The sequence below is a fragment of the Nocardia sp. NPDC006630 genome, assembly GCF_040611495.1.
Lineage (GTDB): Bacteria > Actinomycetota > Actinomycetes > Mycobacteriales > Mycobacteriaceae > Nocardia.
Genome location: NZ_JBEXOK010000006.1, coordinates 518,905 through 574,950, shown reverse-complemented (window position 1 = coordinate 574,950; position 56,046 = coordinate 518,905). Strand labels below are relative to the sequence as shown.

The 56,046-nt window shown below is 66.6% G+C and carries 54 protein-coding genes, 5 tRNA genes, 1 other RNA gene and 1 riboswitch (2 of these 61 cut by a window edge); of the genes, 21 read left to right on the top strand and 39 right to left on the bottom strand.

All coding sequences use genetic code 11. The features are described from left to right. From ABZX86_RS20830 to ABZX86_RS20750, 17 genes are all read right to left on the bottom strand, one after another. Window positions 1–789: the 5' portion of an LLM class flavin-dependent oxidoreductase gene (locus tag ABZX86_RS20830; protein ID WP_355125681.1), read on the bottom strand. Its footprint begins 345 nt before the window's first position; 789 of the gene's 1,134 nt are visible here — the first part of the coding sequence; it begins with the start codon at window positions 787–789; the stop codon falls past the left edge of the window. Next, window positions 786–1,613, bottom strand: coding sequence for a DUF1684 domain-containing protein (locus ABZX86_RS20825; protein WP_355125679.1), 828 nt, complete (start codon window positions 1,611–1,613; stop codon window positions 786–788). The genes ABZX86_RS20830 and ABZX86_RS20825 overlap by 4 nt, the downstream gene beginning before the upstream one ends. Beyond that, the gene (locus ABZX86_RS20820; RefSeq protein WP_355125677.1) at window positions 1,610–2,974 is read right to left on the bottom strand and encodes an NtaA/DmoA family FMN-dependent monooxygenase; all 1,365 of its coding nucleotides are present in this window, start codon (window positions 2,972–2,974) and stop codon (window positions 1,610–1,612) included. The genes ABZX86_RS20825 and ABZX86_RS20820 overlap by 4 nt, the downstream gene beginning before the upstream one ends. Window positions 2,975–2,982: 8 nt before the next feature. After that, a complete protein-coding gene (locus ABZX86_RS20815) occupies window positions 2,983–4,065 on the bottom strand; it encodes an LLM class flavin-dependent oxidoreductase (RefSeq protein ID WP_355125675.1) in 1,083 nt (360 codons plus the stop codon). Continuing rightward, a complete protein-coding gene (locus tag ABZX86_RS20810; RefSeq protein WP_355125673.1) occupies window positions 4,065–5,678 on the bottom strand; it encodes an ABC transporter ATP-binding protein in 1,614 nt (537 codons plus the stop codon). Before ABZX86_RS20810 ends, ABZX86_RS20815 begins: the two co-directional genes overlap by 1 nt. Then, window positions 5,675–6,544 carry an ABC transporter permease gene (locus tag ABZX86_RS20805; protein ID WP_355125671.1) on the bottom strand — a complete coding sequence of 290 codons (870 nt, stop codon included), beginning with the start codon at window positions 6,542–6,544 and terminating at the stop codon, window positions 5,675–5,677. The genes ABZX86_RS20810 and ABZX86_RS20805 overlap by 4 nt, the downstream gene beginning before the upstream one ends. Continuing rightward, on the bottom strand, window positions 6,537–6,848 hold the full coding sequence (locus ABZX86_RS20800) for a hypothetical protein (protein WP_355125669.1): 312 nt from the start codon (window positions 6,846–6,848) through the stop codon (window positions 6,537–6,539). Before ABZX86_RS20800 ends, ABZX86_RS20805 begins: the two co-directional genes overlap by 8 nt. Then, on the bottom strand, window positions 6,841–7,800 hold the full coding sequence (locus ABZX86_RS20795) for an ABC transporter permease (RefSeq protein WP_355125668.1): 960 nt from the start codon (window positions 7,798–7,800) through the stop codon (window positions 6,841–6,843). Before ABZX86_RS20795 ends, ABZX86_RS20800 begins: the two co-directional genes overlap by 8 nt. Window positions 7,801–7,804: 4 nt before the next feature. Beyond that, window positions 7,805–9,409 carry an ABC transporter substrate-binding protein gene (locus ABZX86_RS20790; protein ID WP_355125885.1) on the bottom strand — a complete coding sequence of 535 codons (1,605 nt, stop codon included), beginning with the start codon at window positions 9,407–9,409 and terminating at the stop codon, window positions 7,805–7,807. A gap of 118 nt (window positions 9,410–9,527) precedes the next feature. Beyond that, window positions 9,528–10,508 carry a transporter substrate-binding domain-containing protein gene (locus ABZX86_RS20785; protein WP_355125666.1) on the bottom strand — a complete coding sequence of 327 codons (981 nt, stop codon included), beginning with the start codon at window positions 10,506–10,508 and terminating at the stop codon, window positions 9,528–9,530. Window positions 10,509–10,532: 24 nt separating this feature from the next. Continuing rightward, window positions 10,533–11,297 (bottom strand): amino acid ABC transporter ATP-binding protein, encoded by a 765-nt coding sequence (locus ABZX86_RS20780; protein ID WP_355125664.1) that lies wholly within the window; start codon window positions 11,295–11,297, stop codon window positions 10,533–10,535. Continuing rightward, the gene (locus ABZX86_RS20775; RefSeq protein WP_355125662.1) at window positions 11,294–12,172 is read right to left on the bottom strand and encodes an amino acid ABC transporter permease; all 879 of its coding nucleotides are present in this window, start codon (window positions 12,170–12,172) and stop codon (window positions 11,294–11,296) included. The genes ABZX86_RS20780 and ABZX86_RS20775 overlap by 4 nt, the downstream gene beginning before the upstream one ends. Before the next feature lie 10 nt (window positions 12,173–12,182). Beyond that, a riboswitch (SAM riboswitch) is annotated at window positions 12,183–12,275 on the bottom strand. A 71-nt stretch (window positions 12,276–12,346) separates the two neighbouring features. Then, window positions 12,347–12,898: a flavin reductase family protein gene (locus ABZX86_RS20770; protein WP_355125660.1), complete on the bottom strand. Its 552-nt coding sequence runs from the start codon at window positions 12,896–12,898 to the stop codon at window positions 12,347–12,349. A 143-nt stretch (window positions 12,899–13,041) separates the two neighbouring features. Then, the gene (locus ABZX86_RS20765; protein ID WP_355125658.1) at window positions 13,042–13,746 is read right to left on the bottom strand and encodes a hypothetical protein; all 705 of its coding nucleotides are present in this window, start codon (window positions 13,744–13,746) and stop codon (window positions 13,042–13,044) included. 179 nt (window positions 13,747–13,925) lie between these two features. Then, on the bottom strand, window positions 13,926–14,639 hold the full coding sequence (locus tag ABZX86_RS20760; RefSeq protein ID WP_355125883.1) for a hypothetical protein: 714 nt from the start codon (window positions 14,637–14,639) through the stop codon (window positions 13,926–13,928). A 128-nt stretch (window positions 14,640–14,767) separates the two neighbouring features. Continuing rightward, a complete protein-coding gene (locus tag ABZX86_RS20755; RefSeq protein ID WP_355125881.1) occupies window positions 14,768–15,484 on the bottom strand; it encodes a hypothetical protein in 717 nt (238 codons plus the stop codon). 165 nt (window positions 15,485–15,649) lie between these two features. Beyond that, window positions 15,650–16,228 carry an HhH-GPD-type base excision DNA repair protein gene (locus tag ABZX86_RS20750; RefSeq protein WP_355125656.1) on the bottom strand — a complete coding sequence of 193 codons (579 nt, stop codon included), beginning with the start codon at window positions 16,226–16,228 and terminating at the stop codon, window positions 15,650–15,652. A gap of 96 nt (window positions 16,229–16,324) precedes the next feature. Here ABZX86_RS20750 and ABZX86_RS20745 point away from each other — a divergent pair, with 96 nt between their 5' ends. Beyond that, window positions 16,325–17,179, top strand: coding sequence for a methyltransferase domain-containing protein (locus tag ABZX86_RS20745; protein WP_355125654.1), 855 nt, complete (start codon window positions 16,325–16,327; stop codon window positions 17,177–17,179). Window positions 17,180–17,267: 88 nt separating this feature from the next. On the opposite strand, the gene ABZX86_RS20740 is transcribed toward ABZX86_RS20745, so the two are convergent. Both ABZX86_RS20740 and ffs read right to left on the bottom strand, forming a co-directional pair. Further along, entirely contained in the window at window positions 17,268–18,557 is a 1,290-nt protein-coding gene (locus tag ABZX86_RS20740) for an aminotransferase class I/II-fold pyridoxal phosphate-dependent enzyme (protein WP_355125652.1), read from the bottom strand. A 131-nt stretch (window positions 18,558–18,688) separates the two neighbouring features. After that, window positions 18,689–18,783: signal recognition particle sRNA small type (ffs, locus tag ABZX86_RS20735), an RNA gene on the bottom strand. Window positions 18,784–18,883: 100 nt separating this feature from the next. On the opposite strand from ffs, the gene ABZX86_RS20730 reads away from it, so the two are divergent. Next, window positions 18,884–19,897: a hypothetical protein gene (locus ABZX86_RS20730; protein ID WP_355125650.1), complete on the top strand. Its 1,014-nt coding sequence runs from the start codon at window positions 18,884–18,886 to the stop codon at window positions 19,895–19,897. 74 nt (window positions 19,898–19,971) lie between these two features. After that, window positions 19,972–20,056, top strand: a tRNA-Ser gene (locus ABZX86_RS20725). Window positions 20,057–20,099: 43 nt separating this feature from the next. On the opposite strand, the gene ABZX86_RS20720 is transcribed toward ABZX86_RS20725, so the two are convergent. Continuing rightward, on the bottom strand, window positions 20,100–21,701 hold the full coding sequence (locus ABZX86_RS20720) for a wax ester/triacylglycerol synthase domain-containing protein (protein ID WP_355125648.1): 1,602 nt from the start codon (window positions 21,699–21,701) through the stop codon (window positions 20,100–20,102). A 97-nt stretch (window positions 21,702–21,798) separates the two neighbouring features. Between ABZX86_RS20720 and ABZX86_RS20715 the strand changes: the two genes are divergently transcribed. Continuing rightward, entirely contained in the window at window positions 21,799–23,421 is a 1,623-nt protein-coding gene (locus ABZX86_RS20715; RefSeq protein WP_355125646.1) for a cytochrome bc complex cytochrome b subunit, read from the top strand. A 94-nt stretch (window positions 23,422–23,515) separates the two neighbouring features. On the opposite strand, the gene ABZX86_RS20710 is transcribed toward ABZX86_RS20715, so the two are convergent. Further along, window positions 23,516–23,725, bottom strand: coding sequence for a DUF397 domain-containing protein (locus ABZX86_RS20710; protein WP_327143173.1), 210 nt, complete (start codon window positions 23,723–23,725; stop codon window positions 23,516–23,518). A gap of 393 nt (window positions 23,726–24,118) precedes the next feature. On the opposite strand from ABZX86_RS20710, the gene ABZX86_RS20705 reads away from it, so the two are divergent. From ABZX86_RS20705 to ABZX86_RS20695, 3 genes are all read left to right on the top strand, one after another. Beyond that, the gene (locus tag ABZX86_RS20705; RefSeq protein ID WP_355125644.1) at window positions 24,119–24,613 is read left to right on the top strand and encodes a DUF309 domain-containing protein; all 495 of its coding nucleotides are present in this window, start codon (window positions 24,119–24,121) and stop codon (window positions 24,611–24,613) included. A gap of 106 nt (window positions 24,614–24,719) precedes the next feature. Then, on the top strand, window positions 24,720–25,634 hold the full coding sequence (gluQRS, locus tag ABZX86_RS20700; RefSeq protein WP_355125642.1) for a tRNA glutamyl-Q(34) synthetase GluQRS: 915 nt from the start codon (window positions 24,720–24,722) through the stop codon (window positions 25,632–25,634). A gap of 51 nt (window positions 25,635–25,685) precedes the next feature. Next, entirely contained in the window at window positions 25,686–26,462 is a 777-nt protein-coding gene (locus ABZX86_RS20695; RefSeq protein WP_355125640.1) for an RDD family protein, read from the top strand. Between the two features lie 102 nt (window positions 26,463–26,564). Here ABZX86_RS20695 and ABZX86_RS20690 read toward each other — a convergent pair whose 3' ends face one another. Further along, complete coding sequence (locus ABZX86_RS20690; protein ID WP_327143169.1) at window positions 26,565–27,170, bottom strand: DUF4190 domain-containing protein; 606 nt, start codon at window positions 27,168–27,170, stop codon at window positions 26,565–26,567. Window positions 27,171–27,234: 64 nt separating this feature from the next. Here ABZX86_RS20690 and ABZX86_RS20685 point away from each other — a divergent pair, with 64 nt between their 5' ends. Beyond that, window positions 27,235–28,005 (top strand): queuosine precursor transporter, encoded by a 771-nt coding sequence (locus ABZX86_RS20685; protein ID WP_327143168.1) that lies wholly within the window; start codon window positions 27,235–27,237, stop codon window positions 28,003–28,005. Window positions 28,006–28,052: 47 nt separating this feature from the next. On the opposite strand, the gene tgt is transcribed toward ABZX86_RS20685, so the two are convergent. From tgt to ABZX86_RS20660, 5 genes are all read right to left on the bottom strand, one after another. Next, window positions 28,053–29,312, bottom strand: coding sequence for a tRNA guanosine(34) transglycosylase Tgt (tgt, locus tag ABZX86_RS20680; protein ID WP_355125637.1), 1,260 nt, complete (start codon window positions 29,310–29,312; stop codon window positions 28,053–28,055). 135 nt (window positions 29,313–29,447) lie between these two features. Beyond that, window positions 29,448–31,400, bottom strand: a complete 1,953-nt coding sequence (locus ABZX86_RS20675) for an ABC transporter ATP-binding protein (protein WP_355125635.1) — start codon at window positions 31,398–31,400, stop codon at window positions 29,448–29,450. Further along, window positions 31,397–33,130, bottom strand: coding sequence for an ABC transporter ATP-binding protein (locus ABZX86_RS20670; protein WP_355125633.1), 1,734 nt, complete (start codon window positions 33,128–33,130; stop codon window positions 31,397–31,399). Before ABZX86_RS20670 ends, ABZX86_RS20675 begins: the two co-directional genes overlap by 4 nt. A 76-nt stretch (window positions 33,131–33,206) precedes the next feature. Next, window positions 33,207–33,722: an Rrf2 family transcriptional regulator gene (locus ABZX86_RS20665; RefSeq protein WP_327143164.1), complete on the bottom strand. Its 516-nt coding sequence runs from the start codon at window positions 33,720–33,722 to the stop codon at window positions 33,207–33,209. Between the two features lie 105 nt (window positions 33,723–33,827). Then, the gene (locus ABZX86_RS20660; protein ID WP_355125631.1) at window positions 33,828–34,415 is read right to left on the bottom strand and encodes a TetR/AcrR family transcriptional regulator; all 588 of its coding nucleotides are present in this window, start codon (window positions 34,413–34,415) and stop codon (window positions 33,828–33,830) included. A 223-nt stretch (window positions 34,416–34,638) separates the two neighbouring features. Between ABZX86_RS20660 and ABZX86_RS20655 the strand changes: the two genes are divergently transcribed. Beyond that, window positions 34,639–36,969, top strand: coding sequence for an MMPL family transporter (locus tag ABZX86_RS20655; RefSeq protein ID WP_355125629.1), 2,331 nt, complete (start codon window positions 34,639–34,641; stop codon window positions 36,967–36,969). 129 nt (window positions 36,970–37,098) lie between these two features. On the opposite strand, the gene ABZX86_RS20650 is transcribed toward ABZX86_RS20655, so the two are convergent. The 3 genes from ABZX86_RS20650 to ABZX86_RS20640 all read right to left on the bottom strand — a co-directional run bounded on the left by ABZX86_RS20650 (window position 37,099) and on the right by ABZX86_RS20640 (window position 38,355). Next, a tRNA-Ser gene (locus tag ABZX86_RS20650) sits at window positions 37,099–37,186 on the bottom strand. Window positions 37,187–37,240: 54 nt separating this feature from the next. Further along, entirely contained in the window at window positions 37,241–37,678 is a 438-nt protein-coding gene (locus tag ABZX86_RS20645) for a nucleoside deaminase (RefSeq protein ID WP_355125879.1), read from the bottom strand. Window positions 37,679–37,815: 137 nt separating this feature from the next. Then, the gene (locus ABZX86_RS20640) at window positions 37,816–38,355 is read right to left on the bottom strand and encodes a tRNA adenosine deaminase-associated protein (protein WP_297609877.1); all 540 of its coding nucleotides are present in this window, start codon (window positions 38,353–38,355) and stop codon (window positions 37,816–37,818) included. A 58-nt stretch (window positions 38,356–38,413) separates the two neighbouring features. On the opposite strand from ABZX86_RS20640, the gene ABZX86_RS20635 reads away from it, so the two are divergent. Continuing rightward, window positions 38,414–39,364, top strand: a complete 951-nt coding sequence (locus ABZX86_RS20635) for a prephenate dehydrogenase (protein ID WP_355125627.1) — start codon at window positions 38,414–38,416, stop codon at window positions 39,362–39,364. Between the two features lie 123 nt (window positions 39,365–39,487). Here the strand turns inward: ABZX86_RS20635 and ABZX86_RS20630 are convergent, their stop codons facing one another. Continuing rightward, window positions 39,488–40,054, bottom strand: a complete 567-nt coding sequence (locus ABZX86_RS20630; RefSeq protein WP_327143160.1) for a putative glycolipid-binding domain-containing protein — start codon at window positions 40,052–40,054, stop codon at window positions 39,488–39,490. Between the two features lie 476 nt (window positions 40,055–40,530). Between ABZX86_RS20630 and dcm the strand changes: the two genes are divergently transcribed. From dcm to ABZX86_RS20605, 5 genes are all read left to right on the top strand, one after another. After that, a complete protein-coding gene (dcm, locus tag ABZX86_RS20625) occupies window positions 40,531–41,673 on the top strand; it encodes a DNA (cytosine-5-)-methyltransferase (RefSeq protein WP_355125877.1) in 1,143 nt (380 codons plus the stop codon). Window positions 41,674–41,750: 77 nt separating this feature from the next. Beyond that, entirely contained in the window at window positions 41,751–42,176 is a 426-nt protein-coding gene (locus ABZX86_RS20620; RefSeq protein ID WP_355125625.1) for a very short patch repair endonuclease, read from the top strand. Between the two features lie 107 nt (window positions 42,177–42,283). Further along, window positions 42,284–43,012 carry a DUF998 domain-containing protein gene (locus ABZX86_RS20615; RefSeq protein WP_355125623.1) on the top strand — a complete coding sequence of 243 codons (729 nt, stop codon included), beginning with the start codon at window positions 42,284–42,286 and terminating at the stop codon, window positions 43,010–43,012. 9 nt (window positions 43,013–43,021) lie between these two features. Next, window positions 43,022–43,741 (top strand): maleylpyruvate isomerase family mycothiol-dependent enzyme, encoded by a 720-nt coding sequence (locus tag ABZX86_RS20610; RefSeq protein ID WP_355125621.1) that lies wholly within the window; start codon window positions 43,022–43,024, stop codon window positions 43,739–43,741. Window positions 43,742–44,011: 270 nt separating this feature from the next. Further along, window positions 44,012–44,503 carry a hypothetical protein gene (locus tag ABZX86_RS20605; protein ID WP_355125619.1) on the top strand — a complete coding sequence of 164 codons (492 nt, stop codon included), beginning with the start codon at window positions 44,012–44,014 and terminating at the stop codon, window positions 44,501–44,503. A 190-nt stretch (window positions 44,504–44,693) separates the two neighbouring features. Here the strand turns inward: ABZX86_RS20605 and ABZX86_RS20600 are convergent. From ABZX86_RS20600 to ABZX86_RS20590, 3 genes are all read right to left on the bottom strand, one after another. Next, window positions 44,694–44,766: transfer RNA gene (locus tag ABZX86_RS20600), tRNA-Arg, on the bottom strand. Between the two features lie 58 nt (window positions 44,767–44,824). Continuing rightward, a tRNA-Ser gene (locus ABZX86_RS20595) sits at window positions 44,825–44,914 on the bottom strand. Window positions 44,915–45,002: 88 nt separating this feature from the next. Beyond that, window positions 45,003–45,692 carry a dienelactone hydrolase family protein gene (locus ABZX86_RS20590; RefSeq protein WP_355125617.1) on the bottom strand — a complete coding sequence of 230 codons (690 nt, stop codon included), beginning with the start codon at window positions 45,690–45,692 and terminating at the stop codon, window positions 45,003–45,005. A gap of 123 nt (window positions 45,693–45,815) precedes the next feature. On the opposite strand from ABZX86_RS20590, the gene hisC reads away from it, so the two are divergent. Next, window positions 45,816–46,889, top strand: coding sequence for a histidinol-phosphate transaminase (gene hisC, locus ABZX86_RS20585; RefSeq protein WP_355125615.1), 1,074 nt, complete (start codon window positions 45,816–45,818; stop codon window positions 46,887–46,889). A gap of 67 nt (window positions 46,890–46,956) precedes the next feature. Here the strand turns inward: hisC and ABZX86_RS20580 are convergent, their stop codons facing one another. The 4 genes from ABZX86_RS20580 to ABZX86_RS20565 form a co-directional block, all read right to left on the bottom strand. Next, window positions 46,957–48,009 carry an alpha/beta hydrolase family protein gene (locus ABZX86_RS20580; protein ID WP_355125613.1) on the bottom strand — a complete coding sequence of 351 codons (1,053 nt, stop codon included), beginning with the start codon at window positions 48,007–48,009 and terminating at the stop codon, window positions 46,957–46,959. A gap of 149 nt (window positions 48,010–48,158) precedes the next feature. Beyond that, window positions 48,159–48,243, bottom strand: a tRNA-Ser gene (locus tag ABZX86_RS20575). Window positions 48,244–48,277: 34 nt separating this feature from the next. Then, the gene (locus tag ABZX86_RS20570) at window positions 48,278–48,688 is read right to left on the bottom strand and encodes a MarR family transcriptional regulator (RefSeq protein ID WP_355125875.1); all 411 of its coding nucleotides are present in this window, start codon (window positions 48,686–48,688) and stop codon (window positions 48,278–48,280) included. 165 nt (window positions 48,689–48,853) lie between these two features. Continuing rightward, window positions 48,854–50,032: a lactate 2-monooxygenase gene (locus tag ABZX86_RS20565; protein ID WP_327143151.1), complete on the bottom strand. Its 1,179-nt coding sequence runs from the start codon at window positions 50,030–50,032 to the stop codon at window positions 48,854–48,856. Between the two features lie 319 nt (window positions 50,033–50,351). Between ABZX86_RS20565 and ABZX86_RS20560 the strand changes: the two genes are divergently transcribed. Further along, the gene (locus ABZX86_RS20560; protein WP_355125611.1) at window positions 50,352–51,338 is read left to right on the top strand and encodes an NAD(P)H-quinone oxidoreductase; all 987 of its coding nucleotides are present in this window, start codon (window positions 50,352–50,354) and stop codon (window positions 51,336–51,338) included. Between the two features lie 16 nt (window positions 51,339–51,354). Here ABZX86_RS20560 and ABZX86_RS20555 read toward each other — a convergent pair whose 3' ends face one another. Continuing rightward, window positions 51,355–52,560, bottom strand: coding sequence for a cysteine desulfurase-like protein (locus ABZX86_RS20555; RefSeq protein ID WP_355125609.1), 1,206 nt, complete (start codon window positions 52,558–52,560; stop codon window positions 51,355–51,357). A gap of 101 nt (window positions 52,561–52,661) precedes the next feature. Between ABZX86_RS20555 and ABZX86_RS20550 the strand changes: the two genes are divergently transcribed. The 4 genes from ABZX86_RS20550 to ABZX86_RS20535 all read left to right on the top strand — a co-directional run. After that, complete coding sequence (locus ABZX86_RS20550) at window positions 52,662–53,246, top strand: bacterial proteasome activator family protein (RefSeq protein WP_355125607.1); 585 nt, start codon at window positions 52,662–52,664, stop codon at window positions 53,244–53,246. 200 nt (window positions 53,247–53,446) lie between these two features. Further along, window positions 53,447–54,271, top strand: a complete 825-nt coding sequence (locus ABZX86_RS20545) for an ABC transporter permease (protein ID WP_327143147.1) — start codon at window positions 53,447–53,449, stop codon at window positions 54,269–54,271. 7 nt (window positions 54,272–54,278) lie between these two features. Then, entirely contained in the window at window positions 54,279–55,094 is an 816-nt protein-coding gene (locus tag ABZX86_RS20540) for an ABC transporter ATP-binding protein (protein ID WP_327143146.1), read from the top strand. Beyond that, window positions 55,091–56,046 carry the 5' portion of a glycosyltransferase family 2 protein gene (locus ABZX86_RS20535; protein ID WP_355125604.1) on the top strand. 22 nt of this gene lie beyond the right edge of the window, so the window shows 956 of its 978 coding nt (coding positions 1–956); the start codon lies at window positions 55,091–55,093; its stop codon lies beyond the right edge, outside the window. The genes ABZX86_RS20540 and ABZX86_RS20535 overlap by 4 nt, the downstream gene beginning before the upstream one ends.

Sequence of the window (56,046 nt, the reverse complement as noted above, 5' to 3'; positions counted from 1 at the left end):
CGACACCACCAGATAGGGGCGGGCGTAGCGGGCCGAGGGCCGGAAGGCCGCACGGTACGCCTCCACCGTCTCCACGATGGTGCCGGGCGAGACGTGATAGTTGGCGGCGAACGGCAGCCCCGATTGTCCGGCCAGCTGGGCGCTTTCGCCGCCGCTGCTGCCGAACAGCCACAGCTGCACCTCCGCGCCCTCGCCGGGGAAGGCGTGCAGCGGCACCCCATCGCTGCCGGTGTAGGTGCCCTCCAGCAGATCGCGGATCTGCTGTACCTGCTGTGAATAGGGCAGCGGTTGCGCACCGGGCAGGTTCAGCGCCTCCAAACCCGCTGCGATACGGGTGGTGTCGAGCAGCTGTCCGGGTCTGAACGGCGGCGGCAGCACCACCCCGTCGCGGACCTGGATCGGCCGATCAGGGTTGGGCACCGGCGGCACACCGGCGGAGCGCAATTGGTCACCGCGGTGCCCGGAGCGACCCAGACCCAGATCGAGACGACCCGGATAGAGCGCATCGACGGTGCCGAACGCCTCCACCACCGAGACCGAGGTGTGGTGCCCGAGTTGCACTGCCGCGGTGCCCACCCGAATGGATTCGGTGGCGGCCGCGATCAGGCCGATCAGGGTGGTCGGCGCGGAACTGGCCACGGAGACGAAGTGGTGTTCGGCGATCCAGAACCGGTTGTAGCCCCAGCGTTCGGCCTGGCGCGCCAGATCGATGGTATTGCGCAGCGCCTGCCGGGCATCGGAACCGGTGCTGATGGGCGAAAGGTCCAGGACCGATAGTGGAATTGTCATGACAGCTGCTCCCGTCGCGGATCCTGCTCGCCTGCTTCGATATCCACCCGCAACCGGTTCTCGGCCGGTGCGATCGGGCAGGTGGCGTAATCGGTGAAGGCGCAGGGCAGATTGAGGGTTCGGTTGAAATCGATGATCAGCGTGCCGTCGGGCGCGGGACGCGAGAGATCCACCCGCCGCGCGCCGCCGTAGGTGGTGACGCCGCTGGTGCCGTCGGTGATGAGCAGGTGCAGGCCGAGGGTCTGATTGCCGAACACGACGAGCCGGTGCTCGCTGCCCGCGAGTTCGAAAGTGACTGTGCCGGTGGCGACATGGTGGTGCTCGAGGCCGGGCACCACCGCCCCGGTGGTGACCACGCGCGCCACCTCGAACGGTTCGAAACGGCCGGTCACCACCCAGCGCGGATCGGGCCGGTAGGCCGGGATCTCGGTGAAGGCGGCCAGGGTGGGCGCGGCCGGATCATGCACGCGCAGCGCGAATTTGCCGCTGCGGCGGATGACCTCGATGAGCCGGGCGCCGGTGCGCACCTCCAGCCCGGGTGCGCCTTCGCCGGGGGTGAGCACGGTCGTCCCCAGCAGTACCGCGCCGCCGAGCCGCAGGGTAGCGAGTTCGGCGGTGTCCGATACCGCGGATTCCGCTGTCACATAGACGTTCTCCCGGTCGGCGCGCCAGCGGCCGGGCAGCCCCTCGACGGTCTCCTCGGTCTCGCCGAGCCAGTGCAGGCCGGTCAGGCTCAACCAGCCCAGTGGCTGCCGCGCCCAGGCGTCGCGTTCGGAACGCCAAGTGGCCCACTGCTGTTCGAATTCGGTGACGGTCGCGGTCATGATGCACGTACTCCTTCGGTGCGGTGGTGCGGATGGCGCAGACCGAGGTGGTCGCGCAGGGTCGAACCGGTGTACTCGGTGCGGAAGCTGCCGAGCTCCTGAAGTTCCGGAATCACCTTGTCGACGAATTCGTCGAGGCCGGTGGGGGTGAGATGCGGAACCAGCACGAAGCCGTCGGCGGCATCGCTCTGGACGTGCTGGTCGATGGCGGCCGCCACCTCGCGGGGCGTGCCGATGAACTGCTGGCGCGCAGTGGTTTCGATGATCAGATCGCGAATGCTGAGCTGCTCCGCCTGCGCCTTGGCCCGCCAGGCTTCGGCGACCGCACGCGGGTCCTTGGCGTGCCGCACCCGGCCGCGGGTGATATCCGGATTGTCGACCGGATCGATATCGGGCAGCGGGCCGTCCGGGTCGTACGCGGACAGATCGCGACCCCACACCTGTTCCAGGAAGGCGATGGCCGTCGGCCCGCTGACCTGCTGGCGGCGAATGCGGCGGGCATTGGCCACCGCCTCCTCCGGGGTGTCGCCGAGCACGAATCCCGCCGCGGGCAGGATCTTCAGATCGTCACGGGCGCGGCCGTACTTGGCGAGCCGGTCCTTGACGTCGAGGTAGAAGCGCTGCCCGTCCTCGAGTTCACCGTGCGCGCTGAAGACGACATCGGCCTTGGCGGCGGCGAATTCGCGGCCCTCATCGGAATCGCCGGCCTGGATCTGCACCGGATAGCCCTGCGGACTGCGGGGCAGCACGAATTCGCCGTCGATATCGAACTGGTCGCTTTCGAAACGCACGGTCGGCACGGGTTGCGCGAATACCCCGCGCTCACGGTCGACGACGAGCGCATCGGCGGGCCAGCTGTCCCAGAGCGCGCGGGTGGCATTCACGACCTCATTGGCGCGGGTGTATCGCTTGGCGTGCTCCAGATACCCGCCGCGCCGGAAGTTCGCGCCGGTGAAGGCATCCGACGAAGTGACCGCATTCCACGCCGCACGGCCGCCGGAGAGGTGATCCAGAGTCGCGAATTGCTTTGCCAGCTCGAACGGTTCGTTGTAGGTGGTGTTGATGGTGCCCGCCAGCCCTAGATGCGTGGTGACGGCGGCGAGCGCGTCCAGCACCGTGAAGGTGTCGGGGCGGCCCACCACATCCAGGTCGTGGATGCGACCCCGGTGCTCGCGCAGTCGCAGGCCCTCGGCCAGGAAGAAGAAATCGAATAGTCCGCGCTCGGCGGTGCGCGCCAGATGCACGAAGGAGTCGAAGTCGATCTGACTGCCCGAGCCGGGATCGGACCAGACCGTGTTGTGGTTGACGCCCGGGAAGTGCGCGGCGAGGTGAATCTGCTTGCGTATCGGATGTTCCGGCATGGCTCTCCTCAGGCGCTGGCGTAGCGATTGGCGGTGCGCGGGAGGCCGAGCCGCGCACGCAGGGTGGGCGCGACGGCGGCGAGGTAGGGCAGCGCGGCGGTGAGCGCGAGCGGGCGTAGCACCACTCCGTCTGCGGCACACTCGGTTTCGACCTCGGTGAGCAGCTCGCGCAGTTCGGCGGGCGTGCCGATGTGGAAGACCGTTCGAGGAACTCCGGTGGGCGTCCAGTCCTCCAGCTGTGCGACATCGATCGCGGCATCATCGGCGGTGGCCGCCAGGTGGATGTCGATATCCAGCAGCACCCGAACCTGATTCGGGTCCCGCCCGGCGGCGGCCACGGCGGCCCGCAGCTCCGAACGGGTGGCGGCGGCGGTCTCCAGATCGCGGGCGGCGATGCGAATGAGATCGGCACGGTGCACAGCGACGCGGGCACTGTGCGGTTCGTCAGCGCGAATGGTGACCAGCGGCTGGCCCTGCGGCGGGCGCGGTGTGATGGAGGGGCCCTTCACCGCGAAATTGTCACCGGTGAAATCGATGTAGTGCAGCCGGTCCCGATCGATGAAGCGGCCGGTGGCGACATCCCGGATCTCGGCATCGTCCGCCCAGCTGTCCCACAGTCGCGACACCACCTCCACGGCCTCGTCCGCCTCGAACCAGCGGGAGTGCGAACCCTGTTCCGGCTTGCGGCCGAACAGCTTCGCCTCGCCCGCCCCGGAGACGCCGACCTCCCAGCCGGCCCGGCCGTGGCTGGCGAAATCCAGGCTGGCAATGGCCTTGGACAGGTGGAAGGGCTCGGTGTGGGTGACCGAGGCCTGCGGCACCAGGCCGATGCGGTTGGTGACCGCGGCGGCGCGGGCGGCGATGGCCACGGCATCCAGGCGGCCGACCGCGGCGCCGGGGGCCTGCAGGGTGAACGAGTCGGGCAGGAAGGCGAGATCGATACCGGCGTTCTCGGCGGCCCGCAGGGCATCGACCCAGTACGCACCGGTGAACAGCTCCTCGGCCCGCGAATCGGCCCGCCGCCAGGAGGCGGGATGCGCGCCGGTACCGGACAGTTCCAGGCCCAGCAGCAGCGGTGGGGAGTACGGCATCACGCTGTCCTTTCCAGAGGAGCGGGAACCACGCCGGGCACGGCAGCCAGGAGTTCACGCGTGTATTCGTGCTGTGGACGATCGAAAAGCTCGGCGGTGGAGGCTGTTTCGACAATCGAGCCCTGGCGCATGACGGCGACGCGATCCGCGAGCCGCCGGACCACGGCCAGATCGTGGGAGATGAACAGATAGGCGAGATTCAGCTCGGCCTGCAGCAGCTCGAGCAGCTCCAGAATCTGGGCCTGCACCGAAACATCCAGTGCGGAAACGGGTTCGTCGAGGACCAGCAGGTCCGGGCGCAGCGCCAGGGCCCGTGCGATCGCCACCCGCTGCCGCTGGCCGCCGGAGAGTTCAGCGGGACGGCGGTCGAGGTAGGCGCTGGGCAGTGCGACCTGGTCGAGCAGTTCGGTGACGTTCGTGCGGCGGGTCGCGCGGTCGCCGATTCCGAAGGCCTGCAGCGGTTCCCCGACAATCTTGGCGACGGTCAGCTTCGGGTTCAGCGAGACGTACGGGTTCTGGTAGACCACCTGGATGCGGCGGCGGAACTCACGCAGCCGCGCACCGCGCAGTCCGCTGATGTCCTGACCGTCGAAGGTGACGGTCCCCGCATCGGGTTCGGTGAGCCGGGCGACAATACGCGCGGTGGTCGACTTCCCGGATCCGGATTCGCCTACGACCGCGAGGGTTTCACCGCGTGCGACCGCCAGCGAAATGTTATCCACAGCTGTGACGGATTCTCCCCGTGCAATGTGGAAAACCTTGCGCAGTCCGGTCGCGGACAGCAGCGGCGGCGCGGAGCCGATATCCCGGCGCACCGGCAGGGCGGTGTCCAGGCTGGGCGCGGCGGCGATGAGCCGCTGCGTGTATTCGTGCTGTGGATCACCGAGAACCTGTGCGGTAGGACCGCTTTCGACAATGCGGCCCTGCTGCATGACGGCGATGCGATCGGCGCGTTCGGCCGCCACGCCGAGATCATGGGTGATCAACAGGACCGCGGTGCCGGATTCCCGGGTACGAGCGGCCAGATGATCGAGAATCCGGCGCTGCACGGTGACATCGAGGGCACTGGTCGGCTCGTCCGCGATGACCAGCTCGGGCGTGCAGGCGAGGGCGATGCCGATGAGCACGCGCTGCCGCTGGCCGCCGGAGAGATCCTGGGGATACTGCCGCGCACGCAATTCCGGGCGGTCCAGCCCGGCCTCCGCCAGCATCCGCACGGCCTCGAGCTGCGCGGTGCGCCGATCCGCCCGGCCGTGGATGCGCAGCACCTCCCCGACCTGATCGCCGATGCGCAGCACCGGATTCAGCGAGGTTCCGGGGTCCTGCGGCACCAGGCCGATGCGCGCACCGCGAATACGCTGCAGCGTCCGCTGCGCGGCCCGTTCGATGCGCTCCCCGGCGAAGGTGATCTCACCGCCGGTGATCACGCCACCGTTCAGCAGCCCGATCACCGCATGCGCGAGAGTGGACTTCCCGGAACCGGATTCGCCGACCAGCGCCAGGGTCTCTCCGGCGCTGACCTCCAGCGAGACGCCACGGACCGCCGCGGTGGTGCCGGTGCTGCCCTGATACTCCACCCGCAGGTCGGCAATGCTCAACAGTGATTCGCTCATCGGAGGGTGTCCTTCTGCAGAGCACGCGCGAAACGCTGGGTGGCCAGGACCAGGGCGATGATCACCAGACCCGGGAGCGTGGTGAGCCACCAGGCGATGGCCAGGAAGTTCCGGCCCTCCGACACCATCGAGCCCCACTCGGGTGTGGGCGGCACCGCGCCGTAGCCCAGGAAGCTCAGCGAGGCGACGAACAGGACGGCCATGCCGAAGTCGATGACCGCGAGCGCGGCCACCGGGCCGTACGCATTGCGGAGTATGTGCCGCAGCAGCACCGTGTGCCAGCGGACACCGGAGGCGAAGGCGGCCTCCACGTACGGGGCGCGCCGCACCCGCAGCACCTCGCCGCGCATGACGCGGGCGAAGCGGGCGATGAGCGAAACACCCACGGCGATGGCCACATTGCGGGTACCCATGCCGAGCACGGTGATCAAGGCCAGCGATACCAGCAGATCCGGAATCGACAGCAGGACATCGGCGGCGCGCATGATCGCGCTGTCGACCACGCCGCCGGACGCACCGGCCACCAGACCGAGCAGCGAACCCACCACCAGGCCGAGCACCACCGCGAAGAGGGTGGCGCTGATCGAGAGTCCCGCGCCGTGCACCACCCGTGTGTACACATCGCGACCCAGATTGTCGGTGCCGAACCAGTGCTGCGCGCTCGGCCCGCGCAGCTTCTGCGCGGGCACACCGTGCAGCGGGTCACCGCTGGCGAACACCCCGGGCAGCACCACCCAGCCCAGCACCACCAGCAGCACCGCACCCGCGATGAGCAATCCGTAATTCCCGCGCACCCACTCCCACACCTGCCGCACCGGAACGGAAGGCACCGTGGGACTTTCGCGCACCGCGACGGCCTCAGACATCGGAGGCCTCGTCATCGACGAACCAATACGCGAACCCCGGATCGAGCATCGCATGCGACAGCGTTATCACCCGCAGCCTCGCACCCCACCGCGAATCCACACCGTAATCCCGGCGTGCTTTTGGCCGGGATGCACCTGGTTCGACTGCAACGCTGTGGATCCCGGCCAACAAGCGTGCCGGGATGACGAGGGTGCGGCTACCGGCGGTGAGGATCACGAGGGCGACGGTGAGGAGGGTGGCGACGACGGTGGCTATCGCGAGGGCGGGGGTGCAGGCGGCGAAGAGGTCGAGGGTCTCAGGCATGGGAGTGCTCCTTCCTCGAGCCGCGCTGGGCCACGCGGGGATCGAGTAGTGGATACGCGAGATCGATGAGCAGATTGACCGTGACGAAGACCAGCGAGGCGAACACGACGATGCCCTGCACCACCGGAATGTCCTGGTACAGCACCGATTCCTGGGTGAGGCGGCCGATGCCGGGGCGGGAGAACACGGTCTCGGTGACCACCGAACCCGCGAGGATGGTGCCGACCCACAGGCCCGCCACGGTCAGCGCGGGCGCAGTCGCCGGGCGCAGCACATGGCGCAGCTGCACCCACCACCGCGAGGCGCCCTTGGCGAAGGCCACCTCCACGAACGGCTGCCGCCAGGTGGCACTGAGGCTGGCGTACAGCACCTGGGCGATGACCGCGCCGACCGGCAGCGCGAGGGTGACCGCCGGCAGTATGGTTCCGCTGAAACCGGTACCGCCGAAGGCGGGCACCAGCTTCAACCGGAACGAGAACAGTTGCAGCAGCAGCAATCCCACCCAGAACTGCGGCATCGACGCCCCGATGGGCGGCAGTGCGGTGAGTAGATTGCGCAGCCAGGAGCGCCGGGTGTACGCCGCCGCCAGCGCGAGCGCCGCGCCGCCCAGCAGTGCCAGCACGAGCGCCAGCACCGCCAGCTCCAAGGTGGTGGGCAGGGCCTGGGCGAGCGCGCCGGTGACGGTCTGACCGGAATTGATGGAATGCCCGAGATCGCCGCGCACCGCATGGGTGAGCGCCGTCCAATACTGTTCCCACAGCGGTTGATCCAGGCCGTACCTGGCCCGCATCTCGGCAATCGCATGGGCATCCACCGGTGTACCGGTGGCGGCGTTCGCGGCCATCTCCGCCGGATCGCCGGGCAGCAGGTAGAGCACCGCGAAGGACAGCGTGAACGCCGCCCACAGCACGCCCACCGCCTGCAGCACCCGTCCGATCACATACCGGCGCATCCGATTACCGCTTCAGCCAGGTGTCGTGGAACTGCAGCCGCGCGGACGCCTCGAACTTCACATCGGCCACACCCTTGCCGATACCGATGGCCTGCGACAGCTCGATGGTGGGAATCCACAGGCCGTCGTCCAGTACGGCGCTCTGCGCATCACCGATGGTCCGGGCGCGGGCGGCCGGGTCGGTGGTCGAAAGCTGCTGGCTCAGCAGCGCATCCAGCTTGTCGGCATCCGGGCGGGCGTTCAGATTGCGCTGATCGAAGGCGAAGGTGGTGCGCAGAATATCGCCGTCGGCGCGGGTGGAGTTGTAGTAGTCGAAGTCGAAGTCCTTATTGTTCTGCCGGACCGTCGACTCCGCCACCGAGGCCGGTTCCAGCCGCAGGTCGAAACCGATGGCGCGCAGCTGCTGCTGGGTCAGCTCCAGAATGGCCTGGTTACCGGCGAATACCGGGGCGAAAAGCACGCCCGCCGTCAGCCGCTGGCCGTCCTTGACCCGAATACCATCCGCGCCCGGCACCCACCCGGCCTGGTCGAGAACCCGCTTGGCGGCATCCTGATCGAACTTCACCCGGGCCGAAAGATCCACGTAACCCGGAGTGGTGGAGGCCAGCACGCTGGTCGCCGGCTTGAACTGCGGGCCGAGGACGGTGTCCACCAGCTCCTTGCGGTTGATGGCGGTCAGCAGCGCCGCCCGCACCGCCGGATCACGCAGCGCACCGCGCGTCACATTGGCCTGCAGGCCGAAGGAGACGCCCGGGTTGACGGTGAACTGCACCCGGCCACCGCCGCCCTCGATCTGCGAAACATCCTGCGGCAGTGCGTCACTGATGGCGTCCAGCTGCCCGGAGGCAAGACTGCCGGTGCGCACCCCGGCTTCCGGGACGACGGTGAAGACGATCTTGTCCAGGTGGGCCTCGCCGGTGTTCGTGAAAACCGCTGAACCCCAGGTGTATCCGGTCCGCTTGGCGAGCGTGGCCGAGGCGTTCTGCTTCCAGTCGGCGTAGGTGAACGGGCCGGAACCGATATTGGTCCCGAGGCAGCGATCATCCGCCGACTTCGCCACCGTGGCATCGGACTGGATGCCGAGCTGCGGGGTCGACGTCGCCTGCAGGAACTGCGCATTCGGCGTATCGAAGTTCACCCGGACCGTATGCGGGTCCACCACCGTACTGCCCGCGTACCCGGCCAGATAGCTGGCGCCCAGCGGGGCCTTCGCACCGCCCAAGGCGACAATGGAATCGAAGTTCTTGCGCACCGAATCCGCCGTGAGCGGGGTGCCGTCACTGAAGGTGATGCCGTCCTTCAGATGGAAGCTGAAGGATTTGGCATCCGCGCTGACGAACCAGGTATCGGCCAGCCACGGCTTGATCTGCCCGGTGGCCGGATCTTGATCGACCAGCGAATCCACTATCTGCCGGTCCACATAGATGGTCTGGTTGGTGGCCGACTGCGCCGGATCGGAGCAGGTCGGGGCCAGCGAAAGCCCGTAGCGCAGGGTGCCGCCGGTCTGCGGCGGGCCGGACGGCGCACCGGCCGTACTGCTGTCCGATCCACCACACGCCGCGAGGCTGAGGGTGGCGGCTACAGCGCCGGCCAGGGCTAGCGGGCGCATCTTTGGGGACTTCAGCACTGAGGTTCTCCGGAGGGGTAGCGATGGTCGCCGAGCGGACGGCTCGGAATATGAAGGCGCAGTAGGGGTGCGCGCACTGGCAGTGGATGGGGGCGGGAGGTCATGGCTTCGGCTTCGGCAGGCCGGGCGGGTTGATGCGGGACTGCTGGACCACTTCGCTCTTCAGGCCCCAGCGGTCGATGACCTTCTGGTACGTGCCGTGGTCGATGGCGTACTGCACGGCTTTCTGGAACGCGCCGACCAGGCCGTTGTCCTTCTTGGTGAGCACACCGATCTCGGCTTGCAGGGCATCGCCAGCGCCGGAGAAGGTGGCGACCACCTTGGTCTGACCGGCGGTGGCGGAGTGGTACTGCGCCGCGGGATTGGGTCCGAGCAGGCCGTCCAGTCGGCCGGAGGCGAGCGCCAGGTAGTAGTCGGTGGACTGCTGGTAGTAGGTGATATCGATCTTGGGCAGCCCCGCGGCGATATTCGCCTCGTTCCAGGACACCAGCACCTGCTCCTGATTCGTGCCCGACTGCACGCCGATCTTCTTGCCCGCCAGCGACTTCCGGTCGGTGTAGGTCCAGTTCGCGCCGTTGGGCACCTCCAGCGCGAGATTGTCGAGGCGGTAGGTGGCGAAGTCGTACTTCTCCTTGCGCTCCTCGGTGACGGTGACATTGGAGATGAAGGCGTCCACCTCACCGGAGTCGACCTTCACGAAGTTCTGCGTCCAATCCGCCGCGCGCAGATCGACTTTCAGCCCGAGAATGTCGGCGAACAGGGTCGCGAAGTCGACCTCGGAGCCGACGATGGTGCGATCGTCGGTGGCATGGAAGCGCAGCGGCGGCGCGGAGGTGGCGGCGCCGGTCACGATCAGCGTGCCGCGGTCGCGAATGGCCTGCGGTACCAGTGCGGCGATGGCGTCCACCTTGTCGGCGTGCACCCGGGTGGCCTGCTCCGGCGACAGGTCGTAGACCTGACCGTTCACCGTGCGCACACTGTCGGAACCGCCGTCACCGCTGCCGCAGCCGCCGACGAAGAGGCCGAGGATGGCGACGGCGAGAGCGGTGCTGATCCGTCTGCGACGGCTGGACAGAGACATGAGGATCCTCAGGGGAGGGACGCGTCAGAGCGCGTGCGCGAGAAAGGCTTTGGTGCGCGAATGCGCCGGGGCGTCGAAAACCTGACAGGGCGGTCCCTGTTCGACGATCTGCCCGGCCTCCAGCAGCACCACGGTGTCGGCGACCTCACGGGCGAAACCGAGCTCATGGGTGACGATCACCAGGGTGGAACCACCGCGCGCCAGCTCCCGGATGACATCGAGGACCTCGCCGACCAGCTGCGGATCCAGTGCGGAGGTGGGCTCGTCGAACAGCACCACCTCGGGGCGCAGCGCCAGCGCGCGGGCGATCGCGACCCGCTGCTGCTGACCGCCGGAGAGCCGGCGCGGATACTCATCGGCCTTGTCCGCCAGGCCGACCCGGTCCAGCCACTCCAGCGCCTCGGCCCGAGCTTCGGCCCGCGGGCGCCGCAGCGCACCGATGGGCGCGAGCGCCACATTGTCCCGAACCGTCAGGTGCGGAAAGAGATTGAAGTTCTGGAAGACGAATCCGATACGCGCCCGCTGGCGCAGAATCTCGCGCTCGGGCAGCTCGTGCAGCTTATTGCCGCGCCGCCGGTAACCGACCAGCTCACCGCCGACCCGGACGGTCCCGGCGTCCACCTTCTCCAGATGATTGATGGTGCGCAAAAGCGTGGATTTGCCCGATCCGGACGGGCCGAGAATCACGGTGACCTCACCGGGGCGCACTGTCAGATCAATACCGGCCAGCACCTGGTGTGTTCCGAAAGACTTGCGGACACTGCGTAATTCGACCGCGTACTCGCTCATCGCACACTGCCTTTCGCGAAGTGCCGCTCGATGTAGTACTGCGCGATATTCAGCAGCGTGGTCAGCACGATGTACCAGACCGTCGCCACCATCAGCAGCGGCACCACCCGGCCGTTGCGGCCGAATATCACCTGCACCTGATAGAAGAGTTCGGCGATGGCCATGGTCGAGACGATCGAGGTGCCCTTGAAAAGACTGATCACCTCATTGGCGGCATTCGGCAGAATGCCGCGCATCGCCTGGGGGACGATCACCTGGAAGAACTGGCGCCGCCACGGGAGACCCAGCGATTTCGCGGCCTCCCACTGCCCCTGATCGACCGAAATAATGCCCGCGCGAATGATTTCCGCGGAGTACGCCGCCTGATGCAGCGCCAAACCGATGACGGCGGCGGTGAATCCGCTCAGCACATTGTTCGTATCGGCGTGCAGGAACTCCGGTCCGAAGGGAATACCCAGCGACACCGTCTTGTAGAGGTAGGCGAGATTGAACCAGAACAGCAGTTGCACGATCAGCGGGATCGAACGGAATGCCCAGATGTATGTCCAGGAAATCACCTGCAGCACCGGGTTTTTCGACAACCGGCCGATCGCCAGCCAGATACCGATGAAGAAGCCGAGCAGTGTGCCCCAGAAGGTCAGCTCCAGCGTCACCTTCAGCGCCGCCAGCACGGACGAGGCGGTGATGTACTGCGCGAAGGTGGACCAGTCCCAGCCCGGATTGGTGATCAGACCGTGTGCGAACTGCGCGACCAGCAGCAGCGCGATGGCACCGGTCACCCAACGCCACGGATGCCAGGTCCGGGCGACGGTCAGTTCGCCGTCGTCCGCTGCGGTCGCCTCCCGGGATCCGGGTCGGGCAGCCAGGGTGCTCATATGGATTCGTCCTCCATCGGTCCCGGCGGTAGCACCCGCACCCGCGGGCGGGGGGTTGCTGCGACGTCTACGAGCCAGGTCTCTCGGTCGCTCTGGATGGTGAGGATGACGCTACGAGCCGGGGCAGCGAGTGTCGCCGGTCCGGATCAGCGTGAGTTCAATGAGGATCGGTACTCAGCTCGCGGCTTCACTGATACCCGGCGGCACGGCATCGTGCAGTCCGCGAAAACCACTGCGGTGGAACACGAGTGGCTCGGCATCGGAATGCGCGCTGATCCGGTGCACGCGCAACAGGACCACGGCGTGATCACCCGCGGCGACCTGCTCGTATATCGAAGCCTCCAGCCAGGCGGCGGCTCCGCCGATGAAGGCGGCATTGCCGTTGCCGGTGCGCAGATCCACATCCCGGAAGCGATCGCCCTTCCGCGAACTCAGACTGCGGGCCGCCGCCTCCTGATGTCCGCCGAGCAAACTCAATCCGAGCCGGCTGGCCTTCTCCAGGCGCGGCCAGGTCTCCGAGGAGTACTGCACGCACAGCGATACCAGCGGTGGATCCAGGGATACCGGGACAAAGGTGCTCACCACCATCCCGTATGCCTCACCGCCGATCTGCGCGCACACCGCCACCACCCCACTCGGGAAGTGCGCGAAGGTTTTTCGCAGGTCAGCGCCATCGGTTGAAGTCAGTGCGGCTCCGCCGCCGCGTATCGAGGTCAGCTCGCCCATCACCACACTCCACCACCGGGCTCACTCCCCCAACAGGTTTGAATTCACCACGATCCCAAAACGGGCGAACCCGCCCGACCATGGTGGTCGAGCGGGTTCGCCGGAATTCGGTGCGCCGGACGCGCTCCGAATCGCGTGTCTGTTTACTTGGCCCCGTTGAACGGCGCGTTGATCGTCGTGAAGTACTGCACGGCAGCCAGGATGGCGACCGGGGCGGTCACGAGCAGCTGACCGGCAAGGGTGCCCAGGAATCCGATGGCAGCCATGCCACCGAGGCAGCCGAGAACAGCGGCCGGAACGATCGGGCCGAACAGGCCGACGATCGCGGCAGCGGCAGCACCTGCGCCGACAACGCCACCGATGACGCAACCGATGGCCGCACCGCTGATGCCACCGACCAGGGTGCCGATGGTGGCGCCGGTCGCGATGGTGTCCTTGAGGCGATTCCAGGCGGCCTGCTCACGGTCGTACGGAGTCTTCCACGGCGCGGTGTCCTGGAACGGCAGGTCGACCGGCTTGTAGACAGCGTGGTCCACATCGAACTGCGGGGTCAGCGTCGCGACGTTGTCCTTGATCTCCGCGGCGATCGGGAACTGGAAGTCGTCGACACGGAAGCTCAGATCGGTGCCCGCGACGGTGGTGCCGTCGGCGGCCTTGATTTTGAACACACCGTTGTCGTTGACCAGCGAACCGGCGTCGGTCTTGATGATGGTGCTGGTGTCGGTGGTGGTGGCGGTGTAATCAATGGCGCCCGAAGGAGACTCGGGGGCAGCATTGACAGTTCCCGCGGTCACGCCCAGCGCAGCGGTCACCAGCGCCGCAATAGCGGCGAATTTCTTCATTTTCATGTACTGCTTCCCTCATCTACTTTGTGCAGTGCGTCGGCAAGCATCGAGCAAAATCCAGATGAACGGGACCCTTAAAACCGGCTTGATTCGAACTCGTGACACGGGGACGGCCCCCGTCCGGAGTCCGGACGGGGGCTGTGTCCCTGCAAGCTGTGACTGCGTCTCCGCAGCGCGCGTGGCTACTTGGCGGGAGCCACGTTGAAGGGAGCGTTGATGGTCGTGAAGTACTGCGCGGCAGCCAGAATCGCGACCGGAGCGGTCACCAGCAACTGCCCCGCGAGGGTGCCCAGGAAGCCGATGGCAGCCATGCCACCGAGGCAGCCGAGCACAGCGGCCGGAACGATCGGGCCGAACAGGCCGACGATGGCCGCAGCAGCGGCACCGGCGCCGACAACGCCACCGATGACACAGCCGACAGCCGCGCCGCCGACGCCACCGACCAGGGTGCCGATGGTGGCACCGGTGGAGATGGTGTCCTTCATGCGGTTCCAGGCGGCCTGCTCACGGTCGTACGGGGTCTTCCAGGGCGCGGTGTCCTCGAAAGGCAGGGCGACCGGCTGGTAGACCGCGTGCTCCACATCGAACTGCGGGGTCAGCGTCGCGACATTGTCCTTGATCTCCGCGGCGATCGGGAACGTGAAGTCATCGACACGGAAGCTCAGATCGGTGCCGGCAACGGTGGTGCCGTTGGCAGCCTTGATCTTGAACACACCGTTGTCGTTGACCAGCGAACCACCATCGGTCTTGATGATCGTGCTGGTCTCGGTGGTGGTGGAGGTGTAGTTGATGGCGCTTGCATCAGCGGCTTCCGGGGCTGCGCCCGCGGTACCAGCGGTTACGCCCAGGGCAGCGATCATCAACGCCGCAGCAGCGGCGAATTTCTTCGACAACATATGTTCGGTTTTCCTCATCAGGCGATCCGTAGGGGGAACTCCAAGATCGAAGCTGCATGACGAGAACAAAAGATGACTCGAAGGTGCCGCAGCAGTGAATATCTGTGCGGCACCTGTGAGTCAGTCAGTTATTTCGCGGGCGGCTGATTGATCGAAGGCTCGGTGATCGTGCTGAAGTACTGCACCGCGGCGAGAATCGCGACCGGTGCGGTAATCAGCAACTGACCCGCCAGGGTGCCGAGGAAACCGATGGCGGCAATACCGCCGAGGCAGCCCACCACGGCGGCCGGAACGATCGGACCGAACAGGCCGATAATCGCGGCGGCCGCTGCGCCGGCGCCGATAACGCCGCCGATGACGCAACCCACTGCCGCGCCGCCGATGCCACCGACCGCGGTGCCGATGGTGGCGCCCACGCCGACGGTATCCCGGAGCCGGCCCCACGCCGCCTGTTCACGGTCGTAGTCCGACTTCCACGGCGCCGAATTCTCGAAAGGCAGTGCGACGGGCTTGTATACGGCGTGCTCGGTGTCGAACTGCGGTGTCAGGGTCGCAGTATGGTCCTTGATATCCGCCGCGATCGGGAAGACGAAATCGTCTACCCGGAAGCTCAATTCGGTGCCGGCGACCGTTGTCCCATTGGCCGCCTTGATCTTGAACACGCCGTTCTCGACCGCCAGCGAACCCGCGTCGGTGGAGATGACGGTGTCCTTGTCGGAACTTGTTGCCGAGTAATTGATTACACCGTTGTCCGGTGCGGCCGGAGCTGCTCCGGCCGTCGCCAACGGTGCCACTGATGCCGCGATCGCAAGTGCCGCGATCCCGGTTAATTCCCTCATCTTCATTTGGTACTGCTTCCTCGCCACTGCCTGAAACGAACTGATAGCGGCAAGCATCAAGCAACCAGCGATTTCGCTGGAGGTTAAAAACCACCTTGATTCTGGCGGGCGGGCGTAATCACATCCATTACCCGGCACGTAATCGCTACTCGCGGAACAGTTCCGGGCGGGTCAGGCCTTCTTGGCGGCGGCCTTCGCCTGCTTCTTGAATTCCCTTACCTGCGTGAGGGTTTCGGCGTCGGTCACGTCCGCGACGGAGCGCCGGGAGCCGTCTTCGCCGTAGGCGCCCGCGGCTTCGCGCCAGCCGCCGGCGGTGAGGCCGCCCTGTTTGCCCAGCAGGGCCAGGAAGATTCGGGCCTTCTGATCACCGAAGCCGGGCAGCGCCTTGAGGCGCTTCAGGATTTCCTTGCCGTCCGGATCACCCCGGGTCCACAGACCCGAGGTCTTGCCGTCGTAGTTCTCGACGATGAAATGCGCCAGCTCCTGCACCCGGCGGCCCATGGAACGGCCGTAGCGGTGGATGGCGGGCGGGGTGGAGGCCAGCTCCTCGAATTCCGCCGGATCGGTATCGGCGATCCGCCGGATATCGAAGCCGCCCATCCGATCGGCCAGCTTCTGCGGGCCACGGAAGGCGTGCTCCATGGGAAACTGCTGGTCCAGCAGCATGCCGGTCAGCAGCGCGAAGTCGTCGTCCGACAACAGCTTGTCCGCCTCGGGGTCCTGCGCGAGGCACAGTTTGCGGCTCACCATCGTCAGATCATCCCACCCCGCCCGGAATCCGGACCGATCGCCCGGCCGCCGCGGCCCTGCCTTGCGGTGACGCCGGTCACGACTAGGCTCGGCGGCATGCCCGACACCATGGCTATTTCTACAGTGGGAACCGAGCCGCACGATGGCACCGGGGCCGGCTTACGTCCGGACCGATTCGACAGCGACGGCCAGGATCAACTGGTCGATGTCCAAGATCTGCAGGCCGCGCTACCGGGAATCCGGCGGCTGCGGAACTGGGCGCACGAAGCGCTGGCCACCCAGGCCGGCGAAAGCGCCGTCGACATCGGGTCCGGCACCGGGTCCGAGGTCTTCACCTTCGCCGATCTGGTCGGACCGGACGGCACCGCGATCGGCGTCGAACCCGACCCCGGTCTGCGTGCCGCCGCCGAACGCCGCGCCGCGCAGAGCGGTTCGGCCGCGAAGTTCGCCTCCGGGGACGCCTACGGCCTGCCCTTCGGCAGCGACACCTTCGATGTCGCCCTGTGCGAACGCGTCTTCCAGCACCTGACCAGCCCGGCCCGAGCCGCCGCGGAGATCGCCCGCGTGCTGAAGCCGGGCGGGCGAGTGGTCGTCCTGGACAGCGACTGGGGCACCGCCGTCGTCCACCCGGGTGACCGGAACGTGGTGCACGAGGTCATCGAGACCATGATCGCCCGCACCACCAACCCCTTCGCCGGACGGCGACTGGCCGGACAGCTCACCCAGGCCGGACTGGTTGTGGACGATATCGGCTCGCACGCCCTCATCCAGGACGGCGGCATCGGCGCCGGCGCACTGGTCGCCCGCATCGCGGACATGTCCGTCGCGCGCGGCTCCATCACCGTCCCGCAGCGCGATCAACTCATCGCCGACCTGGAAGCCGGTGCGGCAACCGGCGATATCCACCTCTCGGTCACCATCTTCGCGGTACTGGCCCACAAACCCAGCTGACAACACAGGGCACGCACCCGAGGGTGTGTGCCCTGTGGTTCGAATCATCTTCGCGCGCACCGGATTCCGGTGCGCGCCTTCTTATTCGCTACGCGCCCAGGAACTTTTCCGTCGCCGCGAGCAGAACGCAGGTGGCGACGCCGTCCATGGCCTTCTCCAGTTCACCGAGGGACGGGAAGCTGGGGGCGAGGCGAATGTTCTTGTCCTCCAGGTCCTTTCCGTACGGGTAGGACGAACCGGCCGGGGTCAGGGCGATGCCCGCCTCCTTGGCCAGTGCGACCACGCGGGTCGCGGTGCCCTCCAGCACATCCAGGCTGATGAAGTAGCCGCCCTTGGGCTCGGTCCAGGACGCCACCTTGGACGCGCCCAGCCGGTCCTCCAGGATCCGCAGCACCAGTTTGAATTTCGGCTCCAGGATGGCGCGGTGCTTCTGCATATGGGTGCGCACACCCTCGGCATCCTTGAAGAAGCGCAGATGGCGCAGCTGGTTCACCTTGTCCGGGCCGATGCTCTTCTTGCCCGCATGGCTCAGGTACCACTCCAGATTGGCGGTGGCGGACCCGAAGAAGCTCACGCCCGAACCCGCGAAGGTGATCTTCGAGGTGGAGGCGAAAACGTAGGGGCGGTTGGGGTTTCCGGCCGCGGCGGCCAGACCCAGCACATCGAGCACCGGATCGGCGGTATCGGTCAGCGGATGCACGGCATAGGCGTTGTCCCAGAACAGGCGGAAGTCCGGTGCGGCGGTCGGCATCGAAACCAGTTCCCGCGTCACGGCTTCGGAGAAGGTGACACCGGTCGGGTTCGAGTAGTTCGGCACCGCCCAGATGCCCTTGATGCTCGCGTCCGAGGCCACCAGCTCCGCGATGGCGTGCACGTCCGGGCCGTCGTGGCCCATCGGGATCGGGATCATCTCGAAGCCGAGCGATTCGGTGATGGCGAAGTGCCGGTCGTAACCCGGTGCGGGACAAAGGAACTTGAGGACGGGCTCGTCCACCCAGCGCCGCTCCGAATCGACCGCGCCGTGCAGCATGGAGAACACGATCACGTCGTGCATGAGCTCCAGGCTGGCATTGTTGCCGGCCAGCAGGTTCGAGACCGGAATGCCGAGCAGCTCGCCGAAGATGGCACGCAGCTCCGGCAAGCCGTGCAGGCCACCGTAATTGCGCACATCGGTGCCATTGCCGTCGCGGTAATCGCCATCGCCCGGCAGCGTGAGCAGGTCCAGTGACAGATCCAGCTGCTCGGGCGCGGGTTTTCCGCGCGTAATGTCCAGCGTCAGCTTCTCGGTCCGGAGCTTCGCGTAGTTCGCGGTCTGCGATTCGTGTTCGGACACGAGCTCCGCATGGCTCATCAAACCGATCTGCGTTTGCCGGGGCATCAGACAGCCTTTCCAGGGGCTAGGGGCAATGTATGCGGGTCCCGCGCGCATGGCGGCGGACCCAGCGATCACGTTACTTGGTAGGACCTCACCCTGGGGAGCTAAATATCAGCCCGCACACCTGGAGAAATTAGAGAGGACCCAGCGCACCCGGCAGAGCCCATTGACCCTTGCTGCCTTCCGGCCCTGGGGGAGTTCACAGGATGCGCGCCGCGCTGGATCCGTCGGCCAGTGTAGCGGCTCAGCGATGCTCTTGCCGCACGGGGTCGTTACGATCCAACCGACATCGCGGGGGCACCCGCTCGTTACCGGAGGGGAAACCAGTAGTGACAAGCAACAACCCAGGACCGGGCGGCCCTCAGGACCCCGCCAACCACCAGGAAACCGCGCAGTGGTGGGCCACCCCGCCCACCGGAGCCGAGGCGGGTCAGCCGGTCACCGGCGCCGATCCGACCATGCTCAACTACGGCACCGCGGGGATGCCGTATACGCCGCAGGCACAGCCCTTTCCGCCGCAGCAGCAGCTGCCGCCGCAGATGTCACAGCCACATCAGCAGATGCCGCCGCCGGTGAACAACTACCCCGGCCAGCAGCCTTATATGCAGCAGCAGCCCGGCCCGGCCCCGATGAACGGCGGCTACAACTACGGGACTCCGCCGCGTCCGCCCGGCGGCGGCAACAAGACGCCGTGGATCATCGGCGGTGTGGTGGGCCTGGTCGTGATCGTCGGCATCGGCATCGGCGCCCTGGCGCTCACCAGCAAGGACAAGCCGATCAGTCCGCTGGGTGACGACAAGAAGAAGAACATGGACGGCAACTACTCCATGGACACGGTCACCAACTCCTGCAGCCTGATCGACCCGACCGCACTCGCCAAGTGGTCGAGCACCCAGAAGAGCACGCCGGAGCACTCCGAGACCAAGGCGAGCGACTACACCGGCGGCCGCGCGAGCTGCAATGCCGATTACTACAGTGCCTCCGCCACCGACAAGTACCAGACCAATACCGCGCGCATCGCCCTCGATGTGGAGTTCACCGGTGCGTACGGCGGCCCGCAGTACGACTCGTGGAAGCAGTACGACACCGGAACCACCGGCTCCGGCCGCACCTCGGGTGACGTCACCGGCATCGGCTCCGCGGGCTACTGGCACGCCGAGACCCGTGACTACTCCTCGTTCAACGATCTGGACTACACGGTCGCGGTCAAGGACAGCAATGTCTCGGTCAAGGTGGAGATCAGCCTCAACCGCGCCTCCGGCGAACCGGTCTCCAAGGACGACGTCGCCACGGTCGCCAAGCAGCAGGTGCAGAAGGTCCTCGACGGGCTGAAGAAGAAGTAATCGGGCCGGCCGGAAACGACCGCGGAAGTCCGCGATTTGCTTTCGGCAGGGGGGCAGCCGGTATATTGCTCGACGGAGGATTCGCCTAGTGGCCTATGGCGCTCGCCTGGAACGCGGGTTGGGTTAACGCCCTCAGGGGTTCAAATCCCCTATCCTCCGCTCACGAAGGCCCCGCCCGGACCCAGTCCGGGCGGGGCCTTCGTCATTGTGCAGGTCGGTGCCCCTCGCCCGGCCCTTCGGGCGCGGACTCCCGTAGTGCGGAAGTGACCTCTGACAGTGCCGTATTCAGTAGTTCGGCGTATCGGTCGAGGTCTGGCAGCACTGCCGGGTCGGCGTGCACGGAGATCGTCACGGTGTCGCCGAGGCCGTGGACGCCGTGGGTCAGGTGCATGACCGAGCCGAGGCCCGGGAAGCCCGCGGTGAAGCGCACCCGGCCAGCGCCGAAGGACAGGTCGGCCGGGCCGCGGTGGACGCTGGACAGCACCGTGTGACCCGAAACTCGTTCGGGGAGAGACCCGATCGGATAGTGAGTCACGTCACCGTGCAGCACCCGGGCGGGCATGGCGTCGGCTACCCGCGAGCGAGCCTCCTGCAGTGGATGTTGCGCGCGCTCCCTGCGGACCGCCAGCTCGGCCGCGATCAGGTCCGCGCGGCGCGACAGCATCGGTTCGTGCACCGCCAGATCCACGGAGAGATCGGAGTAGCTGTTGCGGGCCGGGCCCGGCCCGGCAACAGCCATCGGAATCTGGGCCAGCAGCGTCCCAGCAGGCTCAGTGCGCTCGCCGACGGACTCAGTTCGCTCGCCGACGGACTCGGTGCGCTGCGCGAGATAGCGCTGCAGGGCAAGCGAGATGGCGGTCGCCGCCACCACGGTCACGGTGTAGCCGGGGACCCGCAGGGCCTCGGCATCGTGGACGAGCATGCGTGCCGCGTGCGCACTCGGGGAGGAGCCCCCGCCGTTCAGGAGATTCGGCGGTGCGCCCGGCGCGGGCGGCGGCACCGCGCCGGCCGCGGCGAGCTCGGCCAGCCGCCGCTCCGCACGAAATGCGGCCACCCCGCGAATCACGGTGCGCGCCATATCGATAGGCACGGTCGGCAGCGCCGCGGCGGTGGCCGTCCAGCCGTCGATCGGCACACCCGCGATCGCGCCGCTGGGAACGACCCGGCGCACGGCCCGCCGCGCCACGCCCTCCAGCGCACCGCTGATGCCTGCCACCGCGGCACCGATGCCTGCCGGTGCGGCCCGCGCGAGCGAGGCCGCATCGAATCCGCCCGGCGCAGCGGAGATCTCGAGCTCACGGCCCGACGCGGACTCGGAATCGGTGGTGGCGGGCTCGTCGAACAGCGCACGGGCGAGGGCGGCGGCGCGGCGGCCGTCGGCCAGGGCGTGCGAAAGTTGCAGGACCACTACGAGAGCGGGCTCGCCGGGAGCGAAGCCCGGTGCGCCGGTGACGCCCCGGAAGGTGTGCAACCGCCAGGGGCGGTGCGCGGCTCGGACTCCGGTGCCGAGCAGGTCACCCAGGGCGCTCGTCACGTCGGCCCAGGTGGCGTCCGGCAACTGGTGGTCGATGAACTGGTCCGGTGTGAATTCACAATTCGCCCAAATCGGATACGCAATGTTTGCAGGAGTATCCAGCACGCGCACCAGCAAATCCGGAATACCGGCAACCCGGACGGCCACTTCCGCCCGGAGGCGTGCCGCGGACCTGCCGGTGTCCGCGAAGCAGTAGAGCAGGAAGAGGTCGTTGCGGGTGCGGGCGGACAACCAATACATGGTGGCGTCCCGGGGCGCCAGGGAATTCACTCCCGGAGCCTATCGAAAGCCGCTACAGGCCAACCCGTCTGGGTGCTACCGTGTGTAGTAGAAGCCTTACCATCTCTTCGGGGGCGGGTGACCGCAAATGGCAACTCGTAATCGTCTGGCCGAACAGGCCGACGCAGCGGATGAGCGGTATCAAGCCGCCGCATTCCTCAAAAGGTCCATCAATAAAGTCTTTCCGACCCATTGGTCGTTCCTGCTCGGTGAAATCGCGCTCTACAGCTTCATCATTCTGCTGCTCTCCGGCGTGTATTTGACCTTGTACTTCGATCCGTCCATGAAGGACGTGGTCTACAACGGGGACTATCAGCCGCTGCGCGGCGTCACCATGTCGCGCGCCTACGAATCGTCGCTCGGCATCTCCTTCGACGTCCGCGGCGGACTGTTCGTGCGCCAGGTACATCATTGGGCCGCACTGCTTTTCAGCGCCTCCATGATCATCCACCTGTGCCGCGTCTTCTTCACCGGCGCATTCCGCAAACCCCGCGAGGCCAACTGGGTGATCGGCTCGGTGCTGCTGATCCTGGCCATGTTCGAGGGCTTCTTCGGCTACTCGCTGCCCGACGATCTGCTCTCCGGCACCGGACTTCGGGCCGCCTTCGCGGGCATCACCATGAGCGCTCCCGTCATCGGCACCTGGCTGCAGTGGCTCATGTTCGGCGGCGACTTCCCGGGCACCATCATCATTCCGCGCCTGTACATCGCGCACGTGCTGCTGATCCCCGGAATCATGCTGGCGCTCATCGCCGCTCATATCGCCCTGGTCTGGTACCAGAAGCACACGCAGTATCCGGGCCCCGGGCGTAGTGAGCGCAATGTGGTCGGCACCCGCATCGTGCCGGTGTTCTCCCTGGACCAGGGCGCGTTCTTCGCCTTCACGCTGGCGGTGCTGGCCCTCATGGGCGGGCTGCTGCAGATCAATCCGATCTGGAATCTGGGGCCCTACAACCCCTCTCAGGTCTCCGCCGGCACCCAGCCGGACTTCTACATGATGTGGACCGACGGCTTCCTGCGCCTCTTCCCGGCCTGGGAGCTGCACCTGTTCGGCCATATGGTGCCCGGCGCCTTCTCCGTCGCGATCGCCATGCCGGTCATCTTCGGCCTGCTCATCGGCTATCCGTGGATCGAGAAACGCCTGACCGGCGATCGCGCCCGGCACAATCTGCTGCAGCGACCGCGAGATGTGCCGGTGCGCACCGCGATCGGCGCCATGTCGCTGACCTTCTATCTGGTGCTCACCCTGGCCTGCGTCAATGACATCATCGCGCTGAACTTCCACATCTCGCTCAATGCCACCACCTGGATCTTCCGCATCGGGCTGCTGATCATGCCGCCGCTGGCCTACTTCGCCGCCTACCGGCTCTGCCTGGGCCTGCAGCGGGGTGACCGCGCGGTGCTCGAGCACGGCATCGAAACCGGTGTGGTGCGGCGACTTCCACACGGTGAGTACATCGAGCTGCATCAACCGCTCGGACCGGTGGACGCGCACGGGCATCCGGTACCGCTCGAATACCAGGGCGCGACGGTGCCCCGCAAGATGAACCAGCTCGGCATTGCCGGGCGGCCGGGCACCGGCGGCTTCTTCCGCGCCGATCCGGCGGAGGAGCGGGATACGAACGCGGCGGTGGAGCACGAGGCCGAGCACGCACAGCTGGCGGTGCTGCGGCGGGTGCAGCACGGCGGGAACGGGAGCGACGGCCACTGAAACCCGCTGCCGCACAGGTGAGCCGCATCCACCACGTGCGAAAAAGCCCCGAGTCGACGACTCGGGGCTTTGTTTTTCTCGATCAAGGGCCGGCTCAGGCCCGGTTGAACTCGCCGTCCGAAACACCGGCGAGGAATGCGTCCCACTCACCCGGAGTGAAAGCCAGGCTCGGCCCGTGGCCGCGTTCCTTGCTGTCGCGAACCCCGACATTGCCATCTACGAGGAAAGCCACCTCTACGCAGTTGCCATTGGGTCCGCTATGTTTGCTCTTGCGCCAGACGGCGCCTGTGTAATCCGCATTCACGGTTGTAGCTCCTTCGTTGCGTCAAGCGTGAGATCTTGCTGGCATCGATCTTGGTGGCAATGGGATCCATGGAGATTCGCGAATCCCTTGTACGCCCGAGGTTGCACGCAACCTCTCCGTACAACCTGCTCTCTGCACTTCACGGTGGGAATGCACCCCCGGTGGCCGTTCCCGGGCTAAACCCTAGCAGGGTTCGTCATTAGGAGATCGCATTCTTTCGTTTTCAATCAGCAAATACATAGCAAGGATAGCCAGCTAATTATTAGCCTAAAGATAGCCGCCTCTCGAAACGCATGAATGATAAAGATCGCAATAAAGTTGTCGGTTTGTTTGCGGACCTTTTGGCTAACTCCTGGTCGGACGCCGGGCGCGGTATCCGGGAAGATGGACTTCATGGCCGACCCCACGCAGGACGAGAGCGCTCGCGACCGCGACGACGACGGGCGGGCGCGGAATGCCCGGCCGCGTGATCGCTTCGGCCGTCCCCTGCCCTTCGGCAGCATCGGGGTGCCACGCATCCCCGATGATCTCCAGCTGGAGCCCGACGAGACCCTCGACTACGCACAGCGCCTACTCGACGACGGTCTCCCCTTCAACGCCCACGAGGTGTTGGAGGCGGCCTGGAAGCAGGGGCCGTTCGCCGAGCGGATGCTGTGGCAGGGACTGGCCCAGTACGCCGTTGGCCTGACCCACATTCAACGCGGAAATTCCAAGGGCGCTCGCACACTTCTGGAACGCGCGATTCACCGTCTCACCGCCTTCGGACCGCCCCCGTACGGTATCGACACCCCCGGTCTCATCGCCCGCGCGAACGCCATACTCGCTGCTCTGGACCAGGAAAAGCCGCTGACGGACGACGACCTGAGCCCCCGCCTGCGGCTTCGCTGAATACACACGGCAACTGCTACTTCGCATCGTTTGTGTGCACCCGCAAGAGTGCGAATGACCGAAAGTGCCGCGAAGTTTGCGAAGGTTGCGCCTAGCATGGACGACCGTGTCCGGATTCGGAAGATTCGCACCCAGTCCCTCAGGTGACCTGCACCTGGGGAATCTCCGCACGGCACTGCTGGCATGGCTGTTCGCACGCTCCACCGGCCGTGGTTTCCGGCTCCGGATGGAGGATCTGGATCGAGTGAAACCCGGTGCGGCGGAACGACAGTCGGCGGATCTCGCCGCGCTCGGACTGGACTGGGAGCCGCCGGTGGTGTGGCAGTCGCAGCGCCTGCCGCTCTACGACGCTGCCATCGCCGCGCTGACCGCGGCCGGGCGCACCTACGAATGCTTCTGCACCCGCAGGGAAATACAGCAGGCGGTGACCGCGCCGCACGGACCGATGGGCGCCTATCCGGGTACCTGCCGCGCGCTCACCGACGCCGAACGAGCGGAACAACGCGCCGCGGGCCGACCAGCGGCATTACGACTGCGGGCCGATATCACCGAACTGGTCATCACCGACGAGTTGCTCGGCAGCTACCGCGGCGCCGTCGACGATCTGGTGCTGCGGCGCGGCGACGGTTCGCCCGCCTACAACCTGGCCGTCGTCGTGGACGACGCCGACCAGGGCATCGATCAGGTGGTGCGCGGCGACGATCTGCTGGCTTCCACCCCACGTCAGGTCTATCTCGCCACCCTGCTCAGGCTGCCGATACCGCAGTACGCACATGTACCGCTGGTACTCAATACCGCCGGGCAACGGCTCGCCAAACGCGACGGCGCGGTCACCCTGCGCGATAGAATCGCACTCGGCGAGACCCCCGACCAGATACTGAATGCGCTCGCAACCTCATTGGGTTATCCCACCGCAACCACAATTGCGCAGCTGCTTAAGCAATTTCGCCCCGAGCGGCTGCCACAAGAACCGTGGACACTCGACCCGAACGGCTTGTTGCAACCCAGTTCGGGTCCGTAACGTACGCACTCGACCAGACCCCGAACGAATTCGACGAGGACGGCACAGACAATGACAAGCGGTGGGTACGACCCCAACCAGTATCCGCAGGGCGGCCAGCCGTATGGGCAGCCGTACCCGCAGGGCCAGCAGCAGCCTTACGGCCAGCAGCCCCAGCAGCCGTACGGGCAGCAGCCCCCGTCGGATCCGTACGGACAGCAGCCGCAGCAGCCTTACGGCCAGCAGCCGCCGTCCGATCCCTACGGTCAGCCGCAGCAGCCGGGCTACGGCCAGCAGCCGCCGCAGTTCGGCCAGTCCGATCCCTACAACCAGCAGCCGCAGTTCGGCCAGCAGCCGAGCTACCCCGGCCAGCAGCCGTACCAGCCGTACGGCCAGCAGCCTCCCGGGTTCGGCGGCGGGGGCGGCGGCTCGCAGCCCGGTGACCTGTGGCTGCGCTTCGCGGCCCGCTTCATCGACGGCCTGATCTTCGGCATCGTGGGCGCGATCGTGTACGTCCTGCTGCCCAACTCGATCGTGCTGGTGTGGGACATTCTGTTGCCGCTCATCACCTTCGGCTACTTCGTCTTCATGGAGACGCAGCAGGGCGGCCAGACCCTCGGCAAGAAGATCCTCGGCCTGCGGGTCCTCGGCCCCGGCGGCGCACCGCTGGATCCGGTCACCTCGGCCAAGCGCAACCTGTTCGTCGCGATCCAGTTCATCCCGTGCCTCGGCACCCTGGTCAGCATCGGCCTCGCGATCTACATCGCGGTCACCATCGAGCAGGACCCGAACAAGCAGGGCTGGCACGACAAGTTCGCCGGCGGCACCCAGGTCATCAAGACCAACTGACGCTGCCCCGAACGATAGAAGCGGGTGTGCCTCCTCATCGGAGGCGCACCCGCTTTGCTTTGCCCGGACGGTGAATTCGCTTGCCGGGGCGGTGAATTCGGCTCAGGTGGAGGGCGAGCTCACAATCCCGCCGATGAATAGCGCTAGGAACAGGATGCTGATCGCGATCCCGGCCGCGCCGATCCAGATACCGCCCAGCGCCAGCCCGCGTCCCTGCTGACCGGAGTTCTTCACCTGGTTCAGCGCGACCACGCCGAGAATCAGCCCGATCAGGGGCGCGATCGGCAGCAGGAAGCAGAAGAAGGCCAGCGGCACGCCGACGATCGAGACGATCAGCGCGGCAATGGCCAGACCGTTGGTATTCGACGACGGCTGTTGATAACCGTACGGCTGATATCCGGGCTGATAACCGTACGGAGGTTGTCCCGGCGCCTGCGGGGGCTGTGGATAGCCGCCCGGTGTGGCCTGTGGATAACCGCCGGAACCCGGCTGTTGATAGCCCGCGGCCGGATTCGGCTGCGGCGGAGGATAATTCGGATACTGCGACTGCGGCGGCGGAGTCAGCGGCGATTGCTGTGGATTCGGAGCGGAGGAGTACCCGAACGGTGGCGGCGTCGCCTGCTGCGGCGCGGAAGACGGGGTCTCGGGCGCGGCGCCCTCACCCCCGTACTGCTTCCACCACTCGTCGGAATCCCCGGATTGCGTCATGAGGTTCAGCCTAAGGCACCCCACCAGCCCATACCCATCGATCATTCCGGGGATACTTCTCCGCGTGAGCGATACGAAAACGGTCGATTCGGACCGATCTGGAAGCCCCGCGCCGGAGCACGCAGCATTTGCGACGGCCGCGGGGGGCTACTACACGCAGGTGGTCGTGATCTTCACGGCGGTTCTGCTGATCTCCAATATCTGCGCCACCAAGGGCGTGCAATTCTTCACCCACAACCACCTGTCCGTCGGCCCGGTCACCATCCTGCCGCTGACCCTGGACGGTGCGTTCTTCCTGTTCCCGCTCGCGTACGTGATCGGCGACATCCTCAGCGAGGTCTACGGCTTCCGCGCCACCCGCCGGGCCGTCTACTACGGCTTCGCCATGTTGGTGCTGATGATCGCCTGCTTCTGGATCGCCATCGAGATGCCCGCCGGCTCGCTCGGCGACAGCACCGACTCGTTCCGCGTGGCGCTGAGCAAGACACCGCAGCTGGCGCTCGCCGGAGTGTCCGGGTACGTCGTCGGACAGTTCCTCAATTCGGTGACCCTGGTGCTCATCAAGGAGCGCACCAAGGAGAAGCACCTGTGGGCACGGCTGCTCGGTTCCACCGTGGCCGGCGAGATCGGCGACACGCTGGTGTTCTGCTCCATCGCCGCGACGGCCATCGGCATCAGCACCTGGGGCGATTACATCAACTACGTGATCGTCGGCTTCGTCTGGAAGACCGGCGTCGAGATGATGATCCTGCCGATCAGCTACCGCTGCATCGCATTCCTCAAGAAGCGCGAACCCACCTACGCACCGCGTGAGCGCGCGGCGATCTACGAGTAGAACCACACATCGGCCGGGATCTATTGCGCTGCTGTGGATCCCGGCTCTCAGACGTCTTCGGGGGCTTTGAGGCGGCCGCGCCACTGGCCGAGGAATTCGGTTTTGTAGTCCTGGAAGTACCCGCCGTCGATGCTCTCCCGAATGCGGTCCACCAGGCGAACGGTGAAGCGCTCGTTGTGGATTGTGCACAGCGTGGAGGCCAGCATCTCCTTGGCCTTGAACAGGTGATGCAGGTAGGCACGGGTGTAGTTGGCGCAGGTGTAGCAGTCGCAGGTCTCGTCGATCGGCGTGAAATCGCGTTTGAAGCGCGCGGTGTTGATATTGAATCGGCCCGGCTCCACGTAGATGGCGCCATTGCGCGCCACCCGCGACGGGTTCACGCAGTCGAAGGTGTCCGCGCCGTTCTCGACCGCGGTGAACATATCCTCCGGCTCACTGATGCCGAGCATATGGCGCGGCTTGTGTTCCGGCAGTTCATCACAGCACCACCCGACGATGGTGCCCAGATTGTGCTTCTCCAGCGCGCCGCCGATGCCGTACCCGTCGAATTCCGTTCCGGCACTGCCGCGCAGCGCTTCCAGATCACGACATGCCTTGCGGCGCAGGTCTTCGTACTGCGCGCCCTGGATGACGCCGAACAGCGCCTGATACGGGCGGTGCGCACGCGCGATGGTCAGGCGTTCGTGCTCGTCGATGCAGCGTTGCGCCCAGCGCCGGGTGCGCTCGAGCGACTCCTCCTGGTAGCCACGGGTATTCATGAGCGTGGTCAGCTCGTCGAACGCGAACATGATGTCCGCGCCGAGCTGATGCTGAATGCCCATGGACACCTCGGGGGTGAAGCGGTGCTTCGAGCCGTCCAGATGGGAGCGGAAGGTGACGCCGTCATCGTCCACATGGGCGAGGCGCTCCTTGCCCTTGGCGATCACCTGATCGTTCTGCACGCCCACGGACTCCATGGCGAGCACCTTCTTGAAACCCACGCCCAGCGACATGACCTGGAAGCCGCCGCTGTCGGTGAAGGTCGGCCCGGGCCAGTTCATGAACTTCGACAGGCCGCCCGCCTCGTCGATGACGTCGGAACCCGGCTGCAGATACAGGTGATAGGCATTGGACAGCAGCGCCTGCGAACCCAGTTCCTTCATGGTCTCCGGCAGCACCGCTTTCACGGTCGCCTTGGTCCCGACCGGGATGAACGCGGGCGTGGCGATCTCCCCGTGCGGGGTGCTGATCAGCCCGGACCGGCCGTGGTGGCCATCGAGCCGAGTACCGACCTTGAAGGAGAATTCGGGAGCAGACACGCCGCCCATCCTCGCAGCCCGAACCCGGCGGTCCGCAGCCGCACCCACCTCGTCATCCCGGTGCGTTTTTGGCCGGGATCCACACCACCGGCTGATCAACCAGGCGTGTGGATCCCGGCCGAAAGCATGCCGGGATGACGGGAACTAGGTGCTGGACTTACTCAGCTCGATGGCGTCGGGCTGGTCGTCGTCTTCGATGGCGGCGGCGAATTGCGCCTGGTAGAGGCGGTAGTAGGCGCCGCGGTGGGCGAGCAGGCGCTCGTGCGTACCGGTCTCGACGATCTTGCCCTTCTCCATGACCACGATCAGGTCGGCATCGCGGATCGTCGAAAGACGGTGCGCGATAACAAAACTCGTGCGGTCCCGGCGCAGCGCCGCCATGGCGTGCTGCACCAGCAGTTCGGTGCGGGTATCGACCGAGCTGGTGGCCTCGTCCAGGATCAGGATGGACGGCTTGGCCAGGAAGGCGCGCGCGATGGTGATGAGCTGCTTCTCACCGGCGCTGACGCCGGAGCCCTCCTCATCGATCATGGTCTCGTAGCCGTTCGGCAGTGCGTGCACGAAGCGGTCCACGTACGCGGCCCGCGCGGCGGCGATGATGTCGTCCTCGGAGGCATTCGGATTGCCGTAGGCGATGTTCTCCCGAATGGTGCCGCCGAAGAGCCAGGTGTCCTGCAGCACCATGCCGATGCGAGAACGCAGGCGATCACGCGAGATTCGGGTGATGTCCACCTCGTCGATGGTGATCGCGCCGGAATCCACCTCGTAGAAACGCATGAGCAGATTGACCAGCGTGGTCTTGCCCGCACCGGTCGGCCCGACGATGGCCACCACATGCCCGGGCTCCGCGACCAGCGACAGATCGTCGATGATCGGGGTCTCCGGCTCGTAGCGGAAGGAGACGTTCTCGAAGGCCACCCGCCCGCGATCCAGCGGCCGCGAATCCTCGACCTGCGGATCGGGCACCTGCTCATCGGCGTCGAGAATCTCGAAGATCCGCTCGGCCGAGGCCACGCCGGACTGCAGCAGGTTGATCATCGAGCCGATCTGGGTGAGCGGCTGGGTGAAACCACGCGAGTACTGGATGAACGCCTGCACCTCACCGAGGGACAGATTGCCGGACGCCACGCGCAAACCACCGACCACGGCGATCAGCACGTAGTTCAGGTTTCCGAGGAACATGATGGCGGGCATGATCAGGCCGGAGATGAACTGCGACTTGAACGACGCGTTGTAGAGCTTGCCGTTGGTCTCGTCGAAACGCTCGCCGACCTCGCGCACGCGGCCGAAGGCGCTCACCACCTCGTGCCCGGTGAAGGCCTCCTCGACCTGGGCATTGACCTGGCCGGTCAGCTTCCACTGATCCACGAAGTGCGGTTTGGAACGCTTGGCGATCGTCGCGGTGACAATGATCGCCAGCGGCACGGTGAGCAGTGCGATCACCGCCAGCAGCGGCGAGATCCAGAACATCATGATCAGAATGCCGATCACCGACAGCGCGGAGATGAGCAGCTGGCTCATGGTCTGGTTCAGCGACTGCGCCATATTGTCGACGTCATTGGTGACGCGGGAGAGCACGTCACCGCGCGGCGCCGAATCGAAATAGCTCAGCGGCAGGCGATGGATCTTCTCCTCGATCTCATTGCGCAGCCGCTTGATGGTCCGGTTGATGACGACGTTCAGCAGGAACGCCTGCAGCCAGCCGAATACCGCGGCGCTGATGTAGAGCGCCAGCACGATGGACAGCACATGGCCGACGGCCGAGAAGTCCACGCCCGTACCGGGAATCACGTTCATGCTGGCGAGCATGTCGGCGAAGGTGGAGTCGCCGCCGACGCGCAGCTGCTCGACCGCCTGGTCCTTGCTCATGCCCGCGGGCAGCTGTTTGCCGACCACACCGTCGAAGATGAGGTTGGTGGCATTGCCGAGAATCTGCGGGCCCAGCGTATTGAGCACCACCGAGGCCACGGCCAGCACGAAAACAATGGATAGGTATAGGCGTTCGGGCGCGAGCCGATGCAGCAGGCGCTTCAGCGACGGGCCGAAGGATTTCGCTTTGGCGTCCGGCGCACCAGGATTGACCGCTCCGGGCCTCATCGGACCTCCTCCGCACTGAACTGCGACTCGACAATTTCCTTGTACTCGTTGCAGTCCTGCAGGAGTTGTTCGTGCGTGCCGATGCCCGCCATTGCGCCGTCCTCGAGCACCACGATCTGATCGGCCTCGCGGATGGTCGAAATCCGCTGCGCCACAATGATTACCGCCGCATCACGAGTTTCCGGGCGCAGCGCGTCCCGCACCCGCACATCGGTCGAGACGTCGAGCGCGGAGAAGCAGTCGTCGAACAGGTAGATGCGCGGCCTGCGCACCACCGCCCGGGCAATGGCCAGCCGCTGTCGCTGACCACCCGATACGGTCGTACCGCCCTGTGCCACAGGGGTTTCCAGCCCCTGCCCCATTTCCCGGACGAAGTCCGCGGCCTGCGCTATCTCCAGCGCGTGCCACAGTTCCTCATCCGTCGCGTCCGGCTTGCCGTAGCGCAGATTCGAGGCGATGGTGCCGGAGAACAGGTAGCCCTTCTGCGGGACCAGGCCGATCTGATCGCGCAGCAGCTCCAGATCGATATTCCGCACATCGGTGCCGCCCACCAGCACCGCGCCGTCGGTGACATCGATGAGCCGCGGAATCAGATTGATCAGCGTGGTCTTGCCCGCACCCGTCGCACCGACGATCGCGGTGGTGGTGCCCGGCCGCACCTGGAACCGAATCGACCGCAGCACAGCCTTTTCCGCGCCCGGGAACTTGAATTCCGCGAAGGCGAAATCGACCGCCCCGGGATCACCCTGGAACGGCTGCGGATGCTGCGGCGGCTGCACCGAGGACTCGGTCTCCAGCACGCCGCCGATGCGCTCGGCCGATACCGCGGCGCGCGGCGCCATCATGGCCAGGAAGGAGGCCATCATGACCGCCGTCAGGATCTGCATGATGTACGCCAGCATCGCGGTCAGCGAACCGATCTGCAGCGTCCCGTCATTGATCTCGTGGCCGCCGAACCAGATCACGCCCACCATGGTCACATTCGAGATCAGCATGACCAGCGGGAACATCATCGCCATATAGCGGCCGACATACAGCGACTGCTCGGTCAGATCCTTGTTGGCGACACCGAAGCGCCAGGTCTCCTGCCGCTCGCGCACGAAGGCGCGGACCACGCGGATACCCGTGATCTGTTCGCGCAGAACGCGGTTCACCGCATCGATGCGCGTCTGCATGCGCCGGAAGCCGGGCACCATGCGGGTGATGATGAAACCCATCGCCAGCGCCAGCGCCGGCACGGCGATGAGCAGCAGCCAGGACAGCCCGGCGCCCTCACGCAGCGCCATCACAATGCCGCCCACGCACATGATCGGGGCCATCACCAGGATGGTCGCGCTCATCAGCACCAGCAGCTGCACCTGCTGCACGTCATTGGTATTGCGGGTGATCAGCGACGGAGCGCCGAACACACCCACCTCACGGGCGGAGAAGCCGCCGACCCGGTGCAGCAGACCCGCACGCATATCGCGGCCCGCGCCCATGGCCGCCTGCGCGCCCAGATATACGGAGACGGACTGGGCGACGATCTGCACGCCGGTCACGGCGAGCATCATCAGGCCGGTGCTCCAGATGTAGCCGATATCCCCCTTGGTGACGCCGTTGTCGATGATGTCGGCGTTGAGGGTCGGCAGGTAGAGCATGGCGATGACCGAGATCAGCTGAAGCACGACCACCCCCGCCAGCTGCTTGCGGTAGGGCGCCAGGAAGGTGCGCAGAAGTCGAATCAACATGATGTTGGCAGGTTACCGCCATCGCGGGAGGACGGGCGCGAGGTTTTTCGGCTCGTCCGACATCGCCCAGGTCACATCAGATGTTCGGTTGGTCCAGGTCCTGCCACTGGGTGGAGACCGGGCCGCCGGTGCCGCGCGAGCGCCGTGTCCAGGCGTCCGGATCGTGCAGCAGCTCGTCCAGGAAGGACGGCAGGAGATCATTGGCGATATCGGCGACCGTCACCCGCTCGAGCACCGCGCGGATATTCACGCGCAGGCCGATCCACACCCGCTGCAGCGGTTCCGCGGCGCCGGCGTACTCCACATCCTCGGGGCGCTGCCCGCGCACCGAGGCGAGCGGACCCTCCACGGCGCGAATCACATCGGCAATGCTGATCTCGCCGGCCGGGCGAGCCAGGCGGTATCCGCCGTCCGGACCGCGGCGACTGGTGACGAGTTTTCCGCGCCGCAGGTCCGCCACCACCGACTCGAGCACCTTCGGCGGAATGTCCTGCGCACTCGAGATGGCATCGGCCTTGACCGAATCCGATTGCGCCTTCGCGATTTCCACGAGGGTGCGCACCGCGTAATCGACCTTCGCGGTGATGTGCAAGGGTCACTCCTGAGTTCGTGGGTGGCGAATGGAAACCCTATCGCGCCACCGTTGCTGTCCTTATTACCCGGTTCGGCAAGGTCATCGCACCGATATGCGCCAGTGCTACCGATCCGGATTCAGGACGCCGAGTGCGGCTTCCAGCAGTACGCCCTCGATGAGCTCCTCGGGGGCGTTGGGCACACTCTCCTTGGACATCAGCGCCGCGCCCAGGACCTGCATGGCGGCGGCAGCGCGCAGTATTTCCTCATCGCTGGCTCCCGGGCCCGCGAGCCAGGTATTCATGCGGCGGCTCAGCTGGATCAAATCCGGATACCGATCGCCGAGCGCATTGACTATTGCGACCGTGTCACGCATGCATAGCGTTCCGGCGGCCCGATGGCCCAGAATGGAGCGCAGGTGATCGGTCAGCACCTCGCGCACGGTCTGCGGCGAATGCGGAATTTCGTCGAGGCTCTCCACCGTCGAACGCAGGTCGTCGAACATCGGCTCGATTATCGCCACGAGCAGATCGACCTTCGAGGCATAGTGATAGTAGAGCGAGGCTTTTGTGATTCCCACCGCATCGGCAACCTCGCGTAGGCTGCTCTGTTCAAAGCCTTTGCTGGTAAATAACTGAATCGCGGCGTCCCGGATCGCGTCTTTCGTGCTTCTACCTGCGACAACAGTTCCTGCAGCACCTCGGCCCACCATGGGTCCATCCTCTCACCACGCCTCGCAGCGCGAGTCACGCCGATCAAGTCGAGGTTGTTCCTCCGCTTATTCCCTGGGTAGTCTACCTACCGCACGGTAGGCAGAAGTATGACGTGAAGGCGAGGAGCTGAAAGCTCCCGCGGCAGGGCTGTCTACGCGCTCACACGCACTTGTGGAGTTTCAAAACAACCATCGCCCCGAAACCATCGCCAGGAGAGTCCTCGTGTCCGTTTACCTCTATCGGTGGGGAAAGTTCGCCTTCCGCCGAAAATGGCTCATTATCGGTGTCTGGCTGATCTCGCTGATCCTCATCGGCGGCGTCGGCGGCTCACTAGCCAAACCCTTCCAGGACAGTTTCACCATGCCCGGGCTGCCGTCCGAGCGGGCGACCGAAATCCTCGACAAGCACTTCCCGGGCGCCTCGAACGATTTCGACCCCAATGCGGTCACCGGCACCTACGTGATCGGCGCACCGGCCGGTGAGAAACTCACCGACCCGAAGAACGCGCAGACCCTGCAGGCGTTCGTCGACAAGCTCAACGGGCTCGACATCATCGACAAGTCCGTCCCGGCGGCCGACCCGATCGACCTCACCAAGAAGATCGGTGACGCGTCCAAGATCGACTGCCTGTCCGCCGACCCGGCCGTGCGCAACTCCCCGGACTTCTCCGGGTCCTGCAGTAGCGCGCCGCTGAACGTGCTGAACAAGACCGCGCCCGATTCGGTCGCCATGGTCAAGGCGAAGTTCAATATCGCGAAGTTCGCGGATATCACCGCCGACAACCGGAAAGCGGCGTACGGCATCGGCGATGACGCGCGCGCAGCCGGGTTCACCGTCGAGATGAGCGGTTCCATCGCACAGGATCCGGGCGGCTCCTCGGGCAGCTCGGAAATGATCGGCATCGCGGTGGCGCTGGTCGTCATGATGGTCGGCTTCGGCGCGGTCGTCGCGGCGTTCGTGCCGATTCTCACCGCGCTCGTCGGTGTGGGCACCGCCATCTCCATCATCATGTTCGGCACCCACTGGCTGACCGTGCCGACCTTCACGCCGGTGCTGGCCTCGATGATCGGCCTGGCGCTGTCCATCGACTACGCCATGTTCATCGTCTCGCGATACAAACATGAACTGACAGTGTCGAATTCGCCGGAAGAGGCGGCGGGCACCGCGGTCGGCACCGCCGGATCCGCGGTCATCTTCGCGGGTCTGACGGTCATCATCGCGCTGGCCGGACTGAGCTTCGTCGGCGTCAGCTTCCTCACCTACATGGGTATTTTCGGCGCCGTCGCGGCCTTCATGGCCGTGCTGGTGGCCATCACGCTGATGCCCGCGCTCATGGGCGCCTTCGGCCGCTTCCTGTTCAAGCCGAAGCTGCCCGGTGTCGCACGGCACGATCCCGAGGACGAGAACTCCGTCACCAACGGCATGCGCTTCGCCAATCTCATCGGCAAGGCGCCGGCGCTGACCCTCGCGATCTCGGTGGTCCTGCTCGGTCTGCTGGCCGCACCCGCGGCCGGTATGCAGCTGGGCCTGCCCGGCGGCGATTCCATGCCGAAGGACACCTACCTCTACAAGGCGTACGAACTGCAGACCGCCGGCTTCGGTGAGGGTTCCAACGGCACCCTGATGTTCGCCGTCGATATGAGCAAGACGCCGGCCGATCAGCGCACGGAAGCCCTGAATGCGCTGCGCGACAAGGTGGCCCACGCCGACGGCATGGACTACCTGACCGTCGCGCAGACCAGTAAGGACGGCGAGGCCGCGCTCTTCACCGGTGTGCCCAAGGCCGGGCCGAACGACAAGGTCACCAAGGATCTGGTCAAGAACGCCCGCAATGCCGAATCGGAATTCAACAACCGCTACGGCATGGAATACGGCATCACCGGCACGACCGCGATCTACGCCGACGTCTCGGCGGGCCTGCTCAGCAAGATCGTGCCCTACCTGGCGATCGTGGCGGGCGCGGCCTTCCTGCTGCTGGTGCTGGTGTTCCGGTCGATCCTGGTACCGCTGACCGCCGCGCTCGGCTTCCTGCTCTCCATGGCGGCGACCTTCGGCGCGACGGTGCTCATCTTCCAGGAGGGCAAGTTCGGCCTGGTCGATCCGCATCCGCTGGTGTCATTCCTGCCAATCATGTTGATCGGCTTGGTATTCGGTCTCGCCATGGATTACCAGGTCTTCCTGGTGACCCGCATGCGTGAGGAATACGTGCACGGCAAATCCGCCAAGCAGGCCATGATCAGCGGCTACCACCACGGCGCCCGCGTCGTGACCTCCGCCGCCGTCATCATGATCTCGGTCTTCAGCGCCTTCATGCTGGACCCGAACGTGGTGGCCAAGTCCATGGGCTTCGCCATGGCCGCGGGCGTCCTGCTCGACGCCTTCGTGGTCCGCATGGTCCTGATCCCGTCCCTGCTGGTCCTGCTCGGCAAGTGGGCCTGGTGGATCCCCAAGTGGCTCGACCGCATCCTCCCCGACATCGACGTCGAGGGCACCAAGCTCGCAGCCCTCAAGGGCTCCGCCCCGGTGCTGGACAAGGAACCGGCCGCAGTCTGACCTGCCACAGCGCTCGGCCCCCACTCGATTCGAGTGGGGGCCGAGTGCGTTCCGGGCGACTTTCGAAGAGTCCGGGTGACTCCAAAGAAAAAGCCCCGCAACAGGTTTCCCTGTTGCGGGGCTTCTCAGCGGTGGCGGAGGGATTTGAACCCTCGGAGGGGGGTTACCCCTCACACGCTTTCGAGGCGTGCTCCTTAGGCCGCTCGGACACGCCACCGCCGGTGACATTACCGCAGCACCCGCCCAATCCCGAAATCGGCTGGGGAGGGGGTCAGGGGCGCTGGGTGCGGAAGAAAGTGTCCAGGAGTGCGGCGCAGTCGGATTCGAGGACGCCGCCGCGGACCTGGGGGCGGTGATTGAGACGTCGGTCACGGACCACGTCCCAGAGTGAGCCGACGGCACCGGTTTTCGGTTCCCAGGCGCCGAAGACGAGTTTGCCCACGCGGGACAGGACCAGGGCGCCGGCGCACATGGTGCACGGTTCCAGGGTGACGGCGAGGGTCGCGTGTTCCAGGCGCCAGCCGTCGCCCATGACCCGGGCCGCCGCGCGCAGGGCGAGGACCTCGGCGTGTGCGGTCGGGTCGCCGAGGGCCTCGCGGGCATTGGCGGCGCGGGCCAGTTCACGGCCGGAGCTGTCGAAGACCACCGCGCCGACGGGGACGTCGCGGGGGTCGGCCAGCTGTGCGGCTTCGATGGCCGCACGGATCATCGCCTCATCGGAGAGCGGCACGGAGTCCGCGCCGGAGACCAGGCCGGAGTCTGCCCCGGACAGCGATACGGCGCTACCCGGCCGCAAGGGCCCGGTAGCGCCGGTGGACGCGTTGTGACGGCTCATCCCGGCCGGGATCAGCGCGGGAGTTTGTCGAGCACCGCCGAGAACTCATTGGCGAAGCCGAGTCGCTGGGCGATCATGCCGAGCTGTTCGTCGGGATAGAGGTCGGTTTCGGCCAGGATGACGCTGAGGACCGGTTCGGGGAGACCGAGGTCGGAAAGAACGCCCAGGTCACCCTCTTCCCAGGGCTCGACGTCGTCGAGATCGTCCGGATCGATATCCGGAATCTCGACGTTCAATTCCTCGAGCACATCGGCGGCGATGTCGTAGTCGACGGCGGCAGTCGCATCCGAGAGGAGGATTCTGCTGCCGGTCGGGCCCGGACGGAGGATGATGAAGAACTCGTCGTCGATATCGAGCAGACCGAAAACGGCGCCGGAAGCTCGCAGCTCACGCAATTCGGCCTCGGCCGCGGACAGACTGGAGAGGGCCTCCGCACTCAGCGGAGTGCATTTCCAGTCGGCTTCTTCGCGGACAACCGCCACTGCGAACCCTTCCACGTCGTCGTACTCATCCGACGCCGCCCTGTTCGTGCTCGAGCGCTGTGCTGCCATGGGCGCAACGGTAGTCCGCTTCGGGGTAAATGTTGAAGTCGTATGCGAATCTGATGGCATGAGCGGCCATTCGCAAACAGCTGTCTGTGTCCTCGGCGCCGGGTTGATCGGCGGATCGGTGCTGCGCGCCGCCGCCGCGGCCGGTTACGACGTGTGGGGGTACAACCGGTCGGAGGCGGGCGCCGAGGCCGCACGGGCCGACGACTTCGATGTGACCAGCGCAATCGAACCGATGCTGCGGCGTGCCGCCGAGACCGACGCGCTGATTGTGGTCGGGGTGCCCATGCCCGCGCTGGACACCATCCTGTCGGATGTGAAGTCCTTCGCACCGGACTGCGCGCTCACCGATGTGGTGAGTGTGAAGGCCCCGGTTGCGGCGGCCGTGCGGCGGCACGAGCTCGGCGGGCGGTACGTGGGCGGGCATCCGATGGCGGGGACCAGCGAGTCCGGTTGGGCCGCATCCACTCCCGACCTGTTCCAGCGGGCCGCCTGGGCGGTGAGCGTGGATCCGGGCACGCACGCGGGCGCCTGGGAGCGGGTGGCGCGGCTCGCGCTGGACTGCGGATCCGTGGTGGTGCCCGTGCGCAGCGAGGAGCACGATCGCGCGGTCGCGCGCATCTCGCATCTGCCGCACGTCTTCGCGGAGGCCCTCGCCATCCAGGGCGGCGGCGGCGGACCGCTGGCGCTCGGCCTGGCGGCGGGCTCCTTCCGCGACGGCACCCGTGTCGCCGCCACCGCGCCCGACCTGGTCCGGGCCATCTGCGACCCCAATTCGGCCGCCCTGCTGGAGGTCCTGGAAGACGCCCTGCGCGTCCTGGAGGGCGCCCGCGACACCCTCCGATCGGGCGGCACCATCGGCCAACTCGCCGACGCCGGCCACGACGCCCGAGTCGACTTCGACGACAACGAGCGCTGGGCCATCACCGAAATCCGCCCCGGAGACCAGGATTGGCTCGCCCGGCTCGCCGACGCCGGCCGCCGCGGCGGAGTAATCGAATCCCTCGCCTGACCGACCCCGTCATCCCGTGCCCACCCCGTCATCCCGGTGCGTTTATGGCTGAGATGAACACCGGGCGCTGATCAGCCCGTCGCGGTGGATCCCGGCCACAAACGCGCCGGGTGACACGGGTGATCAGATGCGTTCGGCGAGGCCCGGGTAATCGAGGAGGAAGCCGTCGTCGTCGACGGTGACGGTGGCGGTGGAGACCGGGGAGAGGACGTGGATGCCGTCGGCTCCGCTGCTGTAGGTGACGCTGGCCTCCTGCACGAGCAGGTCGGGGAGGCGGACGTAGACGACCGGGACGGTGACGTCCCCGCTGGCGTGCGCCAGGCCGTAGCGGCGGATGGGCAGGGTGTTGAAGAAGGGGCTCAGCACCACGTCGACGTCGAGGGCGCCGCCGAAGGTAGAGCGCACATGCGTCCCGCCGGCATCGATGAGCCAGTAGTTCTCTTCGTCCCGGGCAATGGAGGCATGCCGTTCCCCGGTGGCCAGGGTGCTGCGCAGCGACAGCCGCCGCGTCACCCCGTTCTCATCGGTGACCAGGTCGTACGACGCGCTGAACGCCGGATGATCCGCACACTCACCGGCAATGATGCGTCCGGCCGCGCGAATCCGGTTGCCGCTGAGCACCACCCGCGCCGACTCCATGCGCGACGAATTGTGCGCACGCCAGGTCAGTATCGACGGCCACTTCGACACCGCCGGTCTAGAGTCCTCGCTCCCACTCTCCGTCACGCTATAACCGTACGTGCAGCGCGTTCCGGCCCCGCGACCCACGCGGCCACGCGCCCGCAACTGCACGGGCAGGCGCCAGCCGACGCGCCTCCGGGGCGATGTCATCACAGTGCCCGGGTCATCAGGCGTCCGGTCCTCACTGCCCTGCGCTGCCACCTTCTTCCTGGTCGGCGACCCCGTCGCGCGGTCACCGCCCAGGTGCTCACCGCGATCTTCGCGTGAGCAGTTCCGTTGCGAGCGGAAGCACTGTGGGCCGCGCGGGCCGCTGTCAGGTTTATCGGCGTGTCGCGGGCGTGATTGCCCGGTCGGCGGGGCTCGGCGTGCTAGCTCGCCGGTTATGCCCGGTGTTGAACGTGGGTGGGTTCGCGGGACTCGAGTAACGTAGTCGCGGGTGTTTGGGGAACTCGTGGTTGAAAGGAATCGGTGTGACTGGCGCGCGGATGGTCGGGCTGTTCGCCGGGATCGGCGGGCTGGAGCTCGGACTTTCGGCGCACGGGTGGCGCAGCGAGTTGCTGTGTGAGATCGATGCGGGCGCACAGGGGGTGCTGGCGGCGCACTTTCCCGATGTCGAGTTGCATTCGGATGTGAAGCGCTTGCGGTCACTGCCCGCGGGGACGGAGTTGGTCGCGGCCGGGTTCCCGTGCCAGGACCTGTCGCAGGCGGGCCGGACGGCCGGAATCACCGGTGCCCGTTCGGGTTTGGTGGACGAGGTGTTCCGGCTGGTGCGCCGCAAACGCGGCCCGCGCTGGCTGCTGATGGAGAACGTGCCGTTCATGCTGCAGCTGGGCGGCGGGGCGGCCATGCGGCACATTACGAGCGCGCTGGAGGAGCTCGGCTACCTGTGGGCATACCGGGTGGTCGACGCGCAGGCGTTCGGGCTGCCACAGCGCCGGCAGCGGGTGCTCATGCTGGCCTCGCGCACCGAGGATCCGCGCCCGGTGCTCTTCGGCGCGGATGCCGGCCCGCGCACGGTCGGCGATCCCGAGCACGATCCGTGCGGCTTCTACTGGACCGAGGGCACCCGCGGCCTGGGCTGGGCGGTGAACGCGGTGCCGACCGTGAAGGGCGGTTCGGCCCTGGGCATTGCCAGTCCCCCGGCGGTGCGCCTGCCCTCCGGCGAGATCGTCACGCCCGGCATCACCGATGCCGAACGCCTGCAGGGCTTCGATCGGGATTGGACCACACCGGCTCTCGACGTTCCGGGGGTGCGGCCGGGCCATCGCTGGAAGCTGGTCGGCAATGCGGTGAGCGTGCGCATGGCGTCCTGGGTCGGCGGCCGGCTGGCCGAGGCCGTCGACGACCCCTTCGAGGAGGGCGAACCGCACACCCGCCGCGCCTGGCCCGCCGCCGCCTGGGGGCGCGACGGCGTGGTCTACCGAGTTCCGGTGTCCACCTGGCCCGTTCACGCGCCGTACGAGGATCTGCGCTGGTTCCTCGACGATGTCCGCCTGCTGTCCGCCCGCGCCACCGCCGGATTTCTGCGCCGCACCAGCATGGGCACGCTGCGATTTCCGCCGGGCTTCATCGAGGATATGGAGAACCACCTCGACCGCATGGGCGGCTTTCCGCGCGAAGCCGCCTGACGTCCTCCCACCGGGCCCCGAAGCTACTCCCACCGGGGGCAATGCCCTGTCCACGGACACGGTGGTAAGCCGTAAAGGTGACCTCCTCCGCCCAGCGCCCCGCGACCGATGCGGCGACCAGTGCCCGGATGGCGAAGCAGCGCAGGGTGAATACCGCGCCGGAATTGGCGCTGCGCCGGGAATTGCACAGGCGGGGTGCGCGGTTCTTCATCGATAGGGCGCCCCTGCCGAAGCTGCGCAGGCGGGCCGACATCGTTTTTCCGCGGCGGAAGGTGGCGGTGTACGTGGACGGGTGCTTCTGGCACAGCTGCCCCGAACACGCCACCGCGCCGAAGAACAATGCGCAGTGGTGGGCGGAGAAATTGGCCGGGAATGTGGCACGGGATCGGGATACCGATGCGCGATTGGCGCAGGCGGGCTGGACGGTGGTGCGGGTCTGGGAGCACGAATCGCCCGATTCGGCTGCCGACCTGGTGATGCGAAGTTTGATGCGGACAGCGTGAGGATCGACCGAGCTGATGCGCGACAATGGACTGATCACCGGACCGTCCGACCAGTCCGGACAGCTGAACTGCGAGAGCGAGCGAGGCCGGCGAAAGCGAGTACGGCGATGATGCCAACCGAGCAGCAACAGGCGGCAGCGACTCCGGACGAGTCGCCGCCGACGCCGCGCTGGAAGCGGATGCTCCGCTGGTTGATCGCCCTCCTGATCGCTCTCGCGGGGCTGGGCTACTCCTCCTGGGTGCTGGAGTTCCTGCTACCCATCCCCAGCGATCCGACCAATACCTTCCTGAGCCAGCTCGCCGAGAAGGGCGCACCGTTCCGCTGGGTGTTCACCACCGGCGATACCGTCTCGGGCACCATGCTGGCGGTGGCCGGCATCAGCGGACTGCTCTTGTTCTCGCGCCGCCGGTATTCGAACATCGGCTGGATTGCGCTCATGTGTTTCGGCATCTCGACCATCGCGGATGCGCAATTCTCGCTCTCGCAACCGGATCCGAACAAGCACGTGTATTCCGATACCGGGCTGTTCCCGCAGTTGCATCAGATCCACGCGCTCACCAGCACGCTGGCGGTGTTCTCCATCTATATCGCGATGGTCGCGTTCAGTGTGGCGGCGTTCAAATACCGGCGCTGGCCGATTCTGCGGCACACCGGGCTGTGGATTCTGATCGTCGGTGCGGTGGTGACGGCGTGGATGATGATCGCCGACAATCTGCCCGGCAATTACGGTCTCGGAATCGCGCAGCGCATCCAGGTGGGCGCCATGTCGCTGTGGCTGATCGTGCTCGCGGTGCAAATCGTTGTGGCCGAACGCGATCGCGGCACCGCTGGGTAGGGTCGAGTGGTGACCAGCGACGCACCGGAACTCACCGCGATCCCCACGCAGCTCGATACTGTCGCCGCCGCGACCGCCCGCCTGCTCGGCGCCGTCTCGGCCCTGCACGACACCGATATGGTGGAGCCTTCGCTACTGCCCGGCTGGAGCCGCGGCCATGTGCTGGCACATCTGTCCCGCAATGCCGACAGTCTCGTCAATCTGCTGCTGTGGGCCCGCACCGGCATCGAAACCCCGCAGTACGCAAGCGCGTTCCTGCGTGACGCCGATATCGAGACGGGTGCGCCGCGCGCCCTGCACGAGCAGCTGGAGGACCTCACGGCCGCCTCCGAACGCTGGCTGGCGCTGGCCCGGGTGATGCCGCAGGAGAGCTGGCAGGCCGTCGTCCGCAATCGCCAGGGCGGCGAGATGGCCGCCACCCGCGTGGTGTGGATGCGCCTGGTGGAGGTGGAGATTCACCATGTGGATCTGAATACCGGTTACACCCCGGCGGATTGGAGCAGCGCCTTCGTGGATCGCCTGCTGCCCCAGGCCGTTGCCGATCTCGCCGCCAAGGAGCAGGGCCCCGGTTTCACCGTCACGGCCACCGATACCGGCTGGTCCGGCGCCGTCGGCACGCCGGGCGCCACGATCACCGGCCCGGCCACCGCGCTTGCCGCCTGGCTCGTCGGCCGTTCCCCCGGTGCCGATCTCACCGGCGATCTCCCGGATCTCGCCGCCTGGAAGTGAGCGGCGCGCGGATTCGCCTGTGCCGCAACCCCTGAATCGGAAAGCCTGTCCGCACCGAGCGGACAGGCTTTCTTCTTATGCCGACCCCGATCGGTGGAAATAGCACCGAGTTACGGTGTCGTCGAACACAATTGCGCCCGATACGAATAACGGGACCCGGACTTGATTCGGCGACCGCGATCATATAGAACTTGATCGTTGTCATTCGCAACGCGAAACGTTCTGCACGCCAACTAATTTGAGCGTGCGGCGGGGGTTAAGGAAACAATCATGCGCAAGACCATGTCCAATTTCGGTCGCAAGGCTCTCATTGCGGCTTTGCCGCTCGCCGTCGCCGCGACCTTCGCGAGCGCGGGAACGGCTTCCGCCACTGCCCCCGATCTCGCCCCGCAGTCGGCCGCCGTCGTCCAGATGGCCGTGACTCCGGAAGCCCCGATCGCGATTCAGCCCGCGGCCGCCATCGCCCAGCCCGCCGCCCCGGATGTCGCTCAGCCCGTCGCTGCCGAGGCCGAGGCCGTGAGCGCGCCGGGTCCGCAGAACATCGCCACCAATCCGGATGCGGCCAACCATGATCCGCTGGCCAACGGTGCGGCCCTGGGCGGCATCATCGGCGGCGTGACCGGAGCCGTCGTCTGCGCCGTCACCATTATCGGCATTCCCCTCATCCCGCTCTGCGCCGTCGGCCCCGCGCTGCAGCTGGCCCTGGTCGGCATGCTCGTCGGCGCGCTTGCCCCGCAGGTCATTCCGCAGGTCCTGCCCTGATCCCTCGGGATGAATGATTCTTCCGGCAGCCGAATCGAATTCGGCCACCGGAGGGAGAGCACCGAAGTACCGCAAGGCCTGATCGAGCCGGGGACGCCCGGCTCGCTGCGGGTTCGGGGACGCCCGACTCGCAGCCTGGCCGAGAACGCCAGAAACCCCTCCGCAGTGCGGAGGGGTTTCTGTGTTTTTGTGCGCCCGAAGGGATTCGAACCCCTAACCTTCTGATCCGTAGTCAGATGCTCTATCCGTTGAGCTACGGGCGCATGGCTATTAATTTATTTACCCAGCGAGCTGGGGTCTTGCAGCCCGGTGAACCGGGCTTGGCGGAGGCGAGAGGATTTGAACCTCCGGTCCCCGTGAAGGGACAACTCATTAGCAGTGAGTCCCATTCGGCCGCTCTGGCACGCCTCCTGGAGCCTTCTCTTACGAGGGCGCCGGTCCTTTCGAACCGCCGGGATGAAAGATTACACAGCAGTCGACCATTAGACAAAACGGCTGGTCAACGTAGGTGACTGTCGAACCAATCGAAGATCCGGGTGCGCGCGTCGAGGGTGAAGGCGTCATCGAGGTCGGCCGGTTCGAAGCCGGGGTGGTCCGGGCGGTGGTGCAGCCCGGGGTAACTGACCACCAGGGTGGCGACGACGGCGCGGGCCGCGGCATCACGCAGGCGGTCGATGTGGTCGGGCGGGGTGCGCGGATCGTCCGCACCGAACAGGCCCAGCCAGGGCGCTTTCAGATCGGGGGCGGCGGCGATGAGCGCGACGGCCTGTGGGGTGAGCGCGGTGTCGATGCCGGGCGCGGCCACGCTGACCGCCGCACCGATCCGGCGATCGGTGGCCACCAGGGCCGCCGCGGTGCCCGCGGAGTCGAAGCCGAGCACGCCGACGCAGTCGCGGAAGACGCCGCGACCGGTCAGCCAGTCGAAACAGGCGTCGAAGTCTTCGAAAAGATCCGCGCCGAACACTTTGTCGGGAACCACGCCGTTGGCCCGGTGGAACAGGTCGGGGGCGACCACGGTCCAGCCGTCGTCGGCCAGTGACCGCATGAGTTCCAGCAGTGGGTCGGTGAATTCGCGTGATTCGTGCAACACCACGATGCCGCCGCGTGCGTGACCGTCCGGTTCGATCACTATGAGAGGAACCTTTGTCTTCTCGTGCACAGGCGCAAGATCTCGGAAAATGCCCGCCATGCAGCCAGAGTAGTTGCGCAAGGTAACTTCGGGATTAATGTTTGCGGGAGGCCGTCGCCCCGGAGATTTTCCGGGTACGGCACCACCGAAGGGGCTCGACGGGCCGGGACATAGGCTGGAGCTGTGAGCGCGCACATCCGTCCGGACCTCGATGTCATCCCGGCCTACGTGGCCGGCCGCACCCAGCCCGGCGTGGTGAAGCTGGCCAGCAATGAGACCACCTTCCCGCCGCTACCTTCGGTAGCCAAGGCCATTGCCGAGGCCGCGGAGCAGGTGAACCGGTATCCGGATAATTCGGCGCTCGAATTGCGCACCGCCATCGCGGAATTCCACGGCGTCGAGGTGGCGAACGTGGCGGCCGGGTGCGGAAGTGTCGCGATCTGCCAGGAGCTGGTGCAGATCACCTGCCTGGCGCCCACAGATGAGGTGCTTTTCGCCTGGCGCTCGTTCGAGGCGTACCCGATCGTCGCCCAGGTGGCCGGGGCCAAGGCCGTGCAGGTGCCGCTGGACGGCGAGTACGCCCACGATCTGGACGCCCTCGCGGCGGCGGTGACGCCGAATACCCGCGTGGTGATCGTCTGCAATCCGAACAATCCGACCGGTACCGCGCTCGGGGCGGCGGCCATCACCCGCTTCCTGGATGCCGTGCCCGCGGACGTCCTTGTGGTGCTGGACGAGGCCTACTACGAGTACATGCGCCTCGACGATCAGCCCAACGGCGTCGAGCTGGGCCGCGATCGCCCGAATGTGCTTGTGCTGCGCACCTTCTCGAAGGCGTACGGGCTGGCCGGACTCCGCGTCGGCTACGCGGTCGGCGCACCGGAGGTCATCACCGCCCTCATGAAGGTGCATATTCCGTTCAGCGTGAACCGAGTGGCGCAGGCGGCGGCCATCGCCTCCCTGGAGGCGCGGCACGAACTGCTGGAGCGCACGGATGCCGTTGTGGCGGAACGTGATCGCATACGGGACGCGCTGCTCGCGGTGGGTTACCAGGTGCCGGTCAGTTCGTCGAACTTCGTCTGGCTGCCGCTGGGCGCCCGCAGCGCCGAGTACGGCGAGGCGAGTGCCGAGGCGGGCGTGCTCATCCGCCCCTACGGCGCCGACGGGGTGCGGGTCACCGCGGGCGACCCGCACGAGAACGATCTGTTCCTGAGCTTCGCCACCGCGCCGGAGACCGTCGCCCGCTTCCTGGGCTGAGCCACCACCCGCTTCCGGTACCCGGCCACAGTCCGCTTCCCGGCTGGGCCACAGTCGATTTCGCGCCTCAGCCGATTCCGAGTCCGTCGGCGAGGGTCTGCCAGGAGCGCGGTAATTCGTCGGCCCAGTAGGGCCACGAGTGCGTCCCGGTGAGGCGGCGGTCCACCACCGCCGGGATGCCGAGCTGCCCGAGGCGATCGGAGAGCTGGCGGGTGCACATATCCGCCCCTGCCTCGAGCGGTCCGCCGAACAGAATGGCGCTGCGCGCGTCCGGATTCCCGGGACCGTCGTGCTCCCCGGGGACACCGCTGCCGGAGGACAGGTAGATGGCCTTGCCGCGCAACGCTTCCGCGTGATCGACCACATCGTGTTCGGCCCACTGCGGATTGTCGGACGGCCCGAACATATTGTCCGGATCTCCGCCGAAGGTGCCGATCACCGCGCGCGCCTGGGCCTGGCCGAAATCGGAACTCATTGCGTAGCAGCCGCTGTGCGCCCCGATCGCCCGGTAGAGGTCCGGATGACGCACGGCGAGCATCATCGCGGCCTCAGCGCCCATCGAGACGCCCGTAAGGCCGTTCATGCCATTGCCTTCGAAGCGCGCATCGAGCAGCGGCGGCAGTTCCCGGGTGAGGAAGGTTTCCCAGCGGTTGGTGCCGAGCTTGGGATCGGCGTGCAGCCAGTCGGTGTAGTAGCTGGCGGGGCCGCCGAGGGTGAAGACCACATTCACGTACTTGTCGGCGAAGAAGTTCAGGGCGCCGCCTTTGACGGCCCAGTTGTTCACATCGGGTGCGGCGCTGCGGCCGTCGAGCATGTAGAGCGTGGGGCGGGGGGTGCCGCGGTCGGCGGGCACCAGCACCTGGACATCCACGACGCGGCCCATGGCGGGTGAGAGGACCGAGACGCGCAGCAGGCGGTCACCCACATTCTCGATGTGCGAGATAGCCGCGTGCATCGGATGTACGGGATCGACCGCGGGCGGCGACTCCTCATTGGAGCCGGAGTCGACCGGCGGCTGCGCGAGAGCGAGCGAAGGTGTCAGCACCGCCGCACCGGCGAACAGTGCGGCGCTGGCCAAGGCGCCGGCAAGGCGACGCCGTACTCGACGGCGGCGATCCACAGCAGCGATCCTGCCAGAAGGCGACAGCGACGAGGTGACCCTCCGCGCGAGTCTCCGCCAACGGTGAGTCGCGCCACACTCGACGGGAAAGCCCTGCTTACAGCGGTGGGCACCGGCTCGAAAGCCGGTGCCCACCTCTGGTTTTCCAGCGGAAGCGGAGGGATTTGAACCCCCGGTCGCTCTCACGACGTCCGCTTTCAAGGCGGATGCATTCGGCCGCTCTGCCACGCTTCCAGGGGACTGATGGTAGCGGATGCGCCCGCCGGGGCTAGTCGGAGCGTTGGTCGGACGCGAGGTTGACCAGTTCCATGGCGGCCGCCAGCGTGGCGAGTTGCTGCGGGGTGAACAGCTCGACGAAGTAGCGGCGGACGGCGGCCACGTGACCGGGTGCGGCGGCCCGCAGCCGGCGCATGCCCTCATCGGTGAGCTGGGCCAGTACACCGCGGCCGTCGTCCTCGGCGGGTATCCGCCGGACCACGCGCTGACCTTCGAGGCGGCGGATCTGGTGGGTGAGGCGGCTGCGGGAGGAGAACACGCCATCGGCGAGATCGCTCATGCGCAGGGACCGGCCGGGCGCCTCGGAAAGTTTCACGAGAATGCGATAGTCCGCGAAAGAAAGTGCGCTGTCGCGCTGCAATTGTCGATTGAGGTCGGCCATCAGGCGCTGGGAGCCGTCCATATAGGCCCGCCACGCGCGTTGCTGCTGCGGAGTGAGCCATTTCGGTTCGACCGCCGGGCCCTCGGTTCCGACTGCCACGGTTTCATTGTATTGGCCGGTACCGCGCCGTGGCTGCGCACGGCCCCATGACGACACATTCCCATCGGGGCCGCGTGTCACCGGGATTCAGATCCGGTAGGAGGAGATCATGGTGCGGCTCAGGTCGTCGAGGGTGGTGCAGCCCGAAAGTCCCATGGCCGCATCGAAATCCGCGAGCAGGGTGCGCAGGGCGTGGCGGACGCCGTCGCGGCCGGCCAGGCCCAGACCGTAGGCCCAGGGGCGGCCGTACAGGACGGCCTTGGCGCCGAGCGAGAGCGCGATCATGATGTCGGAGCCGGTGCGAATGCCGGAATCGAAGAGCACATCGGCGCGATCACCGACGGTCGCGACAATGGTCGGCAGGGCGTCGAGCGCGGCGATGGCGCCGTCCACCTGACGGCCGCCGTGATTGCTCACGATCACCGCATCCGCGCCCGCGTCCACACATTGGCGCGCGTCATCGGGGTGCACGACACCCTTGACGGCAATGGGCAATTCGGTCCAGTCCCGCAGTCGCGCGATATCGGCGGGCCGCAGGCCGTGATTGCCGAAAAGCCCGAGCCAGGTGAGGACGGCCGCCTGCATGGCCTCCTCGCTCTGCTCCGGCGGCACCGCGAGTTTCGCGCGAAAGACCGGATCGGACAGGTAATTGGCCATGCCCTTGCCGTGCAGGAACGGCAGGTGCCCCAGCGCCAGATCCCGTGGCCGCCAACCCAGAGCGGGCGTATCGATGGTGACGACAATGGCTTTGGCGCCGGCCTTTTCGGCGCGCTCGACAAAGGAGCGGGCCAATTCCGGATCGTTGGGCCAGTACAGCTGATACCACCAGTCACCGGCCAGGGCGCCGGCCTCTTCGATGGTGGAGGAGCCCGCGGTGGAGAGCACCATGCCGATGCCGAGTTCCCGGGTGACCTCGGCGACCACGGTCTCGCCGCGCTCGTGCAGCAGGCCGAGGACACCGATGGGCGCGGTGAGAACGGGTGCGGCCAAATGGGTTCCGAGCACCTCCACCGACAGATCGCGGGCGCCGGGGCCGCTGGTGCCGCGCAGCATGCGGGGCATGAGCCGGTATTTCTCGAAGGCGTGCAGATTGGCTGCCGCGGTGCGTTCGGCCGAGGCGCTGCCCGCCACATAGGCGAAGGCCGCCGGTTCCAGTTCTTCCCGGGCGCGGGCTTCGAGTCCCGCCGCCGTCATCGGTAGCGAAGGGACGATGCCTGCGAGTCCGGAAAGGTAGATCTCGTTCTGGAAATCGACGAAACTGCTCATTCGGCAAACGCTAGTACCAACACCCAGGGTCCGGGCGGGGTCGGAAGTTCTTTCCCGGTGCGTAACTTACGCCGGAATCGATGCGGTTCAGCGGTTGCGGACACGCACCAGCGCACGCGGCGACTCGGCCGCGACAAAGCCGGAAATCGCCATTGCGGTGAAGATGGTCAGCGCGCCCACGGCGGTCAGTATGCCGATCATGGTTTCTCCCTTTTCGAAGTGGTCACTCCACGATGACCGGAGAAGCTGACAGGATGCTGTGTCCCCGCCGAGCCTGGCCTGACAGTAATCGTTCGGAACGAGCCGTACGCTCGGTTTCATGTATGCGGTGACACTCGACGGATTCGGTGAGCCCGATGTCATGAAATGGGCGCAGGTGCCGGACCTGCCCGCGCCCGGACCGGGCGAAGTAGTGATCGAGGTGACGGCCGCGGGGGTCAACCGCGCGGATCTGATGCAGCGTCAGGGCTTCTATCCCCCGCCGCCCGGTGCGAGCGAGACGCTCGGCCTGGAATGTTCCGGTGTGATCGCGGCGGTCGGCCCCGGGGTGCGGGATTGGCAGCAGGGCGATCAGGTCTGCGCGCTGCTCTCCGGCGGTGGCTATGCCGAGCGGGTGCTGGTGCCGGAAACGCAGGTGCTGCCGGTGCCCGAGGGCCTGGATGTGGCTGCGGCAGCGGCGCTTCCGGAGGTCGCTGCCACGGTCTGGTCGAATCTGGTGATGCGGGCGGGGCTGCACAGCGGGAATTTGCTGCTGATTCACGGCGGCGGTAGCGGAATCGGCACGCACGCCATTCAGGTGGGCCGGGCGCTGGGCGCCCGGGTCGCGGTGACCGCCGGATCCGATGCGAAACTGGAGCGCTGCCGGGAACTGGGCGCGACGGTGCTGATCAATTATCGCGAGCAGGATTTCGTGACCGTGCTGCAGAGCGAATACCCCGGCGCGGACATCATTTTCGACAATATGGGCGCGGCCTACCTGGAACGCAATGTGGCGGCGCTCGCCGAGGACGGGCAGTTGGTCATCATCGGTATGCAGGGCGGGGTGAAGGCCGAACTGAATCTCGCTGCGCTGTTGGGCAAACGCGGCACCATTCATGCCACCAATCTGCGCCGCCGCCCGGCGCACGGCCCCGGCTCGAAGGGCGAGATCATTGCCGAGTTGCGCAAGCACCTGTGGCCGCTGATCGCCGAGGGCACCGTGGTTCCGGTGGTGTCGGCCGAGCTGCCCATTTCCGATGCGGCACAGGCGCACCGGCTGCTGGACTCCGCCGATACGGTCGGCAAAGTCATTCTGCGGATCGAATAGCTGGGTATCGAGCTGGTCAGGTATCGAGCGCGGTGAGCGCGCGGCCGAGCTGATCGATCTCGAATTTGGTGGTGTAGGGCGCGAGGCCGATGGTGACGGCCCCGCCCTCGTCATTGACGCCGAGCGCATCGAGCAGCCGGCTGCCGCCGTGCGAGCCGCTGAGCGTGCCGATGCGCGCGTCGGCCAGCTTGGCGGAGACCTTCTCGGCCTGCATTCCGGAGATGGTGAAACTCACCGTCGGAATGCGGGTGGAGGCCCGCCCGATCACGGTCAAATTCGGGATCTGGTCGAGGACCGACATCAGATGTTCGAAGAGCTGATCGTGATAGTCCTGCAGTGAGGTGATGGACATTTCGAGGCGTTCGCGGCGGGTGCCGGTGGCGCGTTCGTCGAGTCCGGCCAGGAAGTCGATGGAGGTGGCGAGCCCCGCCAGCAGCGCGTACTGGTGGCCGCCGACCTCGAGACGTTCGGCCCCCTTGGCATACGGATTCAGCGACATGGACGGAATGCGGTCCAGGAACGCGGGATCGCGGAAGACCAGCGCGCCGATCTGCGGGCCACCCCAGGCGGGTGCGCTCAGCGCGATCACATCGGCATTGAGTTCGTCGATATCGATGAGCGCGTAGGGCGCCGCGCCGAAGCAGTCGGCGACCAGCAGACCGCCGACCTCGTGCACCCGATCGGCGGCCACCCGCACGGCGGGTGCGGAGCCGACAATGGGCGAGGCGGCCGTCAATGCCACCAATCGGGCGGTGGGGCCGATGAGTTCCTCGAACTGCCAGGCCGGCATTTCGCAGGTCTCGATCTCCACCTCGGCCCAGCGCACATGTGCGCCATAGCGATTCGCGATGCGCAGCCAGGGCGCGACATTCGCCTCGTCATCCAGGCGCGACAGCACGATCCCGGTGCCCAGACCCAGCCGGGAGCTGAGCGATTCGGCCAGCCAGGCGAGCAGTACCGCCCGATCCGGGCCGAGCACCACGCCCGCCGGATCGCCGCCGACCAGATCCGCGACCGCCTCGCGGGCGGCCTCCAGAATGGCGGCGCTGCGCTTGGCCGCGCCGTGCCGATTGGTATGCGTGAAGGCGGAGGTCCGGAAACCCGTTGATACGGCGCGCGATACCGAATCCGGAACCAGCATGCCTGATTGCGGGTCCAGGTGGATCCAGCCGTCGCCCAGGCCAGGTATGAGGCCCCGAACCCGCGCGACGTCGTAAGTCATGCTGGCCACTCTAAAGGCAGAGGGCAAGTCGGCGTAACGGTGTGTGTGGTTTGGGTGGGTGCCGCTTAGCGCCGTCGGCGGTGACGGGACATGATGGAGGCATGACGCAATCGGATGGGGCGCCGGAATCCATTGTCGTGTTCGGCCCCGAGGGCAAGCCGCTGATGATTCCCGCTGCCGTGCAGGTCGGCGGCGAGGCCACCGAGTTCACCGGACAGGTTGTCGGTGCGGCTAATTCCGACGAATCGGTCGAGCAGGAAGAGTCGTTGGCCGACATGGTGGAACAGCCCGCAAAGGTCATGCGCATCGGCACCATGATCAAACAGCTGCTGGAGGAAGTTCGGCACGCACCACTGGACGACGCCAGCCGCACCCGCCTGCGTGACATCCACCGCACCTCCATTCGCGAACTCGAACAGGGCCTCGCCCCCGAACTCCGCGAAGAGCTCGAGCGCCTCGCCCTGCCCTTCAGCGATGACGTCATTCCCTCCGACGCGGAATTGCGCATTGCCCAGGCGCAGCTGGTCGGCTGGCTCGAAGGCCTCTTCCACGGCATCCAGACCGCCCTGTTCGCACAGCAGATGGCCGCCCGCGCCCAGCTCGAACAAATGCGGCAGCTCCCCCCGGGCTCGACCACCGCCGATCCGCGCGGCCACGGTTCAGCAGGCGGCGGCCAGTACCTCTGAGGAACTCGGCCCCTGCCCGAAACAGCTTCTCGACGGCGAAGAATCGGAAGCGCTGCAAGTTCGCGGCCCGCCTCGTTCCGGACCGCGAACCCCGCCGTAGCGAAGCGGAGGCAAAAGGTACTGAGCTAGGGTCGGGTGCTGTGCCTGCTGCTGCTCCCCCCGACTCGGCGACGATCGAAGCGCGCCTGGACAATGAACCGGTGCCGCTAGTGTCGGACTCTCAGTCCTTCAGCCGAGCCTGGAAGGACTTCCGCGACGGATTCGCCCAGCGTGAGCTGTGGCTCGCGCTCGGCTGGCAGGACATCAAGCAGCGCTATCGCCGCTCGGTGCTCGGTCCGTTCTGGATCACCATCGCCACCGGTTTGCAGGCCGCCGCGATGGGGTTGCTGTACGCCACCCTGTTCGGGCAGTCGCTGAGCTCGTACCTGCCCTATGTGACAGTCGGCCTGATCGTCTGGAATGTGATCAATGCCAGCATTCTCGAGGGCTCGGATGTCTTCATCGCCAACGAGGGACTGATCAAACAGCTGCCGTCGGCGCTGAGCGTGCACGTGTACCGCTTGGTGTGGCGGCAGTTCCTGTTCTTCGCGCACAACCTGATCATCTATGTGGTGATGCTGCTCGCATTCAGCATCTGGCGGCATCTGCACTGGTCGGTGCTGCTGGCGATTCCCGGACTGCTGCTGCTGTTCATGAACGCGCTGTGGGTGACGATCGTGTTCGGCATCTTCAGCACCCGGTACCGCGATCTCGCGCCGATCCTGGGTAGCACCACGATGATGCTGTTCGTGCTGACTCCGGTCATGTGGAAGCCGTCGGCCCTCAACGGCCAGGCCAGCGATCGTGCGAAGCTGGCGGAAATCATCCCCACCTTCCACTACCTGGAAATCGTGCGCGCACCCCTGCTGGGTGATCCGATCCACCTGCACAGCTGGCTGATCGTGGTGGCCATCACCGTCGTGGGCTGGATCATCGCGATACTGGCTATGAAGAAGTTCCGTTCCCGCGTCCCCTACTGGGTGTGAAGGCTTCATGACCGACAATGTGAGTATCGAAACCCAGAACGCCTGGGTCGAGTTCCCGATCTTCGACGCCAAATCCCGATCGCTGAAGAAGGCGGTGCTGGGGTCGGCCGGTGGCGCCATCGGGCGCAACCAATCCGATGTGGTGGTGGTCGAGGCGCTGCGCGATATCACGCTGTCGCTGAAGGAAGGCGATCGTGTCGGCCTGGTCGGACACAATGGCGCGGGCAAATCCACACTGCTGCGGCTGCTTTCGGGCATCTACGAGCCGACCCGCGGCAGTGCGCGGATTCGCGGGCGAGTGGCGCCGGTCTTCGATCTCGGTGTCGGCATGGACCCGGAGGTCTCCGGCTACGACAACATCGTCATTCGCGGCCTGTTCCTCGGGCAGACGCGCAAGCAGATGCTCGCCAAGATCGACGAGATCGCCGAATTCACGGAATTGGGCGACTATTTGGCGATGCCGCTGCGCACCTACTCCACCGGTATGCGGGTGCGGCTGGCCATGGGCGTGGTCACCTCCATCGATCCGGAGATCCTGCTGCTCGACGAGGGCATCGGCGCGGTCGACGCGGAATTCATGAAGAAGGCGCGAACTCGCCTGCAGGAATTGGTCTCTCGGTCCGGTCTGCTGGTTTTCGCCAGCCATTCCAACGAATTTCTGGCCCAGCTGTGCGATTCGGCTATGTGGATCGATCATGGACAGGTACGCATGCATGGCGGCATCGAAGAAGTAGTCCGCGCGTACGAAGGCCCGGAGGCGGGCGATCACGTGGCACAGGTGCTGCGGGATTTGGAACGTGAACCGGAACGGAATCCCGCATGAGCGAGCCCAGCGAGCGACCATCGAGCCCGGTGGACCAGACCACCCCCAACTTCGCGGACGATGCCCGCATCGTCGCCATTGTCGTCACCCATAAGCGCCGGGAACTGCTGGCCGAATCGCTGAAGGTGCTCTCCACCCAGACGCGGCCGGTCGACCATCTCATTGTCATCGACAACGGCAACGAGTCCGAGGTCGGCGATCTGGTGCGCAATCAGCCCATCGAATCCACCTATCTGGGTTCGGAGCACAATCTCGGCGGCGCGGGCGGTTTCGCGCTCGGCATGCTGCACGCGCTGAGCATGGGCGCGGACTGGGTGTGGCTGGCCGATGACGACGGCCGCCCGGACGGTCCGGAAGTGCTTGCGACGCTGTTCGATTGCGCCAAGCGGCATCAGCTGGTCGAGGTGTCGCCGGTGGTCGCCGATATCGACGATCCGGACAAGCTGGCCTTCCCGCTGCGCCGCGGCGTGGTGTGGCGGCGGCTGCGGTCCGAACTCGGCGACGAGGATTTCCTGCCGGGCATCGCCTCGCTCTTCAATGGCGCGCTGGTGTCCGCGCAGGCCGTGGACATTATCGGCGTGCCCGATCTGCGGCTGTTCGTGCGCGGCGACGAGGTGGAGGTGCACCGCCGGCTGGTGCGCTCCGGACTGCCGTTCGGCACCTGTCTGCAGACCGCCTACCTGCATCCGAACGGGTCGGAGGAGTTCAAGCCGATTCTGGGTGGGCGGATGCACACGCAGTATCCGGACGATCCGGTGAAGCGCTACTTCACCTATCGCAATCGCGGGTACCTCATGTCGCAGCCGGGTATGCGAAAGCTGTTGCCGCAGGAGCTGGCTCGCTTCGGGTGGTACTTCCTGATGCAGCAGAAGGATCCGCAGGGATTCATGGAGTGGCTGCGCCTGCAGCGGCTCGGGCGGCGCGAGCAGTTCCGCAAGCCCGAGGCCAGTGC

Bases quoted from the DNA above. Each gene is read 5' to 3' on its own strand.
- ABZX86_RS20825 (WP_355125679.1), bottom strand. From the start codon at position 1,613: ATGACCGCGACCGTCACCGAATTCGAACAGCAGTGGGCCACTTGGCGT.
- ABZX86_RS20820 (WP_355125677.1), bottom strand. From the start codon at position 2,974: ATGCCGGAACATCCGATACGCAAGCAGATTCACCTCGCCGCGCACTTC.
- ABZX86_RS20815 (WP_355125675.1), bottom strand. From the start codon at position 4,065: ATGCCGTACTCCCCACCGCTGCTGCTGGGCCTGGAACTGTCCGGTACC.
- ABZX86_RS20810 (WP_355125673.1), bottom strand. From the start codon at position 5,678: ATGAGCGAATCACTGTTGAGCATTGCCGACCTGCGGGTGGAGTATCAG.
- ABZX86_RS20805 (WP_355125671.1), bottom strand. From the start codon at position 6,544: ATGTCTGAGGCCGTCGCGGTGCGCGAAAGTCCCACGGTGCCTTCCGTT.
- ABZX86_RS20800 (WP_355125669.1), bottom strand. From the start codon at position 6,848: ATGCCTGAGACCCTCGACCTCTTCGCCGCCTGCACCCCCGCCCTCGCG.
- ABZX86_RS20795 (WP_355125668.1), bottom strand. From the start codon at position 7,800: ATGCGCCGGTATGTGATCGGACGGGTGCTGCAGGCGGTGGGCGTGCTG.
- ABZX86_RS20790 (WP_355125885.1), bottom strand. From the start codon at position 9,409: ATGCGCCCGCTAGCCCTGGCCGGCGCTGTAGCCGCCACCCTCAGCCTC.
- ABZX86_RS20785 (WP_355125666.1), bottom strand. From the start codon at position 10,508: ATGTCTCTGTCCAGCCGTCGCAGACGGATCAGCACCGCTCTCGCCGTC.
- ABZX86_RS20780 (WP_355125664.1), bottom strand. From the start codon at position 11,297: ATGAGCGAGTACGCGGTCGAATTACGCAGTGTCCGCAAGTCTTTCGGA.
- ABZX86_RS20775 (WP_355125662.1), bottom strand. From the start codon at position 12,172: ATGAGCACCCTGGCTGCCCGACCCGGATCCCGGGAGGCGACCGCAGCG.
- ABZX86_RS20770 (WP_355125660.1), bottom strand. From the start codon at position 12,898: ATGGGCGAGCTGACCTCGATACGCGGCGGCGGAGCCGCACTGACTTCA.
- ABZX86_RS20765 (WP_355125658.1), bottom strand. From the start codon at position 13,746: ATGAAAATGAAGAAATTCGCCGCTATTGCGGCGCTGGTGACCGCTGCG.
- ABZX86_RS20760 (WP_355125883.1), bottom strand. From the start codon at position 14,639: ATGTTGTCGAAGAAATTCGCCGCTGCTGCGGCGTTGATGATCGCTGCC.
- ABZX86_RS20755 (WP_355125881.1), bottom strand. From the start codon at position 15,484: ATGAAGATGAGGGAATTAACCGGGATCGCGGCACTTGCGATCGCGGCA.
- ABZX86_RS20750 (WP_355125656.1), bottom strand. From the start codon at position 16,228: ATGGTGAGCCGCAAACTGTGCCTCGCGCAGGACCCCGAGGCGGACAAG.
- ABZX86_RS20745 (WP_355125654.1), top strand. From the start codon at position 16,325: ATGCCCGACACCATGGCTATTTCTACAGTGGGAACCGAGCCGCACGAT.
- ABZX86_RS20740 (WP_355125652.1), bottom strand. From the start codon at position 18,557: ATGCCCCGGCAAACGCAGATCGGTTTGATGAGCCATGCGGAGCTCGTG.
- ABZX86_RS20715 (WP_355125646.1), top strand. From the start codon at position 21,799: ATGGCAACTCGTAATCGTCTGGCCGAACAGGCCGACGCAGCGGATGAG.
- ABZX86_RS20705 (WP_355125644.1), top strand. From the start codon at position 24,119: ATGGCCGACCCCACGCAGGACGAGAGCGCTCGCGACCGCGACGACGAC.
- ABZX86_RS20695 (WP_355125640.1), top strand. From the start codon at position 25,686: ATGACAAGCGGTGGGTACGACCCCAACCAGTATCCGCAGGGCGGCCAG.
- ABZX86_RS20690 (WP_327143169.1), bottom strand. From the start codon at position 27,170: ATGACGCAATCCGGGGATTCCGACGAGTGGTGGAAGCAGTACGGGGGT.
- tgt (WP_355125637.1), bottom strand. From the start codon at position 29,312: ATGGGCGGCGTGTCTGCTCCCGAATTCTCCTTCAAGGTCGGTACTCGG.
- ABZX86_RS20675 (WP_355125635.1), bottom strand. From the start codon at position 31,400: ATGAGGCCCGGAGCGGTCAATCCTGGTGCGCCGGACGCCAAAGCGAAA.
- ABZX86_RS20670 (WP_355125633.1), bottom strand. From the start codon at position 33,130: ATGTTGATTCGACTTCTGCGCACCTTCCTGGCGCCCTACCGCAAGCAG.
- ABZX86_RS20660 (WP_355125631.1), bottom strand. From the start codon at position 34,415: ATGGTGGGCCGAGGTGCTGCAGGAACTGTTGTCGCAGGTAGAAGCACG.
- ABZX86_RS20645 (WP_355125879.1), bottom strand. From the start codon at position 37,678: ATGATCCGTGCGGCCATCGAAGCCGCACAGCTGGCCGACCCCCGCGAC.
- ABZX86_RS20640 (WP_297609877.1), bottom strand. From the start codon at position 38,355: ATGGCAGCACAGCGCTCGAGCACGAACAGGGCGGCGTCGGATGAGTAC.
- ABZX86_RS20635 (WP_355125627.1), top strand. From the start codon at position 38,414: ATGAGCGGCCATTCGCAAACAGCTGTCTGTGTCCTCGGCGCCGGGTTG.
- dcm (WP_355125877.1), top strand. From the start codon at position 40,531: ATGGTCGGGCTGTTCGCCGGGATCGGCGGGCTGGAGCTCGGACTTTCG.
- ABZX86_RS20615 (WP_355125623.1), top strand. From the start codon at position 42,284: ATGATGCCAACCGAGCAGCAACAGGCGGCAGCGACTCCGGACGAGTCG.
- ABZX86_RS20605 (WP_355125619.1), top strand. From the start codon at position 44,012: ATGCGCAAGACCATGTCCAATTTCGGTCGCAAGGCTCTCATTGCGGCT.
- ABZX86_RS20590 (WP_355125617.1), bottom strand. From the start codon at position 45,692: ATGGCGGGCATTTTCCGAGATCTTGCGCCTGTGCACGAGAAGACAAAG.
- ABZX86_RS20570 (WP_355125875.1), bottom strand. From the start codon at position 48,688: ATGGACGGCTCCCAGCGCCTGATGGCCGACCTCAATCGACAATTGCAG.
- ABZX86_RS20565 (WP_327143151.1), bottom strand. From the start codon at position 50,032: ATGAGCAGTTTCGTCGATTTCCAGAACGAGATCTACCTTTCCGGACTC.
- ABZX86_RS20560 (WP_355125611.1), top strand. From the start codon at position 50,352: ATGTATGCGGTGACACTCGACGGATTCGGTGAGCCCGATGTCATGAAA.
- ABZX86_RS20555 (WP_355125609.1), bottom strand. From the start codon at position 52,560: ATGACTTACGACGTCGCGCGGGTTCGGGGCCTCATACCTGGCCTGGGC.
- ABZX86_RS20550 (WP_355125607.1), top strand. From the start codon at position 52,662: ATGACGCAATCGGATGGGGCGCCGGAATCCATTGTCGTGTTCGGCCCC.
- ABZX86_RS20540 (WP_327143146.1), top strand. From the start codon at position 54,279: ATGACCGACAATGTGAGTATCGAAACCCAGAACGCCTGGGTCGAGTTC.